General features: G+C 61.3%; 35 protein-coding genes (1 of these 35 only partly in view). 23 read left to right on the top strand and 12 right to left on the bottom strand.

Annotated features, from left to right (window positions below):
• Positions 1-9,928: the 3' portion of a filamentous hemagglutinin family protein gene (locus J6524_RS31730; protein ID WP_225677828.1), read on the top strand. 2,804 nt of this gene lie to the left of the window's left edge; the window shows 9,928 of its 12,732 coding nt (coding positions 2,805-12,732); its start codon lies beyond the left edge, outside the window; it ends in the stop codon at positions 9,926-9,928.
• A 158-nt stretch (positions 9,929-10,086) separates the two neighbouring features.
• Here the strand turns inward: J6524_RS31730 and J6524_RS31735 are convergent, their stop codons facing one another.
• The 3 genes from J6524_RS31735 to J6524_RS31745 are packed head-to-tail and all read right to left on the bottom strand — an operon-like array spanning position 10,087 to position 12,665.
• Positions 10,087-10,788 (bottom strand): DUF1045 domain-containing protein, encoded by a 702-nt coding sequence (locus J6524_RS31735; protein WP_225677829.1) that lies wholly within the window; start codon positions 10,786-10,788, stop codon positions 10,087-10,089.
• Between the two features lie 21 nt (positions 10,789-10,809).
• Entirely contained in the window at positions 10,810-12,003 is a 1,194-nt protein-coding gene (locus tag J6524_RS31740; RefSeq protein WP_312002515.1) for an alpha-D-ribose 1-methylphosphonate 5-triphosphate diphosphatase, read from the bottom strand.
• Positions 12,000-12,665: a transferase hexapeptide repeat family protein gene (locus tag J6524_RS31745; protein ID WP_225677830.1), complete on the bottom strand. Its 666-nt coding sequence runs from the start codon at positions 12,663-12,665 to the stop codon at positions 12,000-12,002. The genes J6524_RS31740 and J6524_RS31745 overlap by 4 nt, the downstream gene beginning before the upstream one ends.
• A 185-nt stretch (positions 12,666-12,850) precedes the next feature.
• On the opposite strand from J6524_RS31745, the gene phnC reads away from it, so the two are divergent.
• The 4 genes from phnC (at position 12,851) to phnE (J6524_RS31765) (ending at position 16,455) form a co-directional block, all read left to right on the top strand.
• A complete protein-coding gene (gene phnC / locus J6524_RS31750) occupies positions 12,851-13,663 on the top strand; it encodes a phosphonate ABC transporter ATP-binding protein (protein ID WP_225677831.1) in 813 nt (270 codons plus the stop codon).
• A gap of 81 nt (positions 13,664-13,744) precedes the next feature.
• Positions 13,745-14,653 carry a phosphonate ABC transporter substrate-binding protein gene (gene phnD, locus J6524_RS31755; RefSeq protein ID WP_225677832.1) on the top strand — a complete coding sequence of 303 codons (909 nt, stop codon included), beginning with the start codon at positions 13,745-13,747 and terminating at the stop codon, positions 14,651-14,653.
• A gap of 63 nt (positions 14,654-14,716) precedes the next feature.
• Positions 14,717-15,604: a phosphonate ABC transporter, permease protein PhnE gene (phnE, locus tag J6524_RS31760; RefSeq protein ID WP_225677833.1), complete on the top strand. Its 888-nt coding sequence runs from the start codon at positions 14,717-14,719 to the stop codon at positions 15,602-15,604.
• Entirely contained in the window at positions 15,601-16,455 is an 855-nt protein-coding gene (phnE, locus tag J6524_RS31765) for a phosphonate ABC transporter, permease protein PhnE (protein WP_225677834.1), read from the top strand. Before phnE (J6524_RS31760) ends, phnE (J6524_RS31765) begins: the two co-directional genes overlap by 4 nt.
• A gap of 3 nt (positions 16,456-16,458) precedes the next feature.
• Here phnE (J6524_RS31765) and phnF read toward each other — a convergent pair whose 3' ends face one another.
• Entirely contained in the window at positions 16,459-17,187 is a 729-nt protein-coding gene (gene phnF / locus J6524_RS31770) for a phosphonate metabolism transcriptional regulator PhnF (protein WP_225677835.1), read from the bottom strand.
• Between the two features lie 126 nt (positions 17,188-17,313).
• Between phnF and phnG the strand changes: the two genes are divergently transcribed.
• The 10 genes from phnG to J6524_RS31820 all read left to right on the top strand — a co-directional run bounded on the left by phnG (position 17,314) and on the right by J6524_RS31820 (position 25,049).
• On the top strand, positions 17,314-17,769 hold the full coding sequence (gene phnG, locus J6524_RS31775; protein ID WP_225677836.1) for a phosphonate C-P lyase system protein PhnG: 456 nt from the start codon (positions 17,314-17,316) through the stop codon (positions 17,767-17,769).
• Between the two features lie 3 nt (positions 17,770-17,772).
• Positions 17,773-18,378 carry a phosphonate C-P lyase system protein PhnH gene (gene phnH, locus J6524_RS31780; protein WP_225677837.1) on the top strand — a complete coding sequence of 202 codons (606 nt, stop codon included), beginning with the start codon at positions 17,773-17,775 and terminating at the stop codon, positions 18,376-18,378.
• Positions 18,379-18,381: 3 nt separating this feature from the next.
• Positions 18,382-19,485: a carbon-phosphorus lyase complex subunit gene (locus tag J6524_RS31785; protein ID WP_225677838.1), complete on the top strand. Its 1,104-nt coding sequence runs from the start codon at positions 18,382-18,384 to the stop codon at positions 19,483-19,485.
• Entirely contained in the window at positions 19,482-20,366 is an 885-nt protein-coding gene (locus tag J6524_RS31790) for an alpha-D-ribose 1-methylphosphonate 5-phosphate C-P-lyase PhnJ (RefSeq protein WP_225677839.1), read from the top strand. Before J6524_RS31785 ends, J6524_RS31790 begins: the two co-directional genes overlap by 4 nt.
• A complete protein-coding gene (phnK, locus tag J6524_RS31795; protein WP_225677840.1) occupies positions 20,359-21,153 on the top strand; it encodes a phosphonate C-P lyase system protein PhnK in 795 nt (264 codons plus the stop codon). Before J6524_RS31790 ends, phnK begins: the two co-directional genes overlap by 8 nt.
• 8 nt (positions 21,154-21,161) lie before the next feature.
• Positions 21,162-21,860, top strand: coding sequence for a phosphonate C-P lyase system protein PhnL (gene phnL / locus J6524_RS31800; RefSeq protein WP_225677841.1), 699 nt, complete (start codon positions 21,162-21,164; stop codon positions 21,858-21,860).
• A 12-nt stretch (positions 21,861-21,872) separates the two neighbouring features.
• Entirely contained in the window at positions 21,873-23,030 is a 1,158-nt protein-coding gene (locus tag J6524_RS31805) for an alpha-D-ribose 1-methylphosphonate 5-triphosphate diphosphatase (protein ID WP_225677842.1), read from the top strand.
• Positions 23,027-23,608, top strand: a complete 582-nt coding sequence (gene phnN, locus J6524_RS31810; protein WP_225677843.1) for a phosphonate metabolism protein/1,5-bisphosphokinase (PRPP-forming) PhnN — start codon at positions 23,027-23,029, stop codon at positions 23,606-23,608. Before J6524_RS31805 ends, phnN begins: the two co-directional genes overlap by 4 nt.
• A gap of 31 nt (positions 23,609-23,639) precedes the next feature.
• Positions 23,640-24,251 (top strand): pyridoxamine 5'-phosphate oxidase family protein, encoded by a 612-nt coding sequence (locus tag J6524_RS31815; protein WP_225677844.1) that lies wholly within the window; start codon positions 23,640-23,642, stop codon positions 24,249-24,251.
• 147 nt (positions 24,252-24,398) lie between these two features.
• The gene (locus tag J6524_RS31820) at positions 24,399-25,049 is read left to right on the top strand and encodes a LysE family translocator (RefSeq protein WP_225677845.1); all 651 of its coding nucleotides are present in this window, start codon (positions 24,399-24,401) and stop codon (positions 25,047-25,049) included.
• 156 nt (positions 25,050-25,205) lie between these two features.
• Here the strand turns inward: J6524_RS31820 and J6524_RS31825 are convergent, their stop codons facing one another.
• The gene (locus J6524_RS31825) at positions 25,206-25,766 is read right to left on the bottom strand and encodes a YciE/YciF ferroxidase family protein (protein ID WP_225677846.1); all 561 of its coding nucleotides are present in this window, start codon (positions 25,764-25,766) and stop codon (positions 25,206-25,208) included.
• Between the two features lie 521 nt (positions 25,767-26,287).
• Here J6524_RS31825 and J6524_RS31830 point away from each other — a divergent pair.
• The 3 genes from J6524_RS31830 (at position 26,288) to J6524_RS31840 (ending at position 28,083) form a co-directional block, all read left to right on the top strand.
• Entirely contained in the window at positions 26,288-26,563 is a 276-nt protein-coding gene (locus J6524_RS31830; RefSeq protein ID WP_225677847.1) for a hypothetical protein, read from the top strand.
• Positions 26,564-26,898: 335 nt separating this feature from the next.
• Complete coding sequence (locus J6524_RS31835; RefSeq protein WP_225677848.1) at positions 26,899-27,666, top strand: SDR family oxidoreductase; 768 nt, start codon at positions 26,899-26,901, stop codon at positions 27,664-27,666.
• Between the two features lie 198 nt (positions 27,667-27,864).
• A complete protein-coding gene (locus J6524_RS31840) occupies positions 27,865-28,083 on the top strand; it encodes a hypothetical protein (protein WP_225677849.1) in 219 nt (72 codons plus the stop codon).
• 15 nt (positions 28,084-28,098) lie between these two features.
• Here J6524_RS31840 and J6524_RS31845 read toward each other — a convergent pair whose 3' ends face one another.
• Positions 28,099-29,007: a LysR substrate-binding domain-containing protein gene (locus tag J6524_RS31845; protein ID WP_225677850.1), complete on the bottom strand. Its 909-nt coding sequence runs from the start codon at positions 29,005-29,007 to the stop codon at positions 28,099-28,101.
• Between the two features lie 87 nt (positions 29,008-29,094).
• Here J6524_RS31845 and J6524_RS31850 point away from each other — a divergent pair, with 87 nt between their 5' ends.
• Complete coding sequence (locus tag J6524_RS31850) at positions 29,095-30,156, top strand: YeiH family protein (protein WP_225677851.1); 1,062 nt, start codon at positions 29,095-29,097, stop codon at positions 30,154-30,156.
• A 39-nt stretch (positions 30,157-30,195) separates the two neighbouring features.
• On the opposite strand, the gene J6524_RS31855 is transcribed toward J6524_RS31850, so the two are convergent.
• A complete protein-coding gene (locus tag J6524_RS31855) occupies positions 30,196-31,038 on the bottom strand; it encodes a nitroreductase family protein (protein WP_225677852.1) in 843 nt (280 codons plus the stop codon).
• Positions 31,039-31,297: 259 nt separating this feature from the next.
• Between J6524_RS31855 and acdA the strand changes: the two genes are divergently transcribed.
• A complete protein-coding gene (acdA, locus tag J6524_RS31860) occupies positions 31,298-32,503 on the top strand; it encodes a 3-sulfinopropanoyl-CoA desulfinase (RefSeq protein WP_225677853.1) in 1,206 nt (401 codons plus the stop codon).
• Between the two features lie 1,600 nt (positions 32,504-34,103).
• Here acdA and J6524_RS31865 read toward each other — a convergent pair.
• From J6524_RS31865 to rfbA, 3 genes are all read right to left on the bottom strand, one after another.
• Positions 34,104-34,412, bottom strand: a complete 309-nt coding sequence (locus J6524_RS31865) for an H-NS histone family protein (RefSeq protein ID WP_225677854.1) — start codon at positions 34,410-34,412, stop codon at positions 34,104-34,106.
• A gap of 2,036 nt (positions 34,413-36,448) precedes the next feature.
• Positions 36,449-37,516 (bottom strand): dTDP-glucose 4,6-dehydratase, encoded by a 1,068-nt coding sequence (gene rfbB / locus J6524_RS31870; protein WP_225677855.1) that lies wholly within the window; start codon positions 37,514-37,516, stop codon positions 36,449-36,451.
• A 26-nt stretch (positions 37,517-37,542) separates the two neighbouring features.
• Positions 37,543-38,418, bottom strand: coding sequence for a glucose-1-phosphate thymidylyltransferase RfbA (rfbA, locus tag J6524_RS31875; protein ID WP_225677856.1), 876 nt, complete (start codon positions 38,416-38,418; stop codon positions 37,543-37,545).
• A gap of 138 nt (positions 38,419-38,556) precedes the next feature.
• Here rfbA and rfbC point away from each other — a divergent pair, with 138 nt between their 5' ends.
• Together rfbC and rfbD are read left to right on the top strand one after the other, a co-directional pair.
• A complete protein-coding gene (rfbC, locus tag J6524_RS31880; protein ID WP_225677857.1) occupies positions 38,557-39,111 on the top strand; it encodes a dTDP-4-dehydrorhamnose 3,5-epimerase in 555 nt (184 codons plus the stop codon).
• Positions 39,111-40,025, top strand: a complete 915-nt coding sequence (gene rfbD, locus J6524_RS31885) for a dTDP-4-dehydrorhamnose reductase (RefSeq protein ID WP_225677858.1) — start codon at positions 39,111-39,113, stop codon at positions 40,023-40,025. The genes rfbC and rfbD overlap by 1 nt, the downstream gene beginning before the upstream one ends.
• A gap of 79 nt (positions 40,026-40,104) precedes the next feature.
• On the opposite strand, the gene J6524_RS31890 is transcribed toward rfbD, so the two are convergent.
• On the bottom strand, positions 40,105-41,181 hold the full coding sequence (locus J6524_RS31890) for a nucleotidyltransferase family protein (RefSeq protein WP_225677859.1): 1,077 nt from the start codon (positions 41,179-41,181) through the stop codon (positions 40,105-40,107).
• Positions 41,168-42,307 carry a PqqD family peptide modification chaperone gene (locus tag J6524_RS31895; protein WP_225677860.1) on the bottom strand — a complete coding sequence of 380 codons (1,140 nt, stop codon included), beginning with the start codon at positions 42,305-42,307 and terminating at the stop codon, positions 41,168-41,170. Before J6524_RS31895 ends, J6524_RS31890 begins: the two co-directional genes overlap by 14 nt.
• Positions 42,308-42,441: 134 nt before the next feature.
• On the opposite strand from J6524_RS31895, the gene J6524_RS31900 reads away from it, so the two are divergent.
• A complete protein-coding gene (locus J6524_RS31900) occupies positions 42,442-42,687 on the top strand; it encodes a hypothetical protein (RefSeq protein ID WP_225677864.1) in 246 nt (81 codons plus the stop codon).
• The last annotated feature ends 442 nt before the right edge of the window (positions 42,688-43,129 follow it).

Consider the following 43,129-nt stretch of genomic DNA (forward strand, 5'->3'; position numbering starts at 1 on the left):
GCTCACCACAAATGGAAAGTTCCTGGGTGGCCGGGGCGGCAACGTCACTCTCAAAGCTTCTGCCACGCTTGATGGGACGCTTTCGCATGGTGGCCGCCTGACTCTCGACGGCAAGATCCGCGGCTTCGGCGTGGCCGGAGGAGGGGCGTTGGCCATCACGTCCGGCGGGACGATCGTCTTTGGCGGCGACGTGCTCCAGACGAACGGCCGGCTCGGTGCCGGCGAGAAGGCACCCACAGACCTGATCAGCCTGGAGACGTTCGTCGTCCGCGCCGGAGAGGTTCTGCCGGCCAACTACAGCTATTCGACGACCGTGGCGGCTCCCGGACAGGTGATGGGCGCCTCTCCCAACATCACAAGCACCAACCGTGTCACGCTGGCGGCCGACTGGACGCCGCCACGTCCGGCGGCTCTGGGAGGATTTGGCAGCTACGCGCTGAACGTCAATGGCGCGATCATAACAATCGATTCGTCCTCTCCGCTGCCGACGATTCGAGCGGGTTCGGAGATCAGAGGCATCACCGACGTTCAGAATTTTCCGCAAAGCTACGTGGTCCCGGCGGATGTCTTTCCGGCTGGCATCCCCATCGTCGCGACGACGGTCACGGCATTTGCCGGAAGCCGGGCGCCGGTCGATGTCACGTTCGCCGCCGGCACCGTCATTCGTTCCGGCTCGGTGCTTCGGACCGGGGTCGCGGTGCGGCCGCTGGAGTATCTCAGCGAAAATCTGCTGCAGGGCGGCTTCTCGCAATATCAGATCGCCGGAGGCTCCGGATTGATCGTTGCGCCGAGGACGCGGCTCCACGTCACGACACCGGTCTACCGTCGCGGGCTGGGAAGCCTCGCTACCCCGACTGGCGCGGATCCCAAGGCTGCCCTGGAGCTCTGGACTCCGCCGCAGTATATCGACAACCCCGCCAAGGCCGAGTTCACGCAGCGCGCCGGCGCCGATCTGTCGTTGATATCCGCGGGCGGGATAACACTCGCATCCGACTCGATCATCGAAGTGGACGACGGCCGCTCCGTCGCGCTGAAGGCATTGGGTCAAATCACGATTGAAGGCGCGATCACCGCACGCAGCGGCACCATCACGATCGCCAGCAATCTCGACAACGTCGTCCAGACGCGCGCAACTCCCGGTCAATCGATCTGGATCGGTGAGCACGCAGTCCTCGACGTCTCCGCGCGGCCGGTCACGAACGCCGATACGAAAGGACGCCGCTACGGAATCATCCGGGATGGTGGGTCCATCAACATCGGCATGGCCTCGTTCTCCGCCGTCAGCAGCGGGGTCCTTCCAGCGACCCATTCGTTTGTGATCATCCGGCCGGGCGCCCGGCTTGATGCCTCCGGCTCCAGTGGCGTGATCGATCTTGTCTCCGATGCCGGCATGAGCGTGGCGCTGCAGCCGATCACGGTCGCGAGCAATGGCGGCTCCATCACGATTGGCTCGCAGAGCGGATTGTATCTGGATGGCGAGATGCTCGCCGCGACTGGCGGAGCGGGTGCCGCAGGCGGTCGTCTGACGATCGCTCTCGAGACCCCCTCCAACTACAATCCGATCACCGCCGCCGGCCCACGCGTCTTCACGATCACGCAGGAACGCCAGACGGGCACGCTTACGGGTCTGAGCCCCGGTCTCATGGATTCGTCACTTCGCTACGGCGAAGGCTATCTGAGCTCGGCACAGGTGGCGCAGGGCGGCTTCGACACTCTGTCGCTCTGGAGCCGCGACACGTTCCAGTTCAATGGAGACGTCCATCTCTCGACGGGCCAAACCCTCGCGCTCTATCGCGGGGTTCTCTCGACAGCCGCCGACACACCGAACAGCCGTGTCTCGCTGAGCGCGCCTTATGTTCTCCTGGACGGAGCCGTCGGCATCGAGGCTGGGGGCGTATACTCAGGCCTCACCATCCCGGTCTACCGGGCGTCGGCCTCCAACAACGGGAGCCTCACGGTCACGGCCGATCTGATTGATGCGCGCAATCGCGTCTTGTTCGGTGTTCTTGCCTCATATCAGACTGGCCTTTTCGGCGAGCTGAACCAGGAGTATGTCGTTCAGGCTGCTGGTTTCGCCCAGATCGATCTTGTCAGCCGTGGCGATATTCGTTTCGGGACCGGTGCACTCGCAGGCGGTGGAAATATCGCGATCGAGGCGGCGCAGATCTACCCGACAACCGGAGCCGTGGCGCAGATCGCGGCCGGCGTGGATCAGATTGGCACTCTGCGGCCGGACGGCAACTTGACCATCCGCCGCAATGGCAGCATGCCGGCCCTCCCACATTCAGCCTTCGGTACGCTCGGACTGCTCGCCGCGACGGTCGATCAGCAAGGTATCGTACGGGCCCCACTGGGCAGTCTCTTGGTCGGCTCGAACGCCGATCCATTCATCTTCGGCTACAGCACCAGCTCGACCGTCGTGCTTCGCCCGGGCAGCATCACCTCGACTAGCGCGGCGGAGCTCGTCATGCCCTATGGCGGGACCGTTGATGGGCTGTCCTATAAATACGCGGGCGCTGACGTGGCCTTTCATGATCTCGCCTCGTTCTTCCCCACGGGAAGGAGCTCGTTCGGCGTGACTCTGTCAGGCAAGCGTGTTGTCGCCGAGCACGGCGCCGTGCTTGATCTCAGCGGCGGCGGAAACCTCACCGGCGCCGCCTTCATCAGCGGCCGCGGGGGCTCGGTCGACATCCTCAAGACGCCGCTCGTCAATGCCAATCCGGTCCTCGGCTACAGCGACGCATCGAATCGTGTCTATGCGCTGATGCCGGCCTATGCCAGCGGCTACGCGCCGATGTCGCCCGAGAAAGCGGCGGGCGATCCGCTGGTCGGCCAGCAGATCACCCTGACACAGGCGGTAGGCGGATTGCCGGCGGGCACCTATACGCTGCTCCCGTCGAATTATGCGCTGCTTCCCGGCGCATATCGTGTCGAGCTGGGTCGGAGCACCACGACTCCTATCGGCCCCGCGGCTCTCGCAAACGGCTCCTATGTGACGACAGGCACGCTCGGTGTCGTCAACACCGGTATCCATTCGGCCCTGCCGAGCCGGATCATTGTCACGCCGGGCCAGGCCGTGCGGAGCCACTCGCAATACAACGAAACGAGCTACAGCGACTTCGTCCTTGCCAATGCCGCCGCGTCCGGGCGCTTGCGGCCGCGCCTGCCGGTGGACGCGCAGACACTCTTGCTCAGCTTTGGCTCCGCCGTCGGAGATGTCCTGTCGTTCGACGGCACCGTGCTGATGCAGTCCGGCGATGGTGGCTACGCCGGCACTCTTGCCGTGAGCTCCACTGGAGCGCTTGAAATCAAGCCGTCCGGGACCGTGGCGACCGCCGGCATGGCCTCTCTCGACGCGGAAGACCTGTCGCGCGTCGGCGCCGGAAGCCTGCTCATCGGCGGCAATTACTCCTACGTTTCGGGTCAGAACGACACGAGCATTACCAGTGCGCATGTCTATTTGAGTGCGACAGCGGCTGATGTCGTCGTCCGCAACGGCAGCGTGCTCGAGGCGGGCCAGATTTTCGCCCTGGCAAGAAATTCCGTTCATGTGGAGAACGGAGCTGTCTTCGATACCACGCGGTCGAGCACGAACATCTTCGACTCGAGCGCCGGTTACGTCTTCTGGAACTCGCTCTCAGGATCCTTCGCGAACACCGGCGCCATCCTGGCCGTCTCGAACGGCTGGCTCAATTTCCTGCCGGTGAAGACGGCTGCCGCCGGCACTGTCACGATCAACGACGGAGCGGCGTTCCGCACGCTCGGGACGATTGCGTTTGCGGCCAGCAACGCGTTGGACCTCGGGGCCAATGTGGCGCTCAACGCGCGCTACATCACGCTCAGCCTGCCGGAGATCAACGTCGGCACGGATGCATCCCTGGCCGCGGCGCGTGGCGCCGGCGCCCTCGGCTCGGGCTGGCTGCTGACGCAATCGGCGCTGGATCGGCTGCTCACGCCGGCGAATCCGACGCTCCCGCGTGCTGAACGCCTGACCCTGACGGTCGGCTCGTCACTCAACTTCTTCGGCGATGTTGACCTCGACATGAGGAGCCCCGGAGGCGGGAGCAAGATGCTGGTCCTCAATACGCCGGCCATCTACGGTTGGGGTACGGTGGGCGACGTCGCAACACTGTCCGCCGACACGGTGATCTGGAACGGCGTTTCGAGCGGGCAGGGCACGACAGCCAGTCCTTATGTCAGCTTGCCTCCAGGCGCGGTGCGCCCGGGCGGTCCCGGCACCGGCGCGGGCGCGCTCGCCATCAACGCCCGCGAGATCGTGTTCGGCTACGATCCATACGCGCGGCCTCAGAACGAGGCCACGCTGGATCGCCTCGCGCTCGGCTTTGCTACCGTCAATCTGGCGGCGTCCGACAGGATCACGGCGAACAATCGCGGCAGCCTAGCCGTGTATCGCAGCGGCACGGGTGCATCGAATTATGCTGGCGGCGATCTCACCATTTCGGCGCCGCTGATCACTGCCGAGGCCGGCGGGCTCATGTCCTTTGTCGCGGGCGGCGCGATTACGGCGCGCGCCGGCGCAGGCGGGCCGGCGAACACGGATTCGGTCAGTCAGGTCGGTGGCGAACTCCGTTTCAAAGGCAGTGCGATCACGATCGACACTGCGATTGCGATGCCCAGCGGCCGCCTCGAACTGAAGGCGACCGGGGACATCACGCTCACGGATCGCGCCACGCTCGATCTGTCAGCCCGTTCCATCACGTTCTTCGACGTGACCAAATACAGCTGGGGCGGCGACATCGTGATGGAGAGCGCCGCCGGCGTGATCACGCAGCATGCGGGCTCGATCATCGACGTGTCCGCGGCACGCAATGACGCCGGCTCGATCCGCGCCGAGGCGCTGGGCACGGGCGGCACAGTTGCGTTCCACGGCGCCCTGCGCGGCGCGGCAGCGGACGGCTTTGATTCCGGCAGCTTCGATGTCCGCGCCTTCACGCTGGCGGATTTTGCCGGCTTGAACACCAAGTTGAGTGAAAGTGGCTACTTCAGCGCGCGCAACTTCGTCATCAAGACCGGCGATCTCGTGATCGGCAATGAGGTCCGTGCCCGCGAGGTAAATATCTCGGTTGATGGCGGCAGCCTGATGGTCACCGGCCGGATCAATGCCAGCGGCGCCAAGCCCGGCTCGATCCGCCTCGCCGCGCGCGACGACCTGACGCTCACCTCCAGCGCGATCCTCGATGCCCGCAGTACCGTGCTGCAGGTGGACAGCACCGGCGCACCGATCGAGGCGTCGAACCGCGGCCATGTGGAGCTCACCTCGGCCCAAGGGACGGTCAGGCTTGCGACTGGCGCCACCATCGACCTGCGTTCGGCCGACAACGTCGCGCGCGGCAAGATCGAAATCAACGCACAGCGGCGGGGCGGTGCGGGTGGCGCAGGGGCCGGGGCCGACGACATCGCCATCGATGCGGCCGGGCCGCTCGACATCCGCGGCGCGGCGAGCATCGCGGTGAACGGCTTCCGCAGCTACGAGCCGACGCGCGGCATCATCAACCAGAGTCTGCTTGACGCGATCCATACCGACAGCAGCGCCTTCATCAATGCGGCGTCGATGAATGGTGCCTTGCAGAGCCGGCTGACCGGATTGCGCGCCTACGGGGACGCGTTCCATCTGCGCCCCGGCGTCGAGCTCCGTAGCAATGGCGATCTCGCCACCGAGGGCGACGTCGACTTCTCCGGCTATCGCTACGGACCGAATGCCGATCCCGGCGTGCGCGGCTCCGGCGAGCCAGGCGTGCTCGTCGTCCGTGCTGCGGGCAATGTCACCATCAAAGGCAGCATCAATGATGGCTTTGCGCCGCCGCCGGCGACGCCGGATGATAATGGCTGGGTGCTCTTGCCGGGATCGCAGCCAGCCGACGTTTGGGTCGGTTTGGGGGTCACGCTCGCGGGTGGTCCATCCGGAGCCGTGACGACATTCGCTGCCGGCGCAAGCTCGACCGTCGTGCTCGACTATGCGATTTCAATTCGCGCTGCGACCCTGCGAAAAGGCGTTGCTGTCCCGTTTCAGTTCGTCTCCACCGGAGTTCTCTCCGTGCCGGACTGGGCGCGAGCAGAAGGCGGCTGGATTGCAACCGCACCGATCTGGGCGAGTGCGGCGGCACAGCAGAGCGGACAGCCTCCCATCTTCACGCCAGGCCAGAAGGTCAATGTCCAGCTGCCGACCGGAACGGTCTTCGGTGCCGGAACGGTGCTTCCCGCGGGGACCCCGCAGCAGGCAGGAACCCTGGGCATCGCTGCAGTGACCGTGCCGGCGGGCACGCCGCTCAATGTCTTTGACAACACGGTCACGCTGAATGCCAATGTCGTCGTGCCCGCCGGGGCAAGAATTCCGGCGCAAACCAACGTCGTGCTGACGACGACGCCCATCGGGTCGATCAGCGCGCCTCTGACGCTGTCTTCCGGCCTGATCCTGATCGGCAATGCGTCCGGCACGGCGACGACGTTTCCCGGCGGCGCGACTTCCACGACCGCTCTGACCTTCGCAATCAGCATTCGCAATGCAACGCTCAGGCGTGGAGTCTCCATCCCGTTCCAGTTCGCGTCGAGCGCAAATCTCGCCGTTCCCTCCTGGGCAACCGCTCAAGGTGGTTGGGTCGCCACGGCACCGATTTGGGCAAGCACGAATGCCTACAGCCAAGGCCAGCCGCCGCTCTTTACTGCCGGCCAGCGCGTGAACGTGACGCTGCCGAGCGGCACCGTCTTTGGCGCCGGCACCGTGTTGCCCTCGCTTGTCGCCACCACGACTTCCGGCACCTTGGGCATGTTCGGCGCGATGGTGCCGGCCGGCACGCCGCTGAACGTCTTCAATTCTGCAGTGACTTTGAGCGCATCGGTCGCAGTTGCTGCCGGAACCGTCCTGCCGGCCGGCACGAACATCCAGCAGGTCATCTCCGCGCCGTTACGTCCCTCCGGCAGCGACGGCCGCCAGGGCCAAATGTGGGCCGTCGCGCCCATGCTGGCGCCGGGCTCGTTATCCTGGTCGATGCGCATGGCGTCGGGCGCCGATCTTTCGTCTGCCGACAGTCGCACCCTGCGGTCTGCAGATTTGCCCGAAGGGCAGGGCAATATCAGGCTGTACGATCCCCACTACACGATACCCTACGACATCACCACGGCGCCGCCGGCCATCAGCGTGGTGCGGACCGGCACGGGCTATCTGGAACTGCTGGCCGGCGGAGACTATCGCCAGGACTCGCTCTTCGGCGTGTACACCGCAGGCCAGGCGACCGGCGGTCTGGGGCGCGCGCGCCGCAGCGATGGAACGGTACTGGGCCCGGGCAATGCGGCCTATGAGGCGGCGCTCAATCCGATCGGCATCTATTTCACCGAGCATGGCGGCGACGTCCTTCTGGCGGCGGGCGGAAGTATCGGCGGCTATCTCGACAGCAAGTCGTCGAGTAGCGCGACCTACGCCACATCCGATGTCGCCGGATGGTCCTGGATGCAGGACGGGAATTGGGGCATCAATTTCGGGACTTACGATGCGAGCAGCGCGCTGTTTCTGCGTGGGTTTGCCGGCATCGGGGCACTCGGCGGCGGCAACGTCACCGTTCGTGCGGACGCCGATGCCGGACAGACGAAGACCGGCGGCCCGCGAACGCCGCTGACGGCGGCGATCGGCAGCAGCGGCCAAGCGCAGGCCGGCGGAAACCTTGTCCGCCACGGTGGCGGTACTCTGACCCTCGATATCGCCGGCCAGCTCAATCCGGCCGACAGCGTGTTCACTCCCATCGTCGCCGATATTGCCAATCTGCGCGGCGACATCATGTTGCGTGCGGCTTCGGTTGGTCGCGTGATCGCATCGAAATTCGGCGTTCGCATCAATCTCGATCCGCGTCCATCCGAGCCGCTGGTGCCGAGCAGCTTCGCCGCAGCCGGCACGCAGAGATTCAGTCTCGGCGATGCAACGCTCGTCCTGCAAAGCCGCTCCGATATCGTCGCGACCGTCAATGCAGCAGGCAGCCTGTGGGCGGACACGACGGCGGCTGAGCTGTTCTCCGCCGGCGGCGAGATCGTCCCCATCGGCGACGTGCCTTCGCTTTCGATCATTGCGGCTCGGGGCAGCATCCATACCGGGCAGTACTCTACCTCCTCGGTCAGGCTGTTGCCATCGCCGATCGGGCAACTGGAGCTTCTGGCCTGGAACTCGATCAATGGCGATATCCCCTCGGGCGGCTCCAACTATGTCGGCTTGAGTGCAGGCGCACCCTTCAGCAATCTGCATATCGAGGATCCGGAGCCGATCCGCATTTATGCGGTGAACGGCGACATCATCGATCTCCAGGTCGGCGAAAGCCGCCGGGATTCCCTCACTGGGATCTGGACCCATGATCCCGTCGGCAAGCACGCCTGGATGCGGGCCGGACGGGACATCGTCAAGTCCGGCCTCACGGTGCTCAACAATCGGGGTACTGACGTCTCGATCGTATCTGCTGGCCGTGACATCATCCTGGCCGAGATGAACGGCTACAATTATCAGGTCGCCGGACCCGGAACGCTGGAGATCACGGCCGGCCGCAACATCATCCTGACCGACCCGAGCTCAAGCGCCGCCATCGGTCCGTTCATCAGCATCGGCGCGCTGGTCGCGGGGGATCTTCGTCCTGGCGCCGACATCGTCGTGCAGGCTGGCGTCGGAACAATTGGGCCCAACTATGCCGCGTTCGCGGCCCGCTATCTTGATCCGGCCAATCTTGCACAGCCCGGTATTCCCTTGGCAGATCAGGCCGGCAAGGTTGCGAAGGCTTATGACGAGGAATTATTTGCTTGGCTGCAGAACCGCTTTGGACCGCATCAGAGACCCTTCGTCCACCACGGCCGCACATTCGTATTCTCGGGCGGCAAGGGCGACGCGCTTGCCTTCTTCCTGAGCCTCCCGACCGAGCAGCAAGGCGTGTTTCTCCGTGGCGTGTATTACGAGGAGCTGCGGCTTTCCGGCCGTGAATACAACGATTCCACGAGCACGCGATTCGGCTCCTATTTGCGTGGTCGCGAGGCGATCGAGGCGCTGTTCCCCGAAACAGACGCCAATGGCGCTCCGATCCAACGCAATGGCGATATCACCATTTTCGGAGGGGCACATATCCGGACCGACTTTGGCGGCAACATCCAGATGCTGGCGCCGGGTGGTAAGATCATCGTCGGCATCGAAGGCGAAGTCCCGCCGTCGACGGCGGGTATCGTCACGCAGGGCGCGGGCGACATTCAGATGTATTCGAAGGGAAGCGTCCTGCTCGGTCTCTCGCGCATCATGACGACCTTCGGCGGCGATATCATTGCCTGGTCGGCGGAAGGCGACATCAATGCGGGCCGTGGCGCGAAAACCACCATCGTCTACTCGCCGCCGAAGCGCGTCTACGACAATTATGGTGCCGTGACCCTGTCGCCGAACGCGCCCTCCTCGGGTGCGGGCATTGCAACCCTCAGTCCCGTCGCCGGTCTCCCACCGGGCAATATCGATCTCATCGCGCCGCTCGGCACGATCGATGCCGGAGAAGCCGGCATCCGCTCGTCCGGCAACGTCAATCTCGCCGCGCTGCAGATCGTCAATGCCGCGAACATCCAGGCCGAAGGCAATACGACCGGCGTTCCGACAGTTCAGGCGCCAAACATCGGCGGTCTGACAGAGGCGTCAAACACCGCAGGGGCAGCGGCTCAGCAGGCAGCGATACCGACCCAAAACACGGCAACCGCACAGCCTTCGATCATCATCGTCGAGGTGCTCGGCTTCGGTGGAGGTAGTGGCGAAACGCCTGAAAACGGTGATGTGGATCGCCGCCGCAACCCCGATCAGCAATCCTACGACCCGAACAGTCGGCTTCAGGTCATCGGCCTCGGGCAATTGAGCGCGGAGCAGAAGCAGCAATTAGCCGAGGACGAACGTCGTAATCTTGCCGGCCGGTAGTTGGTATAGTGACGTGCGTGGTAACGTCATGTCACTTGCGATAATCGCGTCAGTTTAAGTCGCGGCGTTTTCGCTCGCGTGCGCCGCTGCCGCTTGGCGCGGCAGCGCATGGCGTCCTATAGCAATGATATCTGGAGTATTGCAACGTTGCCGACGATTTACGGAACTGCGCCCTGGAGTAGCCAGTTGCCGATAACACGAAATCGCCGGTCGGGTTCGTCCTGACGGAAAAGCGCGATTCTGTCGACAGCCAAACTATGCACCCCACTTTCCCGAAAGCGGTCCCGCAGCATCTCAAGAAGAGGCGCGTGCCCGGCATCCAGACGGCCAGTGAGGGTCATGTGAAAGCGAAACTCCTCGAAGACGTACGGATACCCCCAGCGGTCAAGGTAGTCGCGTTGCCGCGGCGTCAGCTTTGACGGACTGCGCCGGGCGCGATCCTCTTCCGTGAGCGGCGCGCGGAACGGCTCGAACTCGCGGACGCAGGCGGCGGCGAGGCGTTCAAGATCGGCTGACGCCGCGCTGGGCACGACCGCGATAAAGCCGCTGATGGTGTCGACGACGGGTTCGATCACTGGAATGGCGCGTGGCGCGCTGGCGAAGCCTGCACAGGCAGCGGCAAGCTCGTCCTCGCTCTTGCCTGGCGCCAGCGCCATCGGTGGCTTCAAGGTGGCATGGAAGCCGTATTTGCGCGGATCATGTGTGATCTCGCGCCACTCGGGCGGCAATCTCATTCCAGACGGGAAGGGCACATCGGCGCCCTGATGGGCGTCGTAGCCGAGCAGCTCCGCGCCAAAGCGGTCGAGAACGCTGCCCGGTTCGGGTGCGAAGTAAATTGCGTAGCGCGGATAGTTCCCCATCGGCCGGACTTTAAAGAGACTTCAGGCTGTCGCAACCGCACGATGCGACGTCGAGGAAACCTGGATCAAGCGGCCGGCGTCCGTCAGATGAGCCAGCCTACCACCGGCAATGACGGCGACAATGCGAGGGCGTAGCGGCACTTCATCGTCCACCAGAATGAGGTCGGCGCGGTGTCCCGCGGCCAGCCTGCCGCGATCGACAAGGCCTGCGGCTTGCGCTGGCGCAGCCGAAATCAATTGCCACGCCTGCGCCAGCGGCAGGATGCCATCGGCGGCCAGGCGGAAAGCGGCGAGCAAGGGCGCGGGATAGTAGTAGTCGGACGCGAGGACGCTGCAGAGGCCCTTCTCGATCATCTCGGACGCGTTGGTCCAGCCGGTATGGCTGCCGCCGCGCACCACGTTGGGCGCGCCGAATACGATGAAGTCGCCCGCCGCAGCCGCCTCGCGGGCCGTCGCCTCGTTGACAGGAAATTCGGCGATCGTGACGCCCCGCGCACGGAACGTCTTTCGCTTCTCCGGACTGTCGTCGTCATGGGAGAGCATCTTTGTGCCGGCTGCCCGCGCCATTCCGGCCAGCCGCGAAATCGAATCCGACACCTCATCTCCACGCGCAGCGACGCGCTGCACCAGTCTATCGAAAGCCTCTCCGGACAATCCGGTGCGCTCGACCATGCGGTTGCGCTTCTGCGGCTTGGCCAGGCTCGCCACCGTCAAATCCATATGGTCGTTAAATGCGAACAGGTCGATGCGCGCCTCCGCCAGCCATTGCCCGATTTCGCCTTCCGCATCGAGATTGTAGGTCTCATGGCGGAGATGGAAGCGGGTATCCGCTGCAAGCCTTGGCCCTAGGCTTTCGATCGCCTCGAGCAAAAGCCGCGCATTGTCGCCGCTGCGCAACCCCGGCTCCCACGACCAGGTCGTGGCGTGGAAAACGGTGGTGATGCCATTGGCGATCGCCTGACGGTCGCTGTCGGCGAGCGCAACGTCGACAGGAAAGTCGACGCCGGGGCGGGGCATCATCTGCCGCTCAAAAGCATCGCCATGCAGATCGACGATGCCGGGCAGTACCAGCAGCTCGCGTGCATCGATCGCGAGAGCGCCGCGTCCCTTGTCGCTTCCGATGGTGCCGATGTCGCGGCCGGCTATCAGCAGGGAGGTTTCGACGAATTCTTCGCCCAGGAGGGCCCGGCCACATTCAATAAGAATGTCAGTCACGATGTCGCACTTTGTCGTTTGCTGTGAACAAGTCCAGCAGAAGCCGCTTCGTATTTGTCGAGGAAGTCTTCGATCGCGAGCTTTCTGAAGTCGGGCAGTGCCCGGCGCAGCATCTCGTGGTCCCAGTCCCACCATGCGAGGTCGGCGAGACGGACGGCGATACCTTCCGAAAACCGGCGCTTGATCGGACGCGCCGGATTGCCGCCTACGATGGTGTAAGCCGGTACATCCTTGGTGACGATCGCGCCGGCTGCGACGACCGCGCCGGTGCCGATGCTGCGGCCCGGCAGCACGACGGCGCCGTGACCAATCCAAACATCGTGTCCGATATCGACGTGATGCGCGCGCCGCCATGCGAAGAATTCGGCCTCGTCGTTTTCGCCCGGGAAATACGCACTGGCGCGATAGGTAAAGTGCGCCTGCGAGGCGCGCTGCATCGGATGATTGCCGGGATTGATCCGCGTCATGGCGGCGATGGAGCAGAATTTTCCGATCGTCGTATAGGTGATCTGCGCGTCGTTCACGACGTAGGAGTAGTCGCCCATCGTGACTTCAAGCAGGATGGTGCGCGCCCCAACTTCGCTGTAGGCGCCGAGCTTGCTGTCGCGGACGGAAGCAGTGGGATCGATGGTCGGTTGGACTGATAGCTGCTTGCCGGCCATCCCAGGTTTCCATGCGCGAACGATGCGGGCAGGCCGACGTCTTCGGCACGCTTGATGACGTTGTCATGACGTTTCGATGACGCGGAGGTCGGGTGTGGACGGTCGCCGCAGCGCAGCGCGACTGTCACACAACTGTTAAGTCTCTCCTTTAGCGGTCGGCAGGCACGACGCGGTTGGAGCATTGCATGCTGGTAGTGGAAGGTCTGACGTGCCGTTTCGGCACAAAAGCCGCGGTCGACGACGTGTCCTTTTCAGTTGCGCCGGGCAGCTTTGTCGGCGTGATCGGCCGCTCGGGCGCCGGCAAATCTACACTTCTGCGCATGATCAACCGCTTGGCTGATCCTTCCGAAGGCCGCATCCTGTTCGATGGCGTTGATATTACCGCGTTGCGCGGCCGAGAGTTGCGGCAATGGCGGGCGCGCTCGGCCATGATCTTCCAGCAATTCAATCTGGTCGGCCGGCTCGATGTGCTCACCAATGTATTGATGGGCCGGCTTGCAACTGTGCCGGTCTGGCGTTCGCTTGTGCAGTTGTGGCCCGAGGCCGATAAGGCCGTTGCGATGTCGGCGCTTGAGCAATTCGACATGGCGCAAATTGCAGCGCAGCGCGCCGATCAGCTTTCCGGCGGCCAGCAACAGCGCGTCGCCATTGCAAGAGCCCTGGTGCAGGAGCCCGATATAATCCTTGCCGACGAGCCGATCGCCTCGCTCGATCCGCGCAACACCCGCATCGTCATGGACGCGCTGCTGCGCATCAACAAGCACTTCGGCATAACGGTGGTTTGCAACCTCCATTCGCTGGATCTGGCGCGCAGCTATTGCGACCGGCTGATCGGAATGGCGGCGGGCCGCGTGGCGTTTGACGGCGCGCCTGCGGCCCTGACGGAGCACATTGCACGCGAGCTTTACGACCTCGAAGCCAACGAGGTCATCGGCGGAGCACCGGTGAAGGCGCCGGATGCCGCGGCCATTCCTGCGCTCGGCAGCGTAGCCGCCTGAGCCGGCACAGCAAGACAAGGTGGCCGTTCGCGACAACGCGATCGGCTGAAAAGCGTAAACCACAGAGAGAGGGTCAACTTCATGATCAATCGTCGTATGATTCTCGCCGTGGCGGCGGGATTGGCATTTTCTGCGTCTGCCGCTTCAGCGCAGGACTGGAAGGCGAAATATCCCGAGCTGGTTTTCGCCAAGGTCCCCGATGAGAATGCCTCGGGCACGAGCGACCGCTGGACTCCCTTGACGGAGTATCTGTCCCGCGAACTCGGCACAAAGGTTACGCTGCGCATCGCCAACGACTACGCTGCCGTCATCGAAGGCCAGCGGGCCGGCAATATCCACATCGCGATGTACGGACCGTCGTCTTACGCCCGCGCCTACATTGTCGGCGCAAAGGTCGAGCCATTCGCGATCGAAGTCAGTGGCGACGGGACCAAGGGCTACTATTCGGTTCTCTACGTCAAGAGCGACTCCGGCTACAAGGATATCAAGGAGTTGAAGGGCAAGAATCTCTGCCTCGTCGATCCCAATTCAACGTCGGGCAACAATGTGCCGCGCTTCGCGATGGACAAGATGGGCATCGACCCCGAGAAGTTTTTCTCGAAGGTGGTCTATTCGGGCAGCCATGAGAATGCCGTGATTGGTCTTTCGCAAGGTACCTGCGATGCGGCGTTCAACTGGTGGAACGACGAAAAGGAATCGAACCTGCTGCGAATGGAGCGGAAGGGAATGGCGAAAGCCGCTGACTTCCGCATCATCTTCAAGTCGGAGCAGATTGTGAACTCGCCAATGGCGTATCTCGGCTCGTTGCCCGCCGATCTCAAGGCGGCGATCAAGAAAGCCGTGCTTGAGCTTGCGACCAAGGACAAGGCCGTCTTCGACAAGATCTATGAAGGCAAGCAGCTTCCGTTTGCCGAGGTGGACCACAAGGCCTATGAGGCTGTGATCGAACTGACCAGGTTCGTCGACAGCATCCGCAAGCAGAAGTCCTGAGCCGGGCGACGGGTCCGCAGCGGAACGGGCAGGTCGCTGCCCGTTCTCCCGCCGGAAGATGCAATGCGAGCAGCAATTCCCGAACTTCCGCAAGCTAGGCTGCGAGAGCTAACGGACCACTACGCCAGTGCCGTTGCTGAGAAACGGCGACAGTTGTGGCTCGGGTCAGCGCTTCTGGTCGGCGCGGTGCTTGCCGCCGGCTGGATGGGCGACGTCGACCCCTGGAAGTTTTCGGAAAACTTTTGGCGCTTCCCCGCCTACTTTGCGAATATGGTTCCGAAGTTTTCCTTTACGTCTGCCTGGGCCGACCTCTCCGAGTGGTTCTGGGGACTGCCGCGCTGGACGCGACTTCTGGGTGATACGCTGCTGATTGCCTATGTCGGAACCCTCTCAGGGGCGATCGGCGGCTTCGTTCTCTGCTTTCTTGCATCGGCCAACCTCGTCAGGTCACGGACGATCGTCTTCCTCACACGGCGTGCGCTCGAATTCTGCCGGACCGTGCCGGAGATCGTCTTTGCATTGATCTTCGTGCTGGCGTTCGGCCTCGGGCCTCTGCCGGGGGTTCTGGCCCTCGCGATCCATACCATGGGAGCTCTCGGCAAGCAGTTCGCCGAGGTCGTCGAGAACATCGACAGCAAGCCGATCGAAGGAGTAGCGGCGAGCGGTGGAAGCTGGCTTCAGATCGTGCGGTTCGGCGCCGTTCCTCAGGTGCTTTCGAATTTCGCCAGCTATGCGCTGCTGCGATTTGAGTACAATGTGCGCGGCGCTGCGGTAATGGGTTTTGTCGGCGCCGGCGGCATCGGACAGGATTTGATTGAGGCGGTCCGCAAATTCTACTTCACAGATGTCAGCGCCATCCTGCTGCTGATAGTCGCCACAATCATGATCATCGATTTCATCACCGAGCGCGTGCGCCATCATCTTATCGGGCTGCAGGGTGCCGGCACATGATTGCGCTCAATTCCGAGAACCGAGCCGCCATCGCCGCGCGCCATCCGGAAATTTTCCGCCCCAGCTGGCGGCGCCGGTCAATGATCGTGACTGGCCTTGGCGCAGCGGTTGGGGTCTTCGTGTTTGGGATTGTCCAGCTCGACATTCCGCTTAACCGCCTCTCTGACGGAATATTCATGCTTGGTGGTTTCCTTCGGCTCATGCTGCCGCCTGATCCAGGTTCGTGGGCGCTGGCGTTGACCTGCTTGCATGCGCTGGGCGAGACGCTGTCGATCGCATTTCTCGGAACGCTGGGCGGTGCACTGCTGGCATTCCCGGCTTCGCTGCTGGCCGCGCGCAACGTGGTTGCAAACCGGATCATCCATTTCTTGGCGCGCCGCAGCCTCGATACCGTCCGCGGCGTCGACACCCTGATCTGGGCGCTTATCTGGGTCGGGGTCGTCGGATTAGGTCCATTTGCAGGCATTCTCGCGCTCGTGTGCAGCGATTTTGGTACCTTCGGAAAGCTTTTTTCCGAGGCCATCGAAGCTGCTGACAAGAAGCCCGTCGAAGGGATACAGGCGGCGGGCGGCAATCATCTCCATGGTGTGCGGTTCGGATTGTTGCCGCAGGTCATCCCGATCTTGCTCAGTCAGGTGCTGTATTATTTCGAATCGAATACGCGGTCGGCGACGATTATCGGAATCGTCGGGGCCGGCGGCATCGGCCTTCAGCTTGCCGAACAAATCCGGGTGCTGGAGTGGCAGAAAGTATCTTTCCTGATTCTGCTCATCCTTGTCGCGGTATCGGCGATCGACTGGATGTCTAGCAGGCTGCGCTTTGCCATCATCGGCCGGCGTGCAATCGCCTGACCTTCAGCTATTCTCCACCAGGAACTGCACCCGTTCCGCGGAAAAGCGCACGTGCTTGGTGATCAGCGGACGGCCCTCGGCGTCGACATCGGTGGAGTCGACAATCAGGATCGGGCGGCCGAGCGCGAGGTCGAGCCGCGTGGCATCGGTCGCGTCGACAATGCCGGCGGTGATCCGGGTCGAGGCGCGGCGATAGTCGCGGACACCATAATGGGCCAGCAGCTTCGTCATTGAGCGTGCCGCGGCATAGACGCGCCCGGCATCGGGGAAACGTTCGGCCGACAGCCAGTGCGTGCCAACGCAGATCGGCGAGCGGTCGGCAAAGCGCAGTGCCTCGATGCGGATCAGCGGCGCGCCAGCCTTCAGGCCCAGCTCACGCGCGAGCTCTCGGCTCGCGGTCTCTTCCGATGCGTCGATCATTTGTCCGCGCGGTTCGCGGCCACCGGCGCCGACAATCTCGGAAAACCGGGTCCGCGAGCGCAAAGGATAGGCAAGGCGCGGCGCCTCGACATAGGTGCCGCTGCCGCGCTCGGCGCGCACCAGTCCGCGCTCGGCGAGCGCGGCAAGCGCGCGTCGCACAGTGTGGCGATTGACGCGGTAGGTCTCAGCGATCTCAATCTCGGCCGGCAGCTTTTCGCCGGCGGCGAAGCGACCGTCGGCAATGCCGCGCTCGATCCCGTCGGCGACCTGGCGCCACAGCGCCACACCGGAACCACCATCCTGCAAGCTCATGTCGCGCCGGGGCCTGAAACAGGCATTGGGAAAATCATCGCGGTGTCACGAAACGGTCATTTGCCTTGGCTACCAAGTTGTCTATTATCATAGACAACTTGAATCAGGCAAGGCCGGGAATTGGTGATGGCGGCGGAAAGAGCGATGGAGGGGCGGCGCAAGGCGGCGATGGCGGTGCTGGCGCATTCCGATGCCGCCGACATTGCCGAGCGCCTCGGCGCCGTCGATGTTTCCGTGCATCAAACGCTGCGCGAACCCGAGAACGGACTCGTCATGGTGCGTGGCCGGATCGGCGGCGACGGTGCGCCGTTCAATCTCGGCGAAGCCACGGTGTCGCGTGCCGCGGTGCGGCTTGCCACCGGGGAGGTGGGCTTCGGCTATACGCTTGGCCGCGATCTCGACAAGGCGCGGATGATCGCGCTGTGTGACGCCATGGTCCAGTCGCGAGAACTCGCCGAAGCCGTCGAGGCGAAGGTGCTCTCGCCGTTGCGGGCGGAGATGGCGGCGAAGCGCAGCCGACGATCCGCGGAGGCTGCGGCGACGCGGGTCGATTTCTACACCATGGTACGCGGCGAGGGATAGGTGATGACGACGGTTGCCGAGCTGCCGGCAGGCTTTGCGGATAAGGTGCTTTCCGCGCAATCAACCTTCCGCTCCGTGATGGACGCGATGGCGCGGCCGGGTGGCGTACAGCGCATCAGGGCGCAGGCGGGAACGCCGGCGCCGATGATGCACGGCACCGCCGCAATTGCGCTGACGCTGTTCGATCACGATACGCCGATCTGGCTCGACGGCGCGATGTCTGCAACGCCGGATGCGGCCAAATGGCTGAAATTCCACACCAGCGCGCCTGTTATTGCGGAGCCTTCGGTCTGCAGTTTTGCGGTGATCGGCGACGCGAGAAGCCTGCCGCCGCTCGATCGTTTCGCGCTCGGCAGCAACGAATATCCGGACCGTTCCACCACACTGATCCTGCAGGTGGACAGCCTGACCTCGGGGCCTGCCTATGAGCTGACCGGCCCCGGCATTGATGGCGCGTCCGTGCTTCAGGCGATGATCCCTGCAAACCTGCTCGAGCTGCTTGCGATCAACGCCACGCTGTTTCCGCGCGGCATCGACGTCGTGCTGGTGCATGACGACGCCATTGTCGCAATCCCCCGAACCACGCGGCTCGCCGCGTACGGAGCTTGACCCATGTATGTAGCCGTCAAGGGCGGGGAACGCGCCATTGAGAACGCCCATCGCCTGCTGGCGCATGAGCGGCGCGGCCACCGCGATGTGCCTGAGATATCGCTGTCGCAAATCTCCGAGCAGCTCAGCCTCGGCGTCGATCGCGTTATGACTGAGGGCTCGCTCTACGACCGGGAGCTTGCGGCACTCGCCATCAAGCAGGCGCGCGGCGATCTGATCGAGGCGATCTTCCTGGTGCGCGCCTTCCGCGCCACCTTGCCGCGTTTCGGCACGACCGAGCCGGTCGACACCGGTACGATGCAGGTGCGCCGCCGCATTTCTTCGACCTTCAAGGATATTCCGGGCGGCCAGGTGCTTGGGCCGACCTTCGATTACACCCATCGCCTGCTCGACCCACATCTCGCGGAGGAGGGCGCACCCGAGGCGCCGGTCACAGCCGAGCCGCTGGCAGTAATGCCGCGCGTCACCGACATTCTGGGTCGCGATGGCCTGATCGAACCTTCGCCGGAGGGGGATGCCGATACGCCGGTCGGCGATCTCACCCGCGAGCCGCTGAGCTTTCCGGCTGACCGCGATCTCCGCCTGCAGAATCTCGCGCGCGCCGACGAAGGCTTTCTGCTCGCGCTCGGCTATTCCACCCAACGGGGCTATGGGCGCAGTCACCCGTTCGCCGGCGAGATCCGTTTCGGCGAGGTCGAGGTCGAATTCTTTGCCGAGGATGCAGGCTTTGCCGTGCCGCTGGGCTCGATCCCGATGACCGAATGCCAGATGGTCAACCAGTTCAAGGGATCGGCGACGGAAGCGCCGTGCTTCACCCGCGGCTATGGGCTCGCCTTCGGGCAGAGCGAGCGCAAGACCATGTCGATGGCGCTGGTCGATCGTTCCTTGCGCGCGCGCGAGTTATCTGAGGAGATCAAGGCGCCTGCCCAGGACGAGGAGTTCGTCATGTCGCATTCCGACAATGTGCAGGCGACCGGCTTCGTCGAGCATCTCAAGCTGCCGCATTACGTCGACTTTCAATCCGAGCTCGGACTGCTGCGCAAGCTGCGCGCGGAGTTCTTCGAAGCCTCCGGGAGAGCGGAGCCCTTGCAGGAGGCCGCGGAGTGAACGCCACCGCCTACAATTTCGCCTACCTGGATGAGCAGACCAAGCGGATGATCCGCCGCGCTATCCTGAAGGCGATCGCAATCCCCGGCTACCAGGTGCCGTTTGCCAGCCGCGAGATGCCGATGCCCTATGGCTGGGGCACCGGAGGCGTGCAGGTGACCGCGGCGATCCTCGGGCCTGACGACGTGCTCAAGGTGATCGACCAGGGATCGGATGACACGACCAATGCGATTTCGATCCGAAAATTCTTTGCGAAGACCGCGGGCGTGGCGACGACGACGTCGACGGAACAGGCGAGCGTGATTCAGACGCGGCATCGCATTCCCGAAGCGCCGCTGCGCGCGGGCCAGGTGCTGGTCTATCAGGTGCCGATCCCTGAACCCCTGCGCTTTCTGGAACCGCGCGAGACCGAGACGCGCCGCATGCATGCGCTCGGCGAATATGGGCTTATGCACGTGAAGCTTTACGAAGACATCGCGCGCTTCGGCCATATCGCGACCTCCTACGCCTATCCGGTGAAGGTGAACGCGCGCTACGTGATGGACCCGTCGCCGACGCCGAAATTCGACAATCCCAAGATGGACGATTGCCCGGCGTTGCAGTTGTTCGGGGCCGGCCGCGAGAAGCGCATCTACGCCATCCCGCCGCATACCAAGGTGGTGTCGCTCGATTTCGAGGACCATCCGTTCTCGCGCTACCGCTTCGACGCGCCCTGTGCATTGTGCGGCGCTGATGATTCCTATCTTGACGAGATCGTCACCGACGATAGGGGCAGCCGGATGTTCGTCTGCTCGGACACTGACTATTGCGAGGGCCGGCAGGCAGCCGGTCATCGCGGCACGGAGAGCGCAGCGCCGCACAAGGAGAGGGTGCATGGCTGAGCGTTTGACTGGGAACGACGAGCCGCTCCTTGTTGCCGAAGGCCTGGCCAAGAATTACGGCCGGCTGACGGCTTGCCGCGATATCTCCTTTGCGCTCTATCCCGGTGAGGTGCTCGCCGTGGTGGGTGAGTCCGGATCCGGCAAATCTACACTGCTGCAGCTGCTTTCGGCGCAGCTCAGCCCAAGCAGCGGTCGCGTCTCTTATCGCATGCGCGATGGCGTGCTGCGCGATCTCGCGTCCCTCGGCGAAGCCGAACGGCGCTTCCTGTTCCGCACCGACTGGGGCTTCGTGCATCAGGATCCTGCGCAAGGCCTACGCATGGCGGTCTCCGCCGGCGCCAATGTCGGCGAGCGGCTGATGGCGGTCGGCTGGAATCACTATGGCCGGATCCGCGAGGCGGCGTCGAACTGGCTTGAGCGTGTGGAAATCGAGGTGTCCCGCATCGACGACGCGCCGCGCACCTATTCCGGCGGCATGCGCCAGCGGCTGCAGATTGCGCGTAACCTGGTCACTGAGCCGCGCCTCGTCTTCATGGATGAGCCGACCGGGGGGCTCGACGTCTCGGTACAGGCCCGCCTGCTCGATCTTCTACGCAACCTCGTCAGCGAATTGGGGCTTGCGGCCGTCATCGTCACCCACGACCTCGCGGTGGCTCGCCTGTTGTCGCACCGCGTGATGGTGATGAAAGGCGGGCAAGTGATCGAGACCGGCCTGACCGACCAGGTGCTTGATGATCCGCGCGAGCCGTACACGCAATTGCTCGTATCCTCGATCCTGCCGCCATGAGTTCTCCGATGACCGCGATGATCGAACTCGATAACGCCCAAAAAACCTTCACCATGCATCTGCAGGGAGGCATCGAGCTATCCGTGGTGCGCGGCGTGTCGTTTCATGTCGATGCCGGCGAATGCGTCGTGCTGGCTGGCCCGTCCGGTGCAGGAAAGTCGTCGATCCTGAAGATGATCTACGGCAATTACCGCTGCGACGCCGGTCGCATTGGCATCCGCCACGAGGGCGCGGTGATCGAGTTGGCAAGAGCCGAACCGCGGCAGGTGCTCGGCGTGCGCCGCTCCACCATCGGCTATGTCAGCCAGTTCCTGCGCGCGGTGCCGCGGGTGGCGACGATCGACGTGGTTGCTGAACCGCTGATCGCAAAGGGCGTTGCCCGCGAGGAGGCGCGAGAGCGCGCCGGTCGGCTGCTGCGCCGTCTCAACATCCCGGATCGGCTGTGGCGGCTTCCGCCCTCGACTTTCTCGGGCGGCGAGCAGCAGCGCGTCAACATCGCCCACGGCTTTGTCTCTGATTATCCAATCCTGCTCCTGGACGAGCCGACGGCTTCCCTCGACGCGGCCAACCGCGCTGTTGTCGTCGAGCTGATCGAAGAAAAGAAGCGCAACGGCGTCGCCATGGTCGCGATCGTCCACGATGATGAAATCCGAGAGGCGATCGCCGACCGTATCATTGACGTGACGGCCTTCGCGGCGGCGGTATGAGGAAAGACTGATATGACTTCGACGAAGTCCGAAACCATTCTTGGTAACGCGCGTCTCGTTCTCGCCGACCGCGTGATCGAGCAGGGCTGGATTGCCTTTGCCAATGGCCGCATCGCCGAATTCGCCGAAGGCAAGGCGCCCGCCGGCAGCGAGGACGCCAATGGCGACCTTGTCATGCCCGGCCTGATCGAGCTGCACACCGATCATCTCGAGGCGCATTACGTACCGCGGCCAAAGGTATTTTGGGACGCGACGGCAGCGGTCGTTTCCTATGACGGCCAGCTCGCCACTTGCGGCATCACGACGGTGCTGGATTCTCTGCGCGTCTGGCGCGAGGACGGCGCGGAGGATGTCGACGGCCGTGCCGGCATTCTGGCCGCGGCGATCACCTCCGCCCGCGAGGCCGATCTCCTTCGCGCCGATCACTTTCTGCACCTGCGCTGCGAGATTCCGATGCCCGACGTGGTCGACGAGGCCAAGGAGCTGATCGACCGGCCCGACGTGCGCCTGATGTCGCTGATGGACCATACGCCCGGCCAGCGCCAGTTCCGCGATGAGGTCAAGTTGCGCGACTACTATCGCGGCAAGGGCGGCGGCATGACCGACGCCGAGCTCGACGTGCTGTTCGCGCGCCGCTTCGCCTACCAAAAGGCCTATGCCGAATCCAATATGCGTGCGATCGTCGCGCTGGCGCACGAGTACAAGATTCCGCTCGCGAGCCATGACGACACCACAGAGGAAAACGTCGCCGACGCGATACGCGATCGCGTCGCGGTGGCGGAGTTTCCAACCACCAAGGAAGCCGCGCGCGGCTTGCACGAGGCCGGTATCGACATCCTGATGGGCGCGCCGAATGTGGTGCGGGGCGGTTCGCATTCCGGCAACATCGCTGCGATTGACCTCGCCCGCGAAGGCCTCCTGGACATCCTGTCGTCGGACTACATTCCCTCGAGCCTGCTGATGGCGGCGCTGCAATTGCCGCGCGACGTGCCGGCGATCGATCTCGCTTCCGCCGTGCGCACCGTGACCAAGACGCCGGCCGAGGCGGTGGGTCTTTCTGACCGCGGCGAGATCGCGGTGGGCAGGCGCGCAGATATCATCCGCGTCCACGTTGGGCGTGGCATTCCGGTCGTGCGGAGTGTTTGGCGTGAAGGGAAGCGGGTGGCATGAGCGAGGCGCTGACAATACCGGAGACGAACACGGGCGCAATCGGTCCGGGAAAACTCGTGCTGGTAGTCGGGCCGAGCGGCGCCGGCAAGGATACGCTGCTAGGCCTCGCGCGCACCGCCTGCGCCGATGATCCAAACGTCGTGTTCGCCCGGCGGGTGGTCACACGGGAAGCATCTGACACGGAAGACAACGAGCAGATGAATGTTGAAGGCTTTCGCGAAGCGCAAGCGCGCGGCGCCTTCGCGGCTCATTGGGAGGCGCATGGTCACGCCTACGGGCTGCCGCGAAGCATCCAGGACGACATCCGCGCCGGCAGAACCGTGATTGCGAATGTCTCGCGCACCGTCATATCGGCGCTGCGCCATGCCTATGTCAATGTCGTGGTGGTCTCGATTACCGCGCCAGCGGATGTGCTCGCCGCGCGGCTTGCCATGCGCAAGCGCGGCAGTGACGGCAACATCGCGCAGCGGCTTGCGCGCACAGTCGAGGATGCCGAGCCCGACGCGACCATTGTCAATGTGTCGAGTGCGGAGTACCACGCCCGTCAATTGCTTCGCATCATCAGCGACGACAAGTGAAGCAGATCCGGCGCATTTCTGGAGCAAGTGGATGACGGTGATTTCGAAGATCGAGCAACTGGAGGCGCTCTACGGCTTTCCGAATGACGCCTCGACGGTGAAGGTCGCTGACCGCGTCACACCACCCTACCGCGTGCTGATCGAGAAGTCGCCCTTTGCGGCCTTGGCGACCTGCGGGCCGGAGGGGCTGGACTGCTCGCCACGTGGCGACCTCGCCGGCTTCGTGCGCATCCATGATGAAACGACGCTGATGATGCCGGACCGCCGCGGCAACAACCGCGTCGATTCCCTGCGTAACATCGTGCGCGATCCCCGCGTTGCACTGCTGTTCCTCATCCCTGGCTCCGGCACGACGCTGCGCGTCAATGGCCGCGCTCATCTCTCCGCCGATGCTGACCTGCTCACCTCCTTCGCGATGGAAGGAAAGGCGCCGCGAACGGTCATCGTGATGAAGATCGAAGAATTGTACTTCCAGTGTGCGCGCGCAATCGTGCGCTCCGATCTCTGGAATCCCGACAAGCGGGTCGATCCCAAGACGCTGCCGACGCCAGGGGCAATTCTCGCTGATATGAGCGAGAACACGGTCGGCGGCGAGAAATACGACAGGGAATGGCCAGAGCGGGCCGCGCAGACGCTGTGGTGATCATTCGCCGGTGGCGGACTGGTGCCGGCGATCGATATCCTAGCGGTGAAGCGAGCAAGGCATCCTCAATCAAGGATGTTATTGATGGTTCCCGGTTGGCCGCGGCGCTGGCGCGCTAGGGGCCTGTGATGCTATGGATGGTTGATCATGCCAGATCTTACTCAGCTCGCACTTTACTTCGCTGCTGCTCTCGTTCTCGCCGTCACACCTGGCCCGGGCATATTCTACGTCGCCGCGCGGACGCTGGCAGGTGGTCGCGCGGAAGGCGTGGCCTCCAGCTTTGGCACCGGGGTGGGCGGCTGGGTTCATGTCCTCGCCGGGAGCCTGGGTGTTTCTGCCATCGTGCTCGCGAGTGCAGAGCTATTCACCATGTTGAAGGTGATCGGCGCTGCGTATCTGGTCTGGCTCGGGCTTCGTACATTCCTGTCCGCCCGCCGTGACGCCTTGTCAGCGTTGAATGGTGAATCCACGGCAAAGCCGATCGGGGCACGCCGCGCGTTTCGCGAGGGAGCGCTGGTCGAGGCGTTGAATCCCAAGACGGCTGGCTTCTTCCTGGCCTTCATACCGCAATTCGTTGATCCAACCGCAGGCCATGTCGCTCTGCAATTCGTGGTGCTTGGCTCTGTTTCGGTCGTGCTCAACACCCTCGCCGACGTCGTGGTCGCCTTTGCGGCGAGCGGCATCCGAGAAGGCGCAGCCGCGCGTCCTGCACTGATTCGTCGCCTGCGGGAGGCGTCGGGGGCGGCAATGGTCGCGCTTGGGGTCGGCCTCGCCTTCGCGAAGCGTCCCGCCAACTAGTCAAGCGTAGCCACTGACACAATCAAGGCCGGGGCATCGACGGCGACTGCTGACCCGTGACATCTCCTGTAAGGCCACCAGGTCACGACGTCACGACCTTACAGGAGCCATGGCACCTCGCGCGCCGTCCCGTGGAGCAACGCGATCGAGCAGAGGTCAGGCGTACTCCTCTTCCTTTTCCTCTTCAGCTTCGAGATTGATCACGGACGTCGCAAGCTCGGTCAAGGCATGGTCGGTTGCCTCCTCCTCATTTAATGTCTCCTGAAGAAGGCTTGCGGCATCGTTCATGCCGAGTTGTTCGGCCCAGGTACGAAGGGTGCCGTATCGCGAGATTTCGTAGTGCTCGACTGCCTGCGCGGCAGCGACAAGCCCTGCGTCGAGGGCAGGCATTCCACGAAACTCCTTCATGATTTCCGCACCCTCGTCGGCGATGCCGTTGATCGCCTCGCATGGTTTTCCGCGTGCCGGCTTTCCGATCATGCGGAAGACCTGATCAAGCCGTTTGACCTGCCCCTGGGTTTCCCGGAGGTGCTTGTTGAATGCTGCAGCGAGCTCCTTGGAATGCGCTGCCTTGGCCATCTTCGGCAATGTCTTGATGATCTTGTTTTCGGTGAAGTAGATATCCTTCAGCGTCTCATGGAAGAGATCGCTCAATTTCTTCTGCTGTCGGCTGCTGCGACGCGCAGTTGATTTCTTTTTCTTCGCCCGTTTTGCCATGAGTTCTCCTGTGAGCCCGTTTGGAAAGTGCACCCCGGCGGATCAATGTTGCGTGACGTTGAAGGTTCCAATCTCGGGATCTGGCGCCGGAATGCGGACGGAAGCGGTTCTGACGGTTCTGACATCACCAACGTCTGGCTACTCGAAAGTGGTCTTGCCTTCATCGCCAGTATCTCGGGCAGCTCGCGCCGGTACCTTGGCGCGGCCTCAGCTAGGCGAGGATCTGTCCGCCTCAAATGCCCGCCACCTGTACTGCGGTATTCCGCCCGAGGGCGGTGTGTCCTCGAACGGAACCATCAACCAAGTCGCGGTTGGCGGCCCACGGTCGATGCGGACGTACCGGCGGCATACGAAGGCCGCTGTCCAGGTTCCTCACGGCTTGGTAGCGGCGTTTTTATCAGTAAGAGAGGGTGGTGGCCTGACGAACTGCTTGGCGGTAGGAGCAACGAACAAACGAAGCCATCATCGGAACTCGGTCTGCGGCGGCCGGTTGTACCGCTGCTATAGAAGGACGAGTCCTCATGAAATTTGCATTCGTATGCGCGATGGTATTGTTGCTGTCCGGAGCCAACGCCCTTGCGCAGGGAAATCCGTCGGGTCGTGGCTCGGTCTCGGGAGATCCTGCCGCCAGCTCCGCCAATCCGCGTGCGGACCCGGCGACAACCGGCAGGTCGTCCAATAATCCAAGCGGCAGCGGCACCTCTACCTCGGGCGGCCGTGACGATAATGCCGATCAGGGCAGGGACAAGATGCCGGAAACCAACAGGAAAGATCAGCAGAAGTCGCCACCAAGATAGCGGGCTCCACGCACGACTCTTGTTTTAAAGTGTAAAGGAACGGGGGGAGCGCTGCTGCCATAGTGCTCGAGCGAGGGCCTGGCGCGCGCTTGGCGCGCCCAGAAAATTTAGCGGATCTTTCTCCGACGTCCCATCGCAGCCCGCCAGGAAAAGAGTCAAGCAAGTAAGCGCGAGCACTAAGGAGGCCTGCAAGGTCGTGAACTCATCCTGCAGCGAGAGCCAAAGGCGTGGTCCTTCAAGCGATTAGTTGCCATTCTGGCTCGGGCGTGGTGTACGTACCTCTGCGTCATTTCGATCCGCTTGCTGCACACCGCATGCATGGAGAATTTCCCGCCGTGGCATTTGAGCTGTTCAACCTCGCTCGCAAACGGGCCCTCGTCACAGGATCTTCTCAAGGGATCGGTCTCGCCATTGCGCGAGGGCTCGCCGAGCATGGCGCCTCCGTGATCCTGAACGGGCGCGAGCGCAGCAAGCTTGACGTCGCTGCAGCGAGGCTGACTGCAGCCGGGCACACGGTTGCGGTCGCCGCTTTCGACGTGACGCTCGCCGAGGATGTTCGCGAGGGTGTTGCCACGATCGAGCGTACGATCGGCGCGATCGATATTCTCGTCAACAACGCCGGCATGCAGTTTCGCACGCCGCTGGAAGACTTTCCCGCCGAGAAGTGGGAGCTGTTGCTCAGGACCAATGTCTCGAGTGCTTTCTACGTCGGTCAGGCTGTTGCCAAACACATGATCCCGCGCGGCAGGGGCAAGATCATCAACATCGCCTCGGTCCAGAGTGAATTGGCCCGGCCGGGCATTGCGCCTTACACCGCGACCAAGGGCGCGATCAAGAACCTGACCCGCGGCATGTGCGCCGACTGGGCGAAGCACGGCCTTCAGGTCAATGCGATCGCGCCGGGCTATTTCAAGACGCCGTTGAACCAGGCGCTGGTTGACGATGTCAGCTTTTCGGCATGGCTGGAAAAGCGGACCCCTGCCGGCCGCTGGGGCAATGTGGACGAATTGATTGGCGCCGCCGTTTTTCTGTCCGGCGACGCTTCGTCTTTTGTCAACGGGCATACGCTGTATGTCGATGGCGGCATCACGACCTGCTTGTAGTCGTCTTTCCGAAGCGTGGGATCTACCCGCACCAAGGGCGGCAGCGGGCTCCACGCCGGCAAAGAAAAAGGTCATTCCGCAACCGCTTCCCACGGAAATTTGCTTCCCTTCCATGGTCTGAAAAGGCAAATCGCTTCCATTGCGCCAGCCCTCTGAAAGGACGACATTTGTCCCTGATATCAACGGATTGGCTGCGAAATGGACCGCTTGCGATATGAGCCGTTTGGCGAGCGCTTGGCTCCCGAAGGGGAGGCGAGGCAGGTCTCGCGCGCGTCCAAATATCTGTTGTGGACGGGCACCGGCCTGTTCTGGTCACTGGTCGGGGCCATCGTGCTCGCCCGCGCAGCCTTCTTCGAGCCGGGCGTTTTTGACGGCTTCAGCCGCGTCGCCGCCTTTGCCAAGGCGCTCATCTTCTAGGAGACGCTAGATCTTCTAGGCCACCTCGGCGATTGGCTTGTCCTGCCAGATGATCCGCTCGAATGCGATCGCCGCAGGGATTTCTATTCGCCCAGGAACTTTCAGCTGCCACAGCGTGCGCTCGATCTGCAGGTCGCGCATCTGCACAACCTTGAGCTTCCCAAGCGTGACCTGATCGGAAATCGTGGCACTGGAGACAATGGCGACGCCGAGACCGGCGGCTACCGCCTGCTTGATCGCCTCGGTGCTGCCAATTTCCAGGGTGCGTCGTGGCTCGATTCCTGCGGTCGCCAGCGCCTGCGCCACAACCTCGCGCGATCCGGAGCCAGGCTCCCGCACGATCAGGGTCTCGTCGCGGAGCGCGGCGCCCTCGATCCCGCGTCCCGCGGCCGCGAAGCGGTGCTTCGCCTCGACGATCAGGCTCATCACGTCGGTGCGCCAGGCATGACTTTCAAGCCCATCATCTTCGACTGGGCCCTCGACCAGTGCGATCTCGATATCATGCGCCAGCATGAGATCGGCGATGTCCCTGGTGTTGGCAATGACAAGATGCAGGTCGATTCCCGGATACGTTCGGTGAAACGCCCCGAGATAGCCCGATATCATGTAGGTCGCGATCGTGGTGGAGGCGCCGATGCGTAGCGAGCCGCTATCGAGATTGCGCAGCGACAGCAATTCGTCCTCAGCCGCGCGTTCGGCCGCAAACAGCGCCTCCGCATGCCGTACCAGCGCCTGGCCCTCTCGCGTTGGCCGCACGCCCTTCGGCGTCCGGTCGAGCAGCCGGCAGCCGACCTGAAGCTCGAAGTCCCGCACGCCCTTCGAGATCGCCGGCTGACTAATGTGGAGCGCCTCGGCCGCGCGGGAGAAGCTTCCGGCTTTGACCACCGTGGTGAACAGGCGCAGCAGGTGCAGGTTCAAAGTCATAACTTCCCTCTATCGGGCCAGATCGAAAATATATTACCCAATTAACGCGTTGTGGCGCATAAATTTTTCTCCCTCAGGAGAAATTCGTTGCCGCAAGACGAGGAATCTTCCGCTCCCGGCAATAGACCGGCGACCAGCGTGACCCGTCTTGCAGCGCTCATTCCAGGCGTCGTCATCGCCATCGCCATTGCCGGCGTCTCGGCTGCTCTGGAAACTGTGGAGCGGCGCCTGTTCGCTCACCCCTATGTGGAGGCGTTGGTACTGGCGATCCTGCTCGGCATGGCCGTGCGCAGCTTCTGGAAGCCGTCCGAGCGCTGGCAGGTCGGCATTGCCTTCAGCGCCAAGCAGCTGCTTGAGGTGGCTGTGATGTTGCTCGGCGCATCCATCAGCTTTGCCGCGATCATGGCGTCCGGCATTGCGTTACTTGGTGCGATTGCCGCCGTTGTCATCGCGACCTTGGGCCTCAGTTTCGGGCTCAGCCGTATGCTTGGCCTGTCGACGCGGCTATCGATCCTGATCGCCTGCGGCAATTCCATCTGCGGCAATTCGGCGATTGCCGCAGTCGCGCCGGTCATCGGGGCCGATAGCGACGAAATCGCGTCATCGATCTCGTTTACTGCGATACTTGGCGTGGTGATGGTGCTGGGACTGCCGCTGCTTATTCCGCTCCTGCAGTTATCGGCAACGCAATATGGAATTCTCGCCGGTCTTACCGTCTACGCCGTTCCGCAAGTGCTTGCCGCTACCGTACCTGCGGGGCTCGTGAGCACGCAGATCGGTACATTGGTGAAGTTGATGCGTGTCTTGATGTTGGGGCCGATCGTGGTGGGACTTTCGCTGCTCGCCCCGCGGTTACATGGCGGCACCGGCGGTAAGAGCACGGTAGGCTTCTTCCGGCTCGTGCCCTGGTTCATCCTCGGCTTTCTGGCGCTCGCGGCCCTGCGTTCGCTCGATGTCGTACCCGCAACAGTGATCGGCCCGCTGACCACAATTACCGGCTTTCTCACAGTCGTGTCGATGGCCGCGCTCGGCCTCGGCGTCGACGTTAGGGTGCTTGCCAGTGTGGGGAGCAGGGTGACGGCGGCCGTGACGCTGTCGCTCATGCTCCTGCTTGCAATCAGCATTGGCCTAATTCATCTGTTCAACTGACGTGGGCCGCTGGCGGTCTCGCGCAATTGCCGTCATCAATCAGTCCAGATTGAAGCCGATGCGTCTCACATAGGCACCGAAATCTGCGCGCTCGGGGCGAGCATATTGCCGCGCCTTGTCTTCCGACCAGCCATAGGTTTCGGCCAGTCCGAACTCCCTCACATAGCGCTGCGCCGTATAAGGCTGGGCCGCCTCGCGGCGCCGATCGTAAGCCTCGATGGCAGCATCGAGACCATCTTCTTCGAATGCGTTGCGATGGACGGTCACAGACAGCGGGAGCCGTATGCTGAGCTGTGGCGTTTCGGCAGGATAGCCCACCGCGAGACCGGCTACCGGAAAAACATGATCAGGAAGTTCCAAGAGCTGCGACAGCGTGTCCGCGTGATTGCGCACCGCGCTGATCGGACAGACACCCAAGCCTTCAGCCTCGGCCGCGATCACGAATGCGGACAGGGCTATCGCCGCATCGACCGCGGCGTTGAAGAAGGCGTCGAGATGATCATTGGCGAAATGCCTGTCGCGCAATGTGTGGATCTGGCGCTGCCGCCGATTGTTACCGCAAAAGATGAGAAGATTCGGGATGTCCGCAAGCCATTTCTGGCCGAGTGGACCGTCTATTAGGCGTGCTGCGATCTGCGATTTCAGTGATGGCGCATCGATGATGATGATGTCGCGCTGCTGCAGGTCGCTCTTGGTAGGCGCGCATAGCGCCAGCGCGCACAGCCGCCGCAGGATCGAATATGGAACGGTGTCGGGTCGGAATTTTCGGACCGAGCCGCGCGCCGCCAACTGACGATGGGTCGACGGGGCGTCGTTGCCGAATTCGATGTCGGCGGCGTCGGCACCAAAGCGGTCGGCGAGCGGCGTTCTCGAATTGGACATCTCGAAGGTCTCCAGTGTCGATTCTGCTTCATGTCAGGTTCGCGCGAGATGCGCAAAGCCGGAAGGACATGCCTGGTCCGCGCGCTGCGCCGCCGAAGAAAGGCTGGACCGCAAACCAAGATACTCGCTGGCGAAGCCTTTGGAATGATCGTGGCGCGACTTTATGCGAAGTTGGGATCATAAATTATTCGGTTGCTTTTTTGCGTGCCTCGAAGCCGAATGATCGAAAAGAGCGCGCTCTCCCGGGAGGAAGACCTCGATGGATATGAAACTGTCACCCGTGCAACTGAAGCTCCGCAGCGCAGCGCGTGAATTGGCCGAAGCCGAATTCGCGCCGAAGGCAGCGGAGGTCGATCGTACTGAGGCCTATCCTTTTGACAACGTGGCTGCTCTCAAAGCCGCGGGCTTCATGGGCTACACGATTCCAAAGTCCTACGGCGGCCGGGGCGGCAGCTATTTCGAGGCAGCCCTGATCATTGAAGAAATGGCGCGGGTCTGTGGCGCAACGGGTCGTATCACAGTCGAAGCCAACATGGGCGCCATTTCCGCGGTCATGCGATACGGCACCGAGAAGCAGAAGCGGCTCGCGGCCGATCTGGTTCTTTCGGGCGACAAGCCCGCGATCTGCATCACGGAGCCGGAGGCCGGATCGGCGGCGACGGAGATGACGACGCGCGCCGACAAGCGCGGCAACACCTACGTTATCCGGGGCAAGAAGCACTGGATCACCGGCGGTGGGATCTCTAAGCTGCATCTGATCTTTGCCCGCGTATTCGACGAGCGGGGCGAAGAGCAGGGGATCGGCGGCTTTCTGGCGCTCAAGGGCACACCAGGCCTGATTATCGGCAAGCGTGAACCTGCGATGGGCCTGCGCGGCATTCCCGAAACGGAGATCATCTTCGACAATCTGGAGGTCCAAGAGGACATGCTGGTGCTGCCGCCGCGCGGGCTGCGGCGCGGCTTTGCGGACCTCATCGATGCCTACAACAGCCAGCGGGTGGGCGCGGGAACAGTCGCGCTCGGACTAGCGCAGGGTGCATTTGAAAAAGCGGTGGCCTTCGTCAAGGAACGCAAACAGTTCGGACGCCCGATCGCTGAATTTCAGGGACTGCAGTGGATGCTTGCCGACATGGCGATAGCGCTCAACGCAGCAAGACTCTCGCTTCATCAGGCGGCTCTCAGCGCCGATCCCTTTCCTGATCCGCTTCTTGCAGCGCAGGCGAAAATCATCGCCTCCGAGACGGCCAACAATGTCACGAACCAGGCGCTGCAACTGTTCGGCGCCAGGGGCTATTCGCGAGACTACCCGCTCGAGCGCATGGTCCGCGACGCCCGCATGTTCACGATTGCCGGCGGTACGGCGCAGGTGCTGAGGACGTTGGTGGCCTCCAGAATTCTCGACACAAAGATCCCGCAGACCCGCAACGGGTACGTGGAGAAGGCGTCGTCTCTCGCGGCGAAGTAATCTTGATCAAACCGCGCGACTGTGTGTCGCTGCGGAATTAGCAAGGTGGGCATCGAATGCAGATCCGACGCTGCGAACCAGAAATTCTGCACCGTCGCTGATCGAAGCCGATCGTCGATCATCGTTACGGCGCCGTCGGCTATGAGGCTCTCGATCCGCTGCCGATCGACGATCGCCGAACCCTGCTTAGCCGGATTGGAAAATGCAGTTGCGCGTAGCTAACGTTACTTGCAATACCCTGGGGGGCGCGCGCCCCACTGAGCCCGGCTGCCACACAATTAGCTCCCTGCGGATCAAGTTCCTGCTGGGCCTTCATTGATCCAGCGCTTGATGACCTTGTTCGTAAGCAATTCGTAGCCGTGAGGTACCTCAGCGCGATGTGAGGCAGCGGGAGTGGTTCTAATGAGTGCATTTAGCTCGCTCAACTGAAACGCAAGCTGGTTCGTTCTCTGCTGCAAGAGCCTCATTTGGCGATGCTGCAGGGCAGCTAAGACAAATATGCCCGCCAGCAGAAGATCAGAGATGGGATCATCGAATACCCAAAGTATACCTTGTAACATAATAGCCTCCACGAGACCCTTAAAAGGACAGCCTAGCGCCATAGATCTGAAGCGGCCAGCATCGCAAGATTGTCCGGCATCATTGGTCACATCGGGAGGCTGTGAAGCTAGCACGAGTTTTGGCGCCGGGATTCGATGTGTGCATCCGCGTCTACCAACGCCGCTATTCCCGCCGCCCCGCTATCGCCATGACCTCGAACTCGCGGTTGGGAACTGATGCAGGATGCCCTCAGCGTGAAGCTGAAGGCAAAAAGGCCAAGCTTGAGCGCAGGTAGCCGATACTCAATCAGCGATGCAACGATCTCGGGCCGGCAGAGACTTGCTTAGTTCAGAGGTGTAACTCATTTGCTGAGCGCTGCGCAGCGATTGCGCGGCGGATCGGCGCTTGACCGCGCTGCGTCGCCTCCGCGGAGCGTATTGCCTCTCTAAGTGTCCGGATCTCGGCCATTCGGTTTTGAAGATCAATTGAGATCTGCAAAAGAAGCTGCTCAGAATTTTCAAAAGACTTTGCCACTGAAATACTCCCTTACGCAATGAAAAAGGCCGCCTAGAGTCATTGCTTCTCGCAGGCAATTGTCGTGCCACGCGTTCTTAGGGCTCATTCTTTTTGAAGCGCCAAGATAGATTAGCTTCGCTTTATGAAGTTTTCTACGTTCACGAAATGAAACTTTAGCAACTCCGTCGCGTGGACCTTAGCAACTCGGTCAAGCCGGCCGGACTTATGTTGCCCGTCGAGATCCCGCGTACGTCAGCGCCACACCCTGCTAGCCGGTTATCCGTAGGGCAGGACGCGTTGGCGCCGCTATTGAAGGCCTATCAAGAAGCCAACCGATAATCGCCAACTCGGCAGCCACTGAAATACACGTCGGTTGGTTCGGTTTCCTGCAGGAATCGCCTTTATCGATGCTGGAGACGACAAAAGACCAAAATAAACCAACAAATGCCCTGTACATCCTGTGCATCTCGGGCAAGGCAGCTTGGTTCGAACCATCGACAAACGCTGCGTTTATGTCGAAGAGCGGGTCGTTTCGGGCGGCGACCTATCCTTTAGTGGCCGTCTTTTTAATTCTGAAATCGTCGATCCGCTTACCCGAGCGCAATTGTGCGACCAGCCAGCGCGGCTGTTTGCCTCGTCCGGCCCAAGTCTCGGATGGTCGATCAGGATTGCGATATTTAGGGGGTACCGGCGGGTACTGCCGACGCCCTGATACGGGCGCGTCCAGCAGCTTCAAACGCTCTTCCAGCCGCTGTTTTTCCGTCTGGATTCGTCGTTGCAACAATTGGGAAACTTCAACGTGCAACAACCATAGGTCATCAGTACTCAGTTGTTCGAGTTCCAGTCGTTTCATGGCTATCTCCATCAAGAGTGCTCATGCGCCGCCTTCCGTGATTTATTCGTTATTTAATTGTCCAGATATTGTTTTTCATCTCAAATCACAGTAAAATCGATCTGAGAATTTTGTGAGGACAATTCGTGGCTAGATCGCCATAGTTCGTTCTCAGAAGGGGGCGTTAGCCACGAAACTCGACGAAGCTTCCATGGTTCCGAGTTATATTGAATTTAATTTTTTGTTGCGCGAGGGTTGAGTGATGTTAGAGCGCGCCGGTATCATTGAAATGCTCCGTCAAGTTGAAAATGATTTGCTGGTTCAGTACGACGAGCTTCTTTGCTTGCGGGCAAAAGTCGCCAGCTTGCTGTTTCCTTTGAATAGACCGCTGCTGCGAAGACGTAGGACTACGCGCAGCAATCGGTCGGCAGCACGAGTAACACGAGCAGTGCAGTTCAATGACCGGGCCGCTGGATTAAAACCGACCGTGCTGCACTTGCCGGAGCGTCGTTCTAAATAGAACGTATTAAGTCTCGCCATCGGACTGTGTCGCTTCCGGATTTCCACGCCCAGTCGCGCTGCGCGCCGTTCCGCCTTACGCGGGCCGCAAGTAGCCGCATAGCGAACAGATCTGCCGAAGGCTTCCTAATTCAAGCTCGCAAACCAGGGGCTCACCGAGTTAGACGCGCCGCTCGTTTGAATGCGATGAAGACTAGTTCTTAATATCGAACGCGAGGCCGAACAAATCGCCATCTCGCCAAACCAAGCGGCACCTGCGAATAGTCTCGAAATTGTCAAAGGTAAGCCCGAAGGTGGTCGGCAGTACCGATAGATTGTGCGTCCGCAGTTTTGCTCCGCAGTCGGAGATATCAACTACGTAGCAGCCGCGCGCGCCGGGCTGCCCCTTGAAGAACAGCAGCGCGCCTCTCCCGACATCGGTCCTGCCAGCTGCTCGGCGATCTTTGGGAGGACTGGGTATCATTCTCCATCCTCATCATACTCGAGAAATTCCTTGTATTGCCAACGGCGGCCGTCATGTCGACGCCAAACGCGCCCGCGCACGAGGCGACCAGTGATGGATCGCCTGGGAAATACCACGGTCCAAAGATGCCAGAATTCCGCGCCTGCCGGCTTCAAGCTTCGCGTTTCAGAGGAGCCAATTGCGCTAAACATCGAGCCGTCTCCGCGCAGTTCTGTTGGCGGTCTCATACGCTAACGAAGTCGTCGAGCGGCAGACGAAACTGACGATAGGCTCACCCGACGGCCTCGCCACGTTGAGTCGATGGGGTAATTATCCCCGCGCCGTTCACGCTATCCGCTCGATGATCGAGAGCAACGGAATTCGTGTGTTAAGCTTGATACGGACGCAGGAGTTAAATCGGCTCCGTGGCGCTGATTTCAGACCTCTTTTCGGGCGCGCCGGAAAGTTGCTTCAGTTGCAAACGACACGCGACTCGTACTGCCTAGTTGCGGGATTCAGGACCTGACGCTGCGAGCATTGGGAGCCGCCGACGGGTGGCATCTGCATCGGCGGTGAGATGGACGGCGGAGTCATTTCGCAGACCGATAAGGGGCATGCGGGCGGAACTTCGGTGCTGGTTGTGCATCGCGGCAGCAGGCGCCCTTCCACACATTGGCAAAAGCATCTGGCCTCAGCGGCGAGCGTGAAAAAGGAACTCGTGACAACAATCAAAATCAGCCGGATTACTGTCATTGGTACCTCTTCAGCTATCCCCGGGCCTTTACGAACCCTTCGCGCTCCCCGCCCATGGGAAGACGGGCCCCATGCGAGATCAAAGGACGGCACGACCACCAAATACAGACGCGCACTGAAAGAAGTCTAACGTACTAAATCAAACCGGGTTCGGCGGGCACCACATTTTCTTAAACTGGGGATAGATTCTGATTGTAGCCCAAGGAAAGGCGGACTTAGCGCCTCGCCGCCAACGCAGACGACCCTGCTCTCGTTTCGGGCCGCTTGCCTCCTAGTCGGTCGATGGCCGAGGCATCTTGCGCTCTAGTGCGAGTAGGCGGTGTCGACTTGAGGAGTACGCCGCTTACCTATTTAATCCGATCCGCTTCGTCGTGTACCCTCGCTCTGCGATTGCCCGCCACCATGGTTGATTGTCGACGTACCAGCGCACCGTCTTACGTATCCCGGTTTCGAAATTCTCTTCCGCACGCCAGCCTAGCTCACGCTCGAGCTTGGAGGCATCAATTGCATAGCGGCGATCATGGCCAGGACGGTCGGTAACGAAGTTTATGAGATTTCGGTGGGGACCATTCGGACTGGGGCTGATCTCGTCGAGAAGGTCGCAGATTCGCTCGACCACGTGCAGATTGGTGCGCTCGTTACGGCCGCCGACATTATAGGTCTCGCCAACGATGCCATGTTCGAGGACCAGACTTAGCGCCTTTGCGTGATCCTCGACATAGAGCCAGTCGCGGATGTTCTTCCCATCGCCATAGACGGGCATAGACTCGCCCGCCAATCCTCTGATGATCATGTGCGGGATCAGCTTTTCGGGGAAATGATAGGGGCCGTAGTTGTTCGAGCAGTTGGTAATCATCGTCGGAAGTTCGTACGTGTGATGCCATGCGCGCACCAGATGGTCGGAGGATGCCTTGCTCGCGGAGTAAGGAGAATTCGGCGAATAGGCCGTCGTCTCCACGAAGAACCCGTCGTCCCCGAGTGAACCGAACACCTCGTCCGTCGAAATATGCAAGAAGCGGAAACGTTTACGCTTCTCGCCTGAGAGCGAACGCCAGTGGCGCAAAGATTCCTGCAAGATTGTGAAAGTGCCGACGACGTTGGTCTGAATGAATTCGCCGGGCCCATCGATCGATCGATCGACATGGCTCTCGGCAGCTAGATTCATCACCGCATCTGGCTGATACTTCTCGAACAAGCGGCGGAGGCCCAGCCCATCGCAGATGCACTGCTTCTCGAAGGCGTATTTCATGTTTGCGGCCGCGCCGGGGAGCGAATCGAGGTTCGCTGCATAAGTCAGCTTGTCGATGTTGACGACGTTTGCGTAGCTGTCATGCAGCAGATGCCGCACGACTGCGGATCCAATAAAGCCCGCGCCTCCCGTAACGAAAGTGGTACAGCCCTTAAAACGCATGATCCTTGTACCTCTGCGGCCGATATCTATCGTTTGAAGGAAACGGCTATAGATTTCAGATACTCGCCATAACTGCTTTTTTCGGTCTTCCGGGCCAAGGCTTCAAAAGCTTCGAGCGAGATGTAGCCCTGCCGCAGCGAGATTTCTTCCGGGCAGGCAATGCGCAGGCCCTGACGTTGCTCTAGGACCTGGACGAAGTTGCTGGCATCGACGAGAGAGGAATGCGTCCCGGTGTCGAGCCACGCAAAACCGCGGCCGAGCGGCTGCACGTAGAGGTCGCCGCGTTCCATATAAGCCTTGTTGACGTCAGTGATCTCGAGTTCGCCGCGCGCCGATGGCTTTAGTTCGGCTGCAATCTTCAGAACGTCGTTGTCGTAGAAATATAGTCCTGTGACGGCCAAATTGGACTTTGGCTGCTTCGGCTTTTCCTCAATCGAGAGCGCACGGCCGCTACCGTCGAGTTCAATGACGCCATATTGCTCTGGCGTCTTGACGACATAACCGAAGACGGTCGCGCCCTTCTTGCGGGCAGTCACGTTCAAGAGCAGCTCAGCCAGGCCGTTGCCGTAGAAGATGTTGTCACCAAGCACCAGCGCAACAGGATCATTGCCGACGAAGTCGCGACCGACGATAAAGGCATCCGCTATCCCGCGTGGAGACGCCTGCGTGAGGTAGGAAAAACGCAATCCGAGCTGTGAGCCGTCGCCCAGGAGACGCTCGAATAGCGGCTTGTCCTGAGGGGTAGAGATGATCAGGATGTCTTGGATTCCGCCCAACATGAGGGTCGAGAGAGGGTAATAGATCATTGGCTTGTCGAAGACCGGTAACAGTTGTTTCGAAACAACTGTCGTAACCGGATAGAGGCGGGAACCCGTACCTCCGGCGAGAATAATGCCCTTCATCAGCCCTCACGCGTTTTTCAAGCGAAGTACATTAATTTAGGATATTAAATATACCCATATTAAATGCAAACATTAAATGGTGCGGGCTGGATAAATTTGGTATTTGGCTAACGTGAAATGTTGCTCAGTCGGGGCCAGATGAACGTCATTGCGACAGCGCTTCCCGAAGTCCTGGTCCTGGAGCCCAGGCTGTTTGGCGACCAACGCGGCTTCTTTCTGGAAACCTACCAATTGCCACGCTATGCCGAGTACGGCATTAGCCGTCCATTCGTGCAGGACAACATGTCCCGCTCCAGCCATGGAGTGTTGCGGGGGTTACACCTGCAGAACCCCTTCACCCAAGGTAAGCTCGTTACGGCATTGCGCGGCCGGGTGCTGGATGTGGCGGTGGATGTACGGGTGGGGAGTCCGCGTTTCGGACGCCATGTTGCCGTAGAATTGAGCGAGGAGAACCGCCGCCAATTGTGGGTTCCTCGTGGCTTCGCACACGGCTTTGTCGTTCTATCCGAGACCGCAGATTTCTTCTACAAGTGTGACGATCTTTACAGCCCCAAGGATGAAGTCTCGATCCGCTGGGACGACCCCGCGATCGGTATAGATTGGGGCATTGAAGCTCCCTCGCTTTCGGCCAAAGATGCCGACGCCCCACTGCTGAAAGACGTCAAGAATCTGCCGATGTATGGACAAGTCTGATGCGGATCTTGTTGACGGGAGTGAGCGGCCAGGTCGGCGGCGCGTTGCGCCCCTTGTTAGCTGCCCAAGGGGCAATTATAGCGCCTTCGTCTTCCGAATTCGACCTATCCAAGCCGGAAACATTAACGGACCGGCTTAAGGATTTCAGGCCCGATCTCATCGTAAATCCGGCCGCCTATACCGCCGTTGATCGCGCCGAGGAGCAGCGCGAGCTTGCGTTCCTCGTTAATGCCAAAGGGCCCGAGGTCATCGCACAATGGGCAGCCAAGAACCGCGTGCCGCTCGTTCACTTCTCAACAGATTACGTTTTTGACGGCTCCGGTGATGCGCCGCGTCGCGAGGACAGCCCCACGGGCCCAATCTCCGTCTATGGCGCAAGCAAGCTTGCAGGGGACATTGCAATCATGGCGGCCAATGGGCCGCATCTGATCGCGCGCACGTCGTGGGTGTATGCTGCCAAGGGTAGCAATTTCCTCCGTACCATCGCGCGCCTGGCTTCCGAGCGCAAGGAACTGCGCATCGTCGCGGATCAAATCGGAGCGCCAACGGCGGCTCGAGCGATCGCGAAAGCCATTGCCGACATCGTGCTGCCGAACCTCGCGAACTTGAACGATCTGTTCGCGCGAAGGGGGGGCGTGGTCAACCTCGTTTGCGCTGGGGAAACTAGCTGGCACGAGTTTGCAAGTGCCATTGTCGAAGGGCTGAGATACCGCGGCTTCAAGCTTGAAGTCGAAACCGTCGTTCCAATCGCAACCGCGGATTTTCCGACAAAGGCGAAGCGACCAAGCAACTCGCGCCTCGACCTGTCTCGCCTCAGGGACGAGTTCGGTGTGGTCATGCCGAACTGGCAAGATGCATTGGCCCTGGAGCTTGATGGTTTCGTCGCAGCAGATGACGTTTCGAGCCCCAGATGAAATGGCCCGTCAGCCCCGGCCTGTCTTTTCTCGCTCGGCCCGGCAGCTCGGATACGAGCGGTAATTCCAACGCCCTCGGCTAGACTTTCCCGATGCGGTGATTGCCAACGAGTCCAAAGAGATGCCGCAGCGTACGGGCTCGTGGCAATGTCAGGGTTGCATTCCTTCGGGTATCGGTCTGATATTCTGCTCCCAGCTCTCTCCTGTAATTTCCGTAGTCAAGAAGCGCAACCAAGAGGAGAGGCCAACGTGCAAGGGGAAAACGGGACTGCAGCAATAACCTCCTGAACTGAAGCCGTGGAATGGACCCCTTGCGAAGGTCAACGGGTACGTCAACTCCAAATAATTCCGCCAGGGCGACCAGCTGCTTCGCGATGGCATTTCGCGCCAAACGGCTCGGAGCAAATGACATCATGCGGTTCCAGTCTATTCCTTCCGACGAGTTAGCCAGATCTCTCAGCTCGACCAGATGTCGCACATCTAGTTCGCCGAGCCAGTAATCATTATCTTGAAACTGGTCGTGAATGATCAGCATGAAAGCTTGAAAAGTCGTGGTCGGAAGATAAGCGGTCCCGCGGCCAACCGATATGGGCGTGCAATGCGCAAGCAATTTGCCCGCAGGACGATAGAAGTAATCGGGACCAGGCGCTTCCTGATGTAGGTCTATCATACCAACGTCGCGCGGTCGTTTAAGGTCGCTGTACTGCTTCTTGCTCTCCGGCGGCGCTCGAAAATGGGACTGATAATCGAGGCCGGCGAGAGCTTGCAAGGCTGTCTCAACCTGATCGGGATCGACCAATATGTCGAGATCAGCCATGATTCGGGTTGCGCGGCGTTCAGGAGTAGCTGTTGCGAGGATTGCTGAGCCCTTTAGCAGCACCGGTATCACATCCCGTTCGTTGAGCGCCGCCACCGCCTCTTCCAATTGAGCCCTCAGGAACTCGTTCCGAAGCGCGTTTCGCCGGTAGATCTCTCGAATGAAAGCCTTTACATCCTCGGGAACTGATTGATCAGGTTGATCAACCAGATCGATCAAGAGGGGGGTCGTTAGCGTATTGTTGGCCAGTTCCAACACGGCCATCCAATCCAGGTTGCTGGGCGCTTTGCCTCCGAGACATTGGCAGAGCCTGACCAGAGTGCTGCTAGGAAAAGCCATGACAAAGACCTCTCAGCTTACGCCCTGCGTCAGCAGCCTCCCCATAGGTCAGCTCAAACAATCCGGCCCCACCGATTATTTTCTTCAGCGCTGCAAACCCCGCTAGAGATAGTTTGCCGTTGGCAGCAAAAGATCCGCTGATCACTCGCTGCATGGATTCAATTTGTCCAAGGGGCGTCAGTTTGGCCGATGTCCCGTCAATCCTATTGAGAAAGATAATCCACTGGACCTGGAAGCTTCCCTTATGCACATCTGCTACGGGCAGATACCGGACCCGTATGCCGTCCGCGCGATCATGGGCAGTGGCAGATTTCAAGTCGTCGCGAGTTTTCGAAACCGCCTGCCATGTGCCCGGCTTGATGGTTGGCGCGAAGAGAAGCCCTTGCACGAGACCGTTTGGAGAAATCATAACGACGTCATCGCCGCAATATCGGTATTCCTTGCCGACTAACTGGAGTGCGAGGGTCGATTTACCGGCGCCTGGCTGCCCGCATAAGAGCAGTCCCTTATCGCCAAAAACAAGCGAAGCAGCATGCAGCGCGAAATCACGCTGATTCTGCAGAATAATGCGCTCAGTGAGGTCGGCCTTGATCGCGGGAGCCAAACTCGTGGTGGGACACTTTGTGATGCTCTTCCTGCAATTACGGAAGAGAACCTCGTCGCCGACTTCTACAACTTCAATTGTGATGTCTGCTTGATCGCCTCCCGAGTTTAAGTCGCAAAAGAGCGGCTTAAGAGATTTGATCAATGCTTCATTGGAGGCTTTAATGCTGATCGCTCGCTCCGCTAACCGGGTCTGAAGCGCGCTGGCAAATGGAAGCCTCCATTCCATTTCTACCAGTTCCAAATCCAGCCATTGTTGCAAGGCTTGACCGAGAACATTGCGCGCCTGGTCGCGGTCGAGCCCAAGCTCGCTTAGTTCATCAGCAATCGTTTCGAGTTTATTTTGGTCAAGAAGTTTGCACCACACGAAAGCACTGATCTGATTTAGTTCATAGATCTGCTGGTTTTTCTCGCTGAACAGGACCGGTCGATCATCAATTAACGCAAACGAGGCGTCCGCGGCTGGACGCAGCAAAATCGGGTTTTCAGGCCTGGGTTCCGTTAGATCTGGTCCGAATGCCAAGCAGGGCTCCACAACGGTGCGTCAAATATTCTTCGCGGCGAGGTTGACATTATTTAATCTGAAAATTTAAATCGAGTAAATTGGAAGTGGATAGGGAACTGACACCGTCGGTCGAATTGAATGGATCCCAAGCCATGAACAAAAACACTGATGAACCAATTCTCAAGGCAGAGATGGAGCTCGATGCTGACAGGCGGAAGTTTCTGGCGGCATGCGGCAGATTTGCCGTTGTGACGCCTCCCGCTGTGACCCTGTTACTATCAACTTCAATGAATTCCGATGCGATTGCACGCTCCGGCAGCGGTGGGGAAGGCGGAAGACCGCCTCACCGCCCTGATCTGCCTAACTGGCTTGAGCGGTTCCTTGACTGGTTGTTCTAGGCACTCCTGTCGATTCAGGCCAAGCTGTGAGCGCACGATCGTCGACTATCCGCGAGTTTAGGGGGCCGCAACATGCTGATGATGTTCCGCGGCTCGCGGATTGAACACCGGTTTCCTGGGCGCGCGACTACATCATGTGTATCGACGTCGAACGCGCGCAGCGCGATCGTCAGTTGCGTCCGACCTTTGATTTCATGTTCCTCGGTAGGAGGTCGGCACGCTTCAGCGAGCCGCCCTGCGAAAGGTGCTTGAACGCGGTTGGGACTACAACGAGGACGACGCGCAGCAGCTCCACTGATTAGGACCTGCTGCCTCTCCTCCATTTATCGTCCTCACCACCACCGTAGCCTGGTGCTGATCCCGCGCCGCCGCGAGAGCCGCCGGGACCGCCGCTGCGAGAGCCATTCGCGGCCGAAGCACCCCCGCCGCCACCCCCACCACC

Origin of the sequence: Bradyrhizobium hereditatis, from assembly GCF_020329435.1 — a bacterium.
In the GTDB taxonomy this organism is placed as follows: domain Bacteria; phylum Pseudomonadota; class Alphaproteobacteria; order Rhizobiales; family Xanthobacteraceae; genus Bradyrhizobium; species Bradyrhizobium hereditatis.

Coding starts and splice junctions, on each gene's coding strand:
- J6524_RS31745 (WP_225677830.1), bottom strand. CDS start 12,665: ATGGCCGGCAAGCAGCTATCAGTCCAACCGACCATCGATCCCACTGCT.
- phnH (WP_225677837.1), top strand. CDS start 17,773: ATGACGACGGTTGCCGAGCTGCCGGCAGGCTTTGCGGATAAGGTGCTT.
- J6524_RS31900 (WP_225677864.1), top strand. CDS start 42,442: ATGAACAAAAACACTGATGAACCAATTCTCAAGGCAGAGATGGAGCTC.
- J6524_RS31865 (WP_225677854.1), bottom strand. CDS start 34,412: ATGAAACGACTGGAACTCGAACAACTGAGTACTGATGACCTATGGTTG.
- J6524_RS31825 (WP_225677846.1), bottom strand. CDS start 25,766: ATGGCAAAACGGGCGAAGAAAAAGAAATCAACTGCGCGTCGCAGCAGC.
- J6524_RS31845 (WP_225677850.1), bottom strand. CDS start 29,007: ATGACTTTGAACCTGCACCTGCTGCGCCTGTTCACCACGGTGGTCAAA.
- rfbB (WP_225677855.1), bottom strand. CDS start 37,516: ATGCGTTTTAAGGGCTGTACCACTTTCGTTACGGGAGGCGCGGGCTTT.
- J6524_RS31785 (WP_225677838.1), top strand. CDS start 18,382: ATGTATGTAGCCGTCAAGGGCGGGGAACGCGCCATTGAGAACGCCCAT.
- J6524_RS31805 (WP_225677842.1), top strand. CDS start 21,873: ATGACTTCGACGAAGTCCGAAACCATTCTTGGTAACGCGCGTCTCGTT.
- phnN (WP_225677843.1), top strand. CDS start 23,027: ATGAGCGAGGCGCTGACAATACCGGAGACGAACACGGGCGCAATCGGT.
- rfbD (WP_225677858.1), top strand. CDS start 39,111: ATGCGGATCTTGTTGACGGGAGTGAGCGGCCAGGTCGGCGGCGCGTTG.
- J6524_RS31840 (WP_225677849.1), top strand. CDS start 27,865: ATGGACCGCTTGCGATATGAGCCGTTTGGCGAGCGCTTGGCTCCCGAA.
- rfbC (WP_225677857.1), top strand. CDS start 38,557: ATGAACGTCATTGCGACAGCGCTTCCCGAAGTCCTGGTCCTGGAGCCC.
- J6524_RS31890 (WP_225677859.1), bottom strand. CDS start 41,181: ATGGCTTTTCCTAGCAGCACTCTGGTCAGGCTCTGCCAATGTCTCGGA.
- J6524_RS31735 (WP_225677829.1), bottom strand. CDS start 10,788: ATGGGGAACTATCCGCGCTACGCAATTTACTTCGCACCCGAACCGGGC.
- J6524_RS31820 (WP_225677845.1), top strand. CDS start 24,399: ATGCCAGATCTTACTCAGCTCGCACTTTACTTCGCTGCTGCTCTCGTT.
- phnE (WP_225677833.1), top strand. CDS start 14,717: ATGCGAGCAGCAATTCCCGAACTTCCGCAAGCTAGGCTGCGAGAGCTA.
- J6524_RS31855 (WP_225677852.1), bottom strand. CDS start 31,038: ATGTCCAATTCGAGAACGCCGCTCGCCGACCGCTTTGGTGCCGACGCC.
- phnC (WP_225677831.1), top strand. CDS start 12,851: ATGCTGGTAGTGGAAGGTCTGACGTGCCGTTTCGGCACAAAAGCCGCG.
- J6524_RS31815 (WP_225677844.1), top strand. CDS start 23,640: ATGACGGTGATTTCGAAGATCGAGCAACTGGAGGCGCTCTACGGCTTT.
- phnL (WP_225677841.1), top strand. CDS start 21,162: ATGACCGCGATGATCGAACTCGATAACGCCCAAAAAACCTTCACCATG.
- phnF (WP_225677835.1), bottom strand. CDS start 17,187: ATGAGCTTGCAGGATGGTGGTTCCGGTGTGGCGCTGTGGCGCCAGGTC.
- phnK (WP_225677840.1), top strand. CDS start 20,359: ATGGCTGAGCGTTTGACTGGGAACGACGAGCCGCTCCTTGTTGCCGAA.
- J6524_RS31830 (WP_225677847.1), top strand. CDS start 26,288: ATGAAATTTGCATTCGTATGCGCGATGGTATTGTTGCTGTCCGGAGCC.
- acdA (WP_225677853.1), top strand. CDS start 31,298: ATGGATATGAAACTGTCACCCGTGCAACTGAAGCTCCGCAGCGCAGCG.
- phnD (WP_225677832.1), top strand. CDS start 13,745: ATGATCAATCGTCGTATGATTCTCGCCGTGGCGGCGGGATTGGCATTT.
- phnG (WP_225677836.1), top strand. CDS start 17,314: ATGGCGGCGGAAAGAGCGATGGAGGGGCGGCGCAAGGCGGCGATGGCG.
- rfbA (WP_225677856.1), bottom strand. CDS start 38,418: ATGAAGGGCATTATTCTCGCCGGAGGTACGGGTTCCCGCCTCTATCCG.
- phnE (WP_225677834.1), top strand. CDS start 15,601: ATGATTGCGCTCAATTCCGAGAACCGAGCCGCCATCGCCGCGCGCCAT.